This is a genomic window from Marinagarivorans cellulosilyticus, from assembly GCF_021655555.1.
In the GTDB taxonomy this organism is placed as follows: Bacteria; Pseudomonadota; Gammaproteobacteria; order Pseudomonadales; family Cellvibrionaceae; genus Marinagarivorans; species Marinagarivorans cellulosilyticus.
Genome location: NZ_AP023086.1, coordinates 1,480,686 through 1,538,356, shown reverse-complemented (window position 1 = coordinate 1,538,356; position 57,671 = coordinate 1,480,686). Strand labels below are relative to the sequence as shown.

Below are 57,671 nucleotides of genomic sequence, written 5' to 3'. Positions count from 1 at the left end.
TTTCTTTACGACGACGACGGCAACGAGTACCTCGATTTCTTAGCCGGTGCTGGTACGCTTAACTACGGACATAACAACGACCTGTTCAAAGAAAAGCTTTTAGAATATATCGCGAGCGATAACATCACCCATGGGCTGGACTTACACACTAATGCCAAAAAGGAATTTCTCGAGACATTCAGTGAGAAAATCCTAAAGCCGCGCAACTTTAATTACACGGTTATGTTCACTGGCCCTACCGGCACTAACGCGGTAGAAGCAGCACTTAAAATTGCGCGCAAAAATACTGGCCGCGAGAACATCATTTCTTTTACCAACGGCTGGCATGGTCAAACACTAGGTTCACTCTCCGTTACTGGCAACTCAACTCACCGTGGCGGTGCTGGCGTCACCTTGTCGGGCGCATCTCGCATGCCCTATGATGGCTACCTCGGCGATGATGTAGACACAACGGCTTATTTAGACAAAGTCCTTTGTGATTCAAGCAGCGGTATCGACAAGCCAGCCGCAGTCATCGTGGAAACCGTTCAGGGTGAAGGCGGAATTAACGCTGCAAGCTTCGATTGGTTGCGCAACCTAAGCGACATTTGTAAAGCACACGACATCTTACTGATTATCGATGATATTCAAGCAGGCTGCGGCCGCACAGGAACCTTTTTCAGCTTTGAAGAAGCCGGAATTTATCCAGACATCGTTACCCTTTCAAAATCACTCAGTGGTTATGGTTTACCTTTTGCCGTATTGCTGATGAAAGATGGACTCGACCAATGGAAACCGGGCGAGCACAACGGTACTTTCCGTGGTAACAACCATGCCTTTGTAACGGCGAAAGCAGCAATTGACAATTACTGGTCAGACGACACCTTTTCTAAGGAAATTAAACGCAAGGGTGAGTATATCTCTGAGCGCTTAGAAAAAATTGTTGCCAAATACGGTGACGGCAACTTTACTCACCGTGGGCGCGGTATGTTCAAGGGCATCAACTGCATCAACGGTGATCTCGCCGAGAAAATTACCCGAAGCGCCTTCAAAAAAGGCCTAATCATTGAAACTAGCGGTGCCGATGACCAAATTGTTAAATTCCTTTGTCCGCTAATTATCAGTGACGAGAACCTTAAAAAAGGTATCGATATTATTGAAGAGAGCATTAAAGAGGTCTGCGCCAAAGAAGATAGCATCCCAGAAGAATCCTGCTACTTCGACGACGTTGTTTTGGATACCAATAACTAAGTATTCAGCGCGCCTACCTAGCGCTAGCTTTAGCTAGCGCTTCATACTCTCTCATCAAAATCCGAGGTTAATGGTTTAAATGATTGTACGTAATTTAGAACAAGCCGAGAAAGAAGGCCGAAAAATAGTAGACCCTAAGGGTAATTGGGACAGCACACGCCTACTATTAAAAGACGACAAGATGGGGTTTTCTTTTCACATCACCACCATCTATAAAGACGCAGATTTTCAAATGCACTACCAAAACCACTTGGAATCTGTGTACTGCATTAGCGGCGAAGGCGAAGTTCAAACACTAGACGATGGCAAAACCTACGCCATTAAACCCGGCACGGTTTACATCCTAGACAAAAACGACAAACATGTTTTGCGCGCCTTTTCAGAAATGAAAATGGCTTGCGTTTTTAACCCACCGTTAACCGGCCGCGAAGTGCATAACGCGCAAGGCGCTTACGAGCTTGACGGTCAGTTTGAATTAAGTAGCAACTAGGGAAACCCCATGCATACTATTGAAAAAATTGGCGGCACCTCAATGAGTGATTATGCCGCCATTCGCGACAATATTATTCGCAAGCCAGCCCATTCAAACAACCTTTACCAACGGGTATTTGTGGTATCGGCTTACGGCGGCATTACCGATAAATTACTAGAGCACAAAAAAAATGGGCTGCCCGGCATTTACGGCTTATTTTCTAGCAGTATGGAAGATAACAGCTGGCAAAGTGCATTTTTAGCCCTGCGCCAAGAATTGCACAGCATTAATATTTCATTGTTCCCCGACAGCGCCCTATTAAATAAAGCAAACGACTTTATTAACGAGCGCCTAGACGACGCACAAAAATGCCTGCAAGACTTGCAAAGCTTATGTACCCACGGCCACTTTGCACTGGATTCACATTTGGCAACCGTACGCGAAATGCTAGCCAGTATTGGGGAAGCTCACAGCGCGTGGAATACTGCAACACTTTTGCAGCACGACGGCGTCAACGCACGTTTTGTTGATTTAACCGGCTGGCGCACAGATAAGCACCTCCCCCTTGACGACCGCATTCGCGTTGCATTTTCGGGTATCGATTTAAGCAAAGAAATGCCAATAGTTACGGGTTATGCGCATTCAGAGGATGGTCTCATGTCCTCTTTTGACCGAGGCTACAGTGAAATGACATTTAGCCGTTTGGCGGTTATCACCTCAGCCAGTGAAGCGGTTATTCACAAAGAGTTTCACTTGAGCAGTGCCGACCCTCGCTTAGTTGGCGAAGACAATGCCGTGCCCATTGGCCGCACCAATTACGATGTGGCAGACCAGCTAGCAAACCTTGGCATGGAGGCAATACACCCTAAAGCGGCAAAAGGGTTACGCCAAAATAAAATCCCGCTGCGCGTTAAAAACACCTTTGAGCCAGAGCATGCCGGCACGTTAATTACCGGCGATTATATTAGCGATAAACCTTGTGTAGAAATTATTGCCGGCTGCAAAGGTATTTATGCCCTTGAGTTATTCGACCAAGATATGGCAGGCCAATACGAGGTTTACGATACTCAGATCCTTGCTTTAATTAAGCGCTTTAAAGCACATGTGGTATCGAAAGATATAAACGCCAACACCATTACACACTATTTGGCTACTAACCTTAAAACGGTTAAACGCATTCGCGCCGCGCTTGAAGAAAAGTACTCTGAAGCTGAAATTGATCAGCAAAAAGTTGCTATTGTTTCTGCTATTGGCAGCGACATGCAGGTACCAGGCATTCTAGCCAAAACAGTACAAGCTGTAGCAAGCCGCGATGTCAGCGTGTTGGCTATTCACCAGTCTATGCGCCAAGTGGATATGCAGTTTGTCGTCAACGAAAAAGATTATGACGAAACCGTGAAAAGCCTACACGCAGCGTTAGTTGAAGTGCACAATCACGGACGCGCCATATGCTTAGCTTCTTAAATACGGCAAGTACGTATCGCATTTTTGTATTGTGTCTTTTCGGCCTTAGCATTTTAACTGCTAAGGCCGAGTCCGTTAGAGACACCAGCCCGCAAGATAGCGCAGCTGAAGAAGTCGTTGAAGCATTAGATGCACCGCTCTATAACCCGTTTGTAGAGCGCTACGTATTGGACGAGCTCAAACAACTCCGCATCGAGCAAGCACAAACTAAACACGAACTCATTCAACAAATTGTCGACAGAGAACACAGCTCCATTGATCGCGGCGTTACTTACGCAACAGATACCATCACTTACTTCTTTTATCTTATTGCCGGTGCTACTTCCGTTTTAGTGTTAGTTGGCTGGACATCGATTCGAGAAATTAAAGAGCGAGTACACTCACTAGCCGACGAAGAGATTTCCCGATTAGTGCATCAGTATGAACAACGCTTGGAAATTATTGAAAAAGAAGTACAGAAGAAAACCGAGCACATTCAAGAAAATAAAAACGAAATTGAACTGACCCAAGAGGTTCAATCGCTTTGGTTGCGTGCACAACAAGAAAGCTCACCAGCAGGAAAAATAGCCGTTTATGACCGCCTGCTCACTATGCGTAGCGACGACTGTGAAGCCCTTACCTACAAAGCCGATACTGTATTGGAACTAGATGAACCTCAGTGGGCAGCCAACTTGTGCCATCAGGCGCTGGCCATCGACCCTGAAAACTGTCATGCGTTTTATCAATTAGGTTGCGCCTATGCAGCTATGGGCAATTTGGATGAGTCTGTATCGTTTTTGGAAAAAGCCATTGAGAAAAACGAAAGCTACCGCTCAGAAATAAGCACCGACCCAGCGCTAGAAAAATTAAAAGGTTTTGAGCCTTTTGAAAGAGTGATCAGTTCTACTCATTAACTACCGCAGGAGAACCTTATGCTACGGGTATTTTCTACCCTTGTTTTATTTAGCTTATTATGTGCACCAAGTTATGCCGACAATCCTTACGGTGGCATGACACTGATGCAATTTATTCAACACGTAGGGCAGCGCTTAGACTTAACAATTGCCATTGGTGAGCGCGTGCGTACCAATCGGCCGATTACCGTTTTTGTCGACGAGAAATTACCCAAAAGCGAGCTCTACGATGTATTTGAAACCGTATTAGAAATGGAAAATTATGTCGCTATTTCCCACGAAGGCGTGGTTCGTATAGTGCGTGGTCGCGATGCGCGCTCCAGCCCAATTCCCGTGATTGGCGGCTCTAATTAAAATAAGATAAAGCTCACCCTATGATTATTTCCTTTTGTGCCTTTTTATTCGCCTTTGTTGTTGTAGGGCTATTATCCTACCGTAAAAGCCAATTTACTAAAAAAGATTACTACCTTGCTAGCAGTAGTGTTGCCCCTAGCTTGGTGGGGCTTTCTGCCGTTGCCACGAATAACAGCGGCTATATGTTTATTGGCGTTATTGGCTATACCTACTCAACCGGCCTTGCCGCCATATGGTTAATGATAGGCTGGATTTTTGGTGACTTTTTAGCTTCGCTAACAATTTACTCGCGTTTGCGTAAAGCTGCTGGCCGTACCGGCGCCATGAGCTACAGCCACGTTCTTAGCGCCTGGCAAGGCCGTAATCAGGCTCACTTACAAAAAATAATTGCTTTGGTTTCGCTGGCGTTTTTATTAACTTATGCCTCGGCGCAACTGTTGGCTGGCAGTAAAGCCCTTCATGTTTTGCTCGATTGGCCTACCTGGGCTGGCGCAGTTGTTGGCGCAATAATGGTAGCGCTTTATTGTGTTGCCGGTGGTATTCGCGCATCCATTTGGACCGATGCTGCCCAGTCTGTCGTGATGATTTTTGCGATGGCGCTATTGCTGGTTATGGCAGTGGTAGAGCTTGGCGGCGTACCACAAACACTTAACAGCCTTCATAGTATTGATGGCTTTATGCAACTTGCGCCCAAAGGCACAGCCTTTGATGGCATCAGCGGTATTGTATTGTTTTTTGTTGGCTGGACAGTCGCTGGGTTTTCCGTAGCTGGGCAACCCCATGTGATGGTTCGCTTTATGACACTAGACAACAACCAAAATATGCTAAAAGCGAAATCTTGGTATTACCTATGGTTTATTGCTTTTTATTGCATGGCCACGGCGGTAGGTATGTTAGCCCGAGTTTATATTGCCGATACAGGCAGTTTTGATGCGGAGCTAGCACTGCCCACTATGGCGCAACAATTATTACCGCCAGTACTGGTTGGCTTAATATTGGCCGGTATTTTTGCCGCTACTATGTCCACCGCAGATTCTTTATTGCTGAGCTGCTCGGCAGCTATTACCCACGACCTGCTGAAATCCAAAACAGAAAGCACGATGCTTTTAAAAGCGACAACGGTGTTACTTACCGTTGTCGCCCTAGGTATCGCATTAAGCGCTAACGACAGTGTTTTTAACCTAGTTATTATGGCCTGGTCTGGCTTAGGTAGTGCATTTGTTCCTTTGCTTTTGGTTTTATGCTTAGGAGCCAAACCTTCACAAGCGGCAAGTATTACCATGCTAATTGCTGGTTTTTTAGGCGCCTACGTATGGCGCCACTTAGGATGGAATAGCTATGTGTATGAAGGCTTGCCAGGTATTGTCGTAGGCTTATTAACTTGGGCATGCTTTAGCGGCTACAACCTAATAGCAACGCCAAAACTGCGCCATGATTAAACGCCCCCCAATAATTAAGGGGTAAGCGTACAGTTTTGATAAGACACCTTGCCGTCTTTAAGTACTGTAGCGCTTTGGCCTTTAGCGTGAAAAGTGATTTCTTTACTGCGATACTTTTCACCTGAAGCCGAGCGCTCTCGCGATAATAAATGTGCCGTATGAGTACCGCCATCACTCAAATATATTTGCTCTGGCGTTAACTTAATACGCAAATCATCTGAACGATACTCCCCATAAAAAACCGATAACACTACATCGTCATCACACTGATAAATCACTTTTTTGTAACTAGTAGTTTCAGTTTCTACCGGCTGCGAATCTAAACAGCGCGGCATGCTGTACTCGAAGCACGCCTTGCGGGTACAGGCCGCCATACTTTGCGCATCGCTGCGCATGCAATTATTGCAACCATCAAAGTAACGCGCACAATTACTGGGGATAACATCTCGCCAGCTATTCATGTCGTAAGTGATTTTATCTGGAGCCTCGGTTTGCGTTGTAGGCGCTGCGGCACAGGAAAACAATGCCAATACCAAGCCCCCCAATACCATCGCGCGCAGCGTCTTGGTTAAAGTCGATATCGAAAGCCATAACATAGTAACACCCCTTATTTGAATACAGGTAAACCCTATCTTATAAGTAAATTGTGACAGCTGCCAACCCAATGGATACCCCTTAATTACAGGAAGCTTGAGCCCTTGCGTCAATTACGGTAACTTGCCGCATTTAACCCTATAGCAGTTTGATTAGGCTTATGACTACACCACATACAGACTCAGAGCGCCTCTACCTAGCTAACCCCAACATCACGCAATGTGCGAATGCTTTAGCTGCAGGAGAAGTTATTGCTTACCCTACAGAAGCAGTATGGGGCTTGGGCTGCGACCCATTTAACCGCAGTGCTGTTGAAAAGATCCTACAGTTAAAAAATCGCGCGCAAGCTAAAGGCGTAATTTTGATTGCCGGCCATGTAAAGCAGCTCGATTTTTTACTTCACGATTTAAGCGATACACACAAGGCACAACTACAAAAAAGCTGGCCCGGCCCACAGACCTGGTTAATTCCGCATCACAATCGCGTCCCCGCTTTTATACACGGCGACTTTGATACTGTAGCTGTAAGGGTAACCACGCACCCCGTTGTAAAGGCACTGTGTTATCGCTTAGGTAGCCCAATAGTATCAACCTCGGCAAATCCACAAGGCCTGCAACCTGCAACCACAAACCTTAAAGCGCGCTGCTATTTCACCAACAACCGTTTTGGTCACCAATTACGCTATTGCCCTGGCATTGTAGGTAATGCGAATAAACCCAGCCAAATTCAGCATTTAATAACCGGAAAAATAATCCGTGCCAGCTAACACTCTGTGCGCTATTTATACTTAACACTCTAGGATACGAATTAATGCAAGATCGCTATGCCGTTGTTGGCAACCCCATTGCACACTCGAAGTCCCCTGCAATCCATACCTTGTTTGCAAAACAAACCCAGCAAAAGCTGAGTTACGAAAAAATACTCATTGAGCTAGGCCACTTTGAAAAAGATGTAAAACGTTTTTTTACCAGTGGCGGTAAAGGGCTAAACGTGACGGTACCGTTTAAAGAAAACGCTTTTACCTTTCCAGATCAACTCACCCCACGCGCACAGCTTGCAGGAGCGGTAAATACACTGATCCAACAAACTGATGGCAGCATATTAGGGGATACCACCGACGGCGCAGGCCTTATCAATGATTTACAGCGCAATTGCTTTTTACTAAAAAACGCAAAAATTTTAGTATTGGGGGCTGGTGGTGCCGTGCGCGGCATATTAGAGCCATTATTAGCCCAGCAACCAAAAGAAGTGGTTATTGCTAACCGCACTGTGGCAAAAGCACAAATGCTTGCCGATATTTTCGATAACTACGGCAATATTCGCGCCTGCGGTTTTGATGATTTAACCGGCTATGAATTTGACACCGTTATTAACGGTACCTCTGCGAGCTTAGCCGGCGAGTTACCCCCGGTGCCCGAGAGCATTTTTGCCAATAATAAAAACACTGGCGCCTACGACATGATGTACTCCAAGAAATTAACGCCATTTCTTTTGTGGGCTAAACAGCAGAACGTTTCACTATTAACAGATGGCCTAGGTATGTTGGTCGGCCAAGCTGCCGAGTCTTTTCAGCTTTGGCGGGGTGTTATGCCGGATATAACGCCAGTAATTGATGCGCTGCGCAACCAATAGCGACAATAAAAAAGGGCAACGCAATGTTGCCCCTTTTTATTAAGCTAAATATTTATTCGGAACAGGTCCATTATGGTATTTAGCTTCACCAAAGTTTTGAATAGGCAGACCCATTGCATTTGCAATAGAGGTTAGCAGCATGTTTTGGGTCGCGTTGGCGTTATCCCCCGTTTTACCTCCAACAATAAATTGCTTACCCATTTTAAAGTGACCTGCACCACCCGCAATAAGGTTAAACAAGTCGCTTACTTTGTGATCTTTAGATATTTCCACATACCAATGAACAATGCTGCTATCTAACAAAGTACCGCCCGTAGGTTCATCAAATGAATTTAATTCATTGATAAGGTCTAAATACATCTTACAGCGGTACTTTTGCACGCCGCGAATAAATGCAGAAACATCCGCACCGCTACCGCCTTTATCATGGGTGGCCGAATGCCATGTTGCATTGACTTTATTACCTAATGTATTTAACCCCTGAGCCTGTATTTTATGGTAAGAGTTACCACCTTGGTATGGCAGAAACTGCCCGCCTGCTACACGGGTTAAATCACAATTAAAAGCTAGCGCGGTTAACTTACTAAAAGCTAATACTGCTTGATCTAACCGGATAACATTATTCTCTAAGCTATCAGGAATTTCACAACTCCCCGAATTACTCTCTGCCGCACTAATAACCCGCTGAACTTCATCAATTGAATCTAAATGCTTTTCCAAGCGTATGCGATCGTCAGCAGTTAACTTACCCTGCACACGTTTTAAATCGCCATAAACATAGTCGAGTACATTCTTTTTGTAGGTTTGATCTAAACCCGCGCCACCTTGACCGGATACATCGAACATACGCTTAAAAAGACGGCTCGGTTGGCCATCGCGTAGTTGCTCTGCCCCCTTATAAAAAGAAACACTATTTAAACCATCTTTCGCGTGCTCCCAACCAAAACGAATATCTTTTAGCGGCGTGGTAACGCCTGATTTTGGTAATTCATTGGCAATGAACTGGTCAATTGATGAATAATTACCAATGCCCGCGCCGCCACCTAAATCAGTACCGCCAGCAGAAACGCGCCCCCTTTTAGGAGCCGCTCCCACGAGCATGCTTACCCAAGAATCGCGGTGACCACCACCGAGATCACCATCTTTGCGCGCCATGTTGGTAAGGCCGCGATACAGCGACATTTTATTATTCATACTGTTGAGGTCAGTATAGGCACCGCGAAAGTTTAAATTGCTTTCTTCAGCCGTTGACGTCGATAAAGTAGGATCCACCAAACTACTTTTGGGGTTCACAGGGGTAAACCAATAGCAATACCTAGGCTTAGCCGCAACCGCTGCTTCGGCTTCTGTATAAGGTAAAAATGGCGTTAATGCCGTAACAGCAGCTGCGCCACCAACACGCCCTAATAGGGCGCGGCGTGTGTATTTATCATTGTGTGACATGACGATAGTTCCTCGTGCTGTTATTCAGGGTTGCGAAAGCGAAACGCAGGGTTACTAACAATAGACACAATTAATTCACTTAAAGAGTAATTGTTAGCCTTAAAATCTGCGGCAACTTGCTCTACCGCACAAGCATCCTCGCTATTATTGGTATCGCGCGCCATCGAGTAATTAACCCAACGCAAAGAGAAACACTCCGCCGCGGTATCGCTACCGGCAATAAGTTCGCTTAAACCAATACCATCAGAAAAACTTTGGCCATCAAGGTTTTGTGCTGGAAAGCCATCAATAGGATAAAACTCGCCACTAGCATCCACCGGTTTGCCATTGGGGTATGTATCAATATATTGGCCATTTAAGGTGTAATGCTCGAAACCAAAACCCACTAAATCCATAGGTTTGTGGCAGCGGCTGCATACGGTGTCCCCTGCGAGGTGAACCTCTTTAACAACTTCTACCCATGTTTTTTCGGCAGGGTCTGGTAAATCGGGGAAAGCCACATCGCCAGGCGCCTCTGGTAGTTCTTGGCACAAAACAGTTTTACGCACCACAATGCCGCGATCGGTTGGGCTGGCTAAGCCAACTGCTTGCCCGCCGCCATGAAGAACAAAACCAATGCGGGTTAATAAGCCTGCACGCTGATTTTCATCCAACATGACTTTGGAGCCACCCAGGTATTTATTACCTGAGGCCAACTGCTGATCACTAACGCCATAGATTTTTGCCGTTGTATTATCAACAAACGCTTTTCGGGATAATAAAAGATCTTGGAATGTACCTTCACTTTCGCGCGTTAAATAGCTAGTAAAACGAGTAATATCTTCTGCAGCTTGGCGACCATTAATACCAAATTCAACACCGCTATTCCCTACCGAGCTCACTTGAGAGCACGCATCATTACCGCAATAACATATACCACCAACGCCGTTATTACAGTCTGTAGCGCCGTCGTATAGCTGCTTACATTGCGCTGTGGTTGAGCACTCCCCCTTAGGTGCACTCGTCGTACCGCCAGCGCCAGCCAATAAATTAAAACTTGGGTCGATATGCAGATAATCCTGGTAGAATTGGCGTAGCCCCTGCGTTGCGCGAGCATCCTTCAGCATTTCATTTGCAACCTGAATAACACCTGCTTTGGTATTTAGCGCGCCACTATTAGCTTTATTTAATAATGCTTCATCGGGTGCGGCATTCCAAATCATAAAACTTAAACGCGCTGCTAATTCTCGCCCAGGTAATAACGTGCGGGTATCCACTGCGCTTTCATATTGATACACCGTTTGCGGCGAAAGCAATAACGCCATAACTACAGATTTTATTCCTTGCGCTGTATTACTTGCCTCTTTAAATAAATTCATCAATTGCGTAATTTGGGTATTTGTTGGCGCGTCACGAAATAAGTGCCTGCCGTATTGCAGCACAAACTGTTCAATACAATTATCGGTAGTACCGCAAGCCACTAAACGGCTAAATTGGCTCGCTGCGGCATCGCCAACCTTATCGGCTACCGCCAGCAAATCATCCAAGTTATTGTTATCCACAACAACACCAGAATTATTAGTGAAGCCGCCAACTAGGCTGTCCTTCATGAGTTTTTGTGGGAATAGATTATCAAGGTTTAGATTTAACGCAGAAAAAACATCACCAATTAATAACTCATACTGTTTCGTTGTTAAAAGGCGGATAGGTGGATTTAAATGATCTTCGACCTCACCGTTACAACTCACGTCTTCTAGCTCGGTACCAGGGTAACCGGCCAACATAAAGTCGGTAACCAAAGTGGAGCACTCCACATCACAAGCCACTTTGGCGCTGTTACCTAATGGCATAAAATTGTAAATATAATCAATCCATTCACTGCGCGTTTTTTGCAATAAATTAATTGGGCGTTCGAATGCCACACCACCTTGGCCATCAAGGCCATGGCAGTTCGCGCATTGCCCCTCCCACTCATTGCGACCGAGCCTCAAATTATCTGCCGAAGGCAGTGACGATTGAGCGCTAGACGAACTGACTGAAAGTGTTTCTTTTTTGAATTGAATAAAATTAAAATTTAGGCCGCCCGTATTCATCACTACACGCACGGTGTGCTCGCCAGCAGGCAGAACCAAACTCCCAACATTGAGATTTCTGTAGGTTGCCCACCCAAGAGCTGGTGCAAGCACTTCTCCAACCAAATCACCACTCACATAAACACTCATGCTTTTGCCCTGCCCGAGCGAAGCCAAGCTAACAACAACTTCAAAGCGCTGCTGCGTTGCTACAGTAACTTGATACTCCAACCATTCTCCGGCCGCCGTCCAATTAATGTCGCACATCCCTATATTGCCCTCAATAACAGGCTGCATATCTACAGGCTGATTGGGGCCGCAATTTCCTTTGTTTTCTGGGGTGGAATCTTGATAACCGGTAAAGTCTTCAGACTGTATTTTGCTAGGAATAGCCACCGCAGCCGGCGATGAACTGTTCGAAATAATTGACGATGAAGATATTACAGAGTTAACCGAGCTGGGAGCGATAGAGCTAAACACAGAAGATGCAGTTTGCGGCAAGCTTGAGCGACTACTGCTTATGGTCGCCAGCGAACTACTTATGCTGGAGCTACTTTCTTCTGTTGTCGTGCCCATGCACCCCGCAAGGCTAAAAGCCAGGGTTGCAATGAGAGCGCGCTTGAACATAGGGCCACCTATTTTAATGTTTCAACCAATTTTATTTGTTATATAAAACACCATATGCAGCATAAAAAATCACTGAATACTCAATTGGAATCTAACACAGCCTTTTAAAAATAAGGAGGAATCAATGGACGCGCTATCGAATATGAGACGCAATTCAAATATATATGGTATAAAAACAACCAAAAATAAGAATTGAATCATAAGAAAAGCAAGCAGCGCCACATTAACATGGTGCCGCCAGTAGGCAGGATGACAACAAAGTGCGGCGAGGCGGCGGGCTATTGCTTAGAAACAACCATGACGGCTCTATACGCGCCCATGGCCACAAACTCGGCCGACGGCTGTTGTGGCCCGTTTAAACAAGCGAGCATATCAGCGCTGAAAGCGGGGTCTACGGTGAGTGTATTCACATCCGCGTAAGCAATTTTAAGCTGCGGTTTGTTTTCTAAATAACTTTGTATCATGGCAAGCTCCCTATGCTCATAACACATAAAAATAGCATGCCCCCCTTGCTTCAAGGCGGTAAAGCTGTTGTCCAATATTGCCAACCATGTAGGCGGAATAAATTTGTAAGTGGCCGCACGCTGTAAATCAGCAGCCGGCACCATAAACTCATCGCCATAGCGCTTATAGGTAGGAGAGGCCCACAGGCGATCATAATCACAAACCTGAGGGTGCAGTAGCAGAGCGAGGTCATATTTGCGATTTAGCGGCTGCGTGAGATCGCAATACCTCCATTGCACAGCAGCCAAATCCGGCGCCATCGCACGGGAAAACTCGATATCCTGATAATCAATATCAAGCGCATCCACACGCGCAGGCCGCAACAACCGACAAACGTCCTCTACTTCAAAAAATTTACCACATCCTGGTACGAGCACATGATCAAAATGCCACTGCCCAATAACCGCCTGACACTCAGCCAGCAACGCTGCAAATAACTGCTTAGAAAACGCCGACGTACGCTGGCTTTGAACATACACGCAATGAAAAATGGGGTACCAATCTTTTTGATTATGCAGCTCCATATTTTTAAAAATAAGACGCTGAATATTTAATAAATTTTCAAATGTAAGGTTTTCACTGGTGGGGGATAAACGCGCCTGAACACTCTTGTAAAAATCACCATTTGGATCTAAAAATAAATGCGCGAATTGATTATACAACCGATTAAAAAAATCGGCTGTAGCTTGTAATTGGAGAGGGGGAATAGTACGAGAGGGCATGTAATCACCTTTTTTGTAATTACATTAGCGGATAATGGCAAACGGCGAAAGCTTTGATTTAGCTTGCCATACGCTATTTACTGAGACTTACAGTAATTGGCGATAAATAGAAGTGTAGTACCGCCCTAAACCTGATAACCGATCAAGAGGCCCAAACAACGTGACGGCGCCATATAGAAATTCATGAAATCATTAAATTTTTTGTATGCCATATTTAAAAACATTGTCAATATACTCTCGATTTGACGGCAGTAAACTTACGCACCTAGGAGATTTATCAAAGTTATCCTTAATCTTCTCCAAGCCTAAACTCAGATTATCAGACGTTTTTATAACACCACTTATATCGGATCTGAACCCCATTCCATAAAGTACATATTGGTAACTTGCTGCTGGAAAAATTTCTTCCGCTTGAATCAGATCATTGTAATAAGGCGGGCGCTGAGCCCACAGTAGTAATTGCTGGCGCAAATTTTCGGGCATAGCATCAGGGCTACACATATCCCGCCAATATTCAGTGTCGCGGCGCTCAGTTAATATATAATGCAATCTTAAAAACTCGATAATACGTTCCCAGCGATAACCAAAAATATCATTAAAGCGCTTTGCGACCAGCCCCATAGTGTCGTTCGTCATAGGTAATTCATCGCGAATCATACTGGCCGACAACTCCACTAAAGCCAGTGCGGACGCCTCCAAAGGCTCGATAAAACCAGCAGCCATCCCCACAGCTACGCAGTTTTTATACCAAAATTGTTCACGATGCCCGGCACGAATGGAAAGCTTGCGTGTAGCCACTTTCCCTGCAACATCGCTCCCTACACTTTTTGCAATATACGCACGCAGCTCACACTCAGCCTGTTCATCCGTAATATGGGCATTGGAATAGACATAACCAACGCCGCGTCGCGAAGACAATCCAATATCCCAGGTCCAACCTGCAGTTTGCGTAGTGGCCACTGTAGCCGATGCTATGGGGCTAGAGCTTTCTGGGTAAGGAACTTGCGCAGCAAGGGCCGAATCATTAATGGAATACTTATTTTTATCGACAAAAGGAATTCCATAGTGCTGCCCGAGAAGAAGACACGCCAAGCCGGTGCAGTCAATAAATAAGTCGCCGCTGACAGCTCCCGCCTCTTTAGTATTCACAGTAGCAATATCGCCATTTGGTGAAAATTCTAAATGCGTGACATGGCCGACTATATGTTTCACACCCAAGTTTTCGGTGCAGTGCTTTTGCAATAGCTCTCCGAATTTTCCGGCATCAATATGGTAGCCGTAATTTACTACACCAGCATATTCCGGAGTCGTAAATTGCTTAGGAGAACAACCACTTTCTGAAATTGCACTTTGTATAGATACAACATCTGCAAAAGGTAAGTGAGAGAATTGGGCCTGCCAAGCAGCCACAAGATTACACTCCGAAAAACCATTCGGAATAGTAAATGGGTGATGATAAACATCACTTTCGATACCGTTTTTCCAGCCAACGAACTTCGAACCTTGCTTAAATGATGCAGAGCATTGAGTTATTAAATCCGCCTCCGGTATCCCAATCTTTTTCAATGTAGCACGCATCGACGGCCAAGTTCCCTCGCCCACCCCGATGGCACTAACATCTGCTGATTCAACCAAGGTAATCTGTATACCTGATGCAAGATTTTTGTATTCGGCAGCCAAAATACCGGCAGTAAGCCAACCTGCTGCCCCCCCGCCCACTATAATGATTTTCTTAACAGGAGTATTCATTGGGGATTTTAAACTCCACCACTTATTTAATTAATTAAATTCAAAAAACGACGTTACCGTAAGCCTGCCCGTGGCGGGGTTGGGATCGAAGCTATAATCTTTTCCAATTTTCCCAGAGTGAAGGCTTGTACCTCGATACATTAGCAATCGATTGAAGACTGCGTCGAATGAAATCACTTCCTCAAACTGATCTGTAGGACCGTTAATATAGCCTTCTGGATAATCACCTTCGGTCGGGTATCTTTGATTTATGGAGTTCACATAATCTAAATAGCGGCTCTCATCGACATACTCAAAACCTGTTGGCTTGTGCCGATACAGCGCTGTCCCCATGGATGGAAACGATTGAAGATAATGTACCACAGCCAAACCTTTGCGAGACGGGGCATCAAAATGAGGAATTCGCTGCCTCAATTCCAGTTCATGTGGAGGCGTAGTTACTATTGAAAACCTTGACGTAACACTTTTAATTTTGCGCACTTCTAAATGAAAGAAATTCTCAATAAAATAGCCAAGGTTTTTGACTATAGCGATGATATACGCCTGAGGCACCGGCATGCGAACACCTGGATAAAAAGAATCAGAACATGAAAAGTTGCTTCCATTCACCGCGACCTGTTTTAAGGATTCGGCGCCCTCTAAGAAATTATCAACAACTAAAACATCTTGCTGTTCATTTCCAACCCTAAAGCTTTTAATGCTTGAATCTTTGCAAAGTTCATACGCAATTGATTCCATACAACTCTCGATATTTTTCACACATTTGAATATACAATGAACCTGAGTGAGATTTTACTGCAAGTGAAAATACGCAGTACTCGCTAGCATCAAAGTGTTACCCACGCCCCCTTAAGCTGGCATAGCCGCCTTGCAGTAATGATTAATAAGCCGCTGATGGCTGGGCATTGCAGATACTTTTTCGCTAACATTACCCCTTAAGTACCCTAAAAAGTTTTTCAATTCCATTTCATCCATCACGTCAGCTATTGGGTGATATGCGCTAGGCGATACGCCCTGCCCCATCATCACCTGCACCCATGAGTCATTTAAAAACAATTCTTTCTCCTCCAGCGCTATCGCAGCTGTATCTTTGAACAACTGCACTCGATTGGCCAAGGCCTCAGGGATCTTCATATTTTTACAATAGCGCCAAAATTCTGTATCAGCCCTTTGGGTGAGGTGATAATGCATAATAACAAAATCCCGTGCACGATCCGTTTCCACTGCTGACTGTCTATTAAACTCCTCTACATTTGACATCGAAATTTCATTCTGTGGAAAATATCTCATCAAGCGATAAATCGCAGACATTGCCAAATGAATAGACGTGGACTCAAGAGGCTCAATGAAGCTTGATGTAAGCCCAACAGCAATACAGTTTTTACTCCAAGCATTGATCCGCCGACCAGTGACATACTTAATAACTCGCGGCTCTGTAACGGGACTTCCTTCCAAGTTTTTCATCAACGTGGCCATTGCCTCATCATCTGAAACGTGCCGACTGGAGTAAACAAGCCCATTTCCCGCTCTATGCTGAAGTGGTATACGCCACTGCCATCCAAAATCATGCGCTATCGATTGCGTATAAGGCCTAGGGTCGCGCACTAGCTCTGTTTGTAAGGCAATCGCAGAATCACAAGGAAGATAATGACCATAAGGAACCCAAGGTGTATTCAAAGCTCCATCGATAAGCAGTGCTTTAAATCCAGTACAGTCTAGAAATAAATCACCTTCTATTTCCCGCCCATCTTTCAACAACAAGGATTTGATATATCCATTCTCAGGGGATATGAGAACCTTTTCGATCATTCCTTCAACATGATTTGCACCATGCTTTTGTGAGAATTTTTTCAGAAAATCTGCATACAAAGTTGCATCTAAATGATAAGCATAATTAAGCCCACTATCTTCATCACTACACCGATCTAAACGTGCAGCTTTCGACTCAGGACAGTAGTCGCCAAAAGGGACATCTATACCGTATTTTTTTCCCGCAAGCCAAAAATGTTGAAACTGACATGCCCAACATTCTTTTCCTGTAATTCCAAAAGAGTGGAAATATTTATCCCCCTTGTTAGCCCAGTTTCTGAACTCAATACCTAATTTAAACGTTCCTTGTACATGCGCCATAAACTCCCGCTCATTGATACCCAGCAGTTTATGAAACACCCGTAAGGTAGGGATAGTCGCCTCCCCAACACCAATGCGTCCTATCTCTGGTGACTCAACCAACGTAATATCAAAGTTCTTCCCAAATACCTTGGAAATGGCTGCTGCTGCCAACCAACCTGAAGTCCCTCCACCCGCGATAACAATTTTACGTATAGGGCTTGCTGCTGAGTGTTCGGTCATAGTTACGCTCATATTAATCAATGTGAAGCATGCTAACTTACTTCATCTTTGCATTCTTGATATCAATCAAGCCTTGTATATTATTGACTGAGTCGGCAACATTATACGCAAGTGATAAAAATCCAGACTTATGCAACTCAGCCACAGCGGTGCTTTCTAGTGACACTAATTTTTCAATATGCACCGTATAGCCAGCATCAAACTTTACCGTTGTGCCACTAGCCAAATCAATTTCAAGCGCAACTCGCTCAAGTAGATCGTATTTTAAAAAAGCTTCTACCATAGGCTCAAGAAATTCAGAGCCCTTATGGCGCTCTGACAGCACGCCCCGTATTTTCTCGAGCGCCTTAGAAGCTTTGCCATCCGCATCAAACAAAGCGGGCGTTACACCCTTCTGAATTCTTGCGTCATTCAGATCTGCGTATATAGCAAGGCGCTGCTCAGTCTCATGCTGCTGAAGTCCTATAAGAAAAGGCCCCTGCCTCACAGATAGTGGAATATATCGCGCATTCCAGCCCTCCCCCTCCAGCAGAAAGAGGTTTTCATGCTCCTCAAAGCCTAACAAAGCCACTGGCAAAAAACGGCCAGTTTCAGCTTCCTTGCGAAATAAAATTGGGTATTCTCGTTGAGCCTTAGAGAATTCGTTGGGCATTATCACCACTGCCCCTACTTGGTGCCCGAATTCAGAGCCGTATTTTTCGGTATAACCAAGGGTTTCATGCTGCTCATAGCTTAATGCTTGAATATCTTTCATCTTCTTTTCGTTTTTTTGTCGTATTAATAAAAATGAGCCACCTAAAAAAATGCCGCTCATCGAGCGGCATTTTTAATTGCTAACATCAACTACAACTTATTAGAAATTGTAACGCGCAGAAAGCGCATAACGAGAATCTAATATGTCTACGTACCTCACTTGGTTTTCAGTGCGACCATAGGTCTTCTTGTCTTCAGCTAAAAGGTTAGTGCCTTCAAATGTTAACGTTAAGCTGTCAGTCACTAAGTAGCTAAAGCTGAAGTCAACTTGACCGTAATCTTCGGTAAACTCGGGCTCGCCACCACCCACATTGGCATCACTTAAGAACTTATCTCGCCAGTTATACGCAAGGCGCGCTTGAAACATGTCGTTCTCAAAGATACCGATAAGGTTAGCCGTGTCACTAAGCCCCGTTATCGCGAATTGCGCGGCACCAGGAGCGGCATAAACGTCGTAGCCTACATCACCACTAACAACGGTGTAGTTGGCTTGAACACCAAAACCACTATCACCAAAGAAGTATTGGCCCGCGAACTCCCAACCACTTAAGGCAAAGTCTTTAGAGTTTGTTGGCAAATCCACGGTATTAACAACACCAGGGTCATCTGCTACGGAGACAATATTTACTCCATCCTTATATTCTAGATAAGTGTTCTCATCACCCGATGCAATGCCGCCACTTCCGCAAAGACCAGAGTTTTCTATGTTAACACAGCCCGCATCAGTGCCATTCATTCTCGCAACTTGCTCGAAAAGGTTTCGATCGGTTACGGGAACACCAGCAGCTTCTAAAGCAGCCACAGCCGCTTCAGCACGAGGGCCCGCTGAAGGATCCAAGGTGTCAGGGAAAACTTGTGTTTCTTCTATATTACCAATCCAGTTAGGTACGCGCTTCTCAAAGAATCCAATTGACGCATAGCTAGTATCGTCGAAGTAATATTCGACCGATAGATCAATGTTATTTGACACACTCGGCTTCAGTTTAACATTACCGCTACCAACCCTGCCTGGTCCACCGCCACCTAGCGTAGGTCCACCTGACGGTGCCTCTCCAGCTGCCCCCATTTGTAGGCGGTCGTATGGAGCACGGCCAATTGTTTTACTGGTTGAAGCACGAGCAATCAATTCTTCACTAATATGGAAAGTGAAATCGATACTAGGCAAGAAATTATTGTAGTGGAACTTGCTAACCGAATAAGGAGTCGTAGCAGGGTCACCGATGGCTGTGTTATTGAAGTCTCTATCGGCGGTCCAAGTAATCGCCCTTGGAAGAACGCGCGAGTATGACTCGACATCGGTAGACTCATAACGAAGACCTGCATTCACATCGACCTCCATGCCGCCAAGTTCGCCCGTTAAATTAGTCTCAACATAAACCGCCGTTATCTTTTCAACAATTTTACGGTCAGTACTGTCAACAGGATTGGCCTCGTAGGGAACACCACCGCCTGGCGCGTCAGCAAACATAGCCCGTGCTACTGCATCAAAATCAGTGACGCGTACACCGGTAATGTTTGATGTCGCTTGCTCAGCGCCGTAGCCAGCATCAGCAAAGAATTCTTTAGCGCCAGCTGACAAGTCAGAATTATAATCATCAAAATAACTATTAAAGTTAATTAACTCAAACAAACCAGGGTCAATATCACCAGGCGCAGCAACACTCCAACCGCCCCGCATGGTCGCATTACCAATATCGGATTGCCTTTGAATCGACTCAGTTTTCATTGAGCTCAAACCAAAGTTAATAGACCCCGACTCAGCAAACTCGTACTTACCAGAAACCTTAGCCTCTGTAACATCTTGCCACGCACGCGAATTCACTAACTGACTAATAGTCGAACCCACATCGCTCTTCGCGATAGCGCCATTATCTACCACACTTGCAATAAGCGGGAGATCACCACTCATATCCAAGCCTTGTCCGCGCAAGGTGTTGACACCGATACCTAAATTAACTTCTGAGCCTGGTGCATTATAAGGAGTTGCACTTGACTCAGCTTTGTGAACATCAAATACAAAGCTCAACTCATCAGTTGCTTGATATGCCAAGTTCAAGCCAATGTCATCCAACTTGTTCTCGGCTGAAAACAACGAGTTTCTCAGTGAAACATCGCGAGGAGCACCTGTCGGGTTAGCCTGCCATAGATAAAGAGGTGCATCACTAATTGGGCTTTCGTCCCACTGCACAGCAGTCGCTGGCCATGCGCCATCAGAGAACCACAAAGAGAAAATTGAGCGTTGCGATTGAGTCTTGGTTGTTACACTTAGAACATCAAGCGTGGCTACCAAATCTTCAGTTGGCTGGTATTGCAAAGTCAGCAAGGCGTTGTCACGCTTGCGTGATGTATCGGTATGAAAGAAATTGGCCTCTTGGAGACGTGTAGCCGCTTCCCACGTGCTAGGGTCACGCTCGTCATACACGCTTGGCTCGCCTAATATTTTAGCGTCGTCGGTGTAACCACCGTTCCATATATCACCACCAGTGTAATAGCCAAACTTATCACCCCAGCCACTATTTAAATAGCCTGAGCGAGCGCTATCACGCTCTTGATGAACAAGCGATAGTGATGCACCAAATACGTCATTAGACCAGCTAACGAAGCCTGAAAGCTCTGGCGTGACATCATCGCCAATATCGTTACTTTGATCCATTAAGGCCTTACCGCCAACGGCAGCTTTAAAGCCGTCAAAATCGAATGGTTTCGCAGTTGAAAGGTTCAAAGTTGCACCAATACCACCGGTAGGAACGCTTGCCTTACCGGTCTTGTAAACCTGTACTCCAGTCACAGATTCAGAGGCAATATTGCTCATATCAAATGAACGAGAGCTATCCAGATCACCACCCTCGCCGATTGAAGCAGATGATAATTGACGACCATTCAGGGTTACCATGTTATACCCAGGACCAAAACCACGAGCGGTGATTTTCGAGCCTTCGCCATTTGTGCGATCAATAGAGATACCAGTAATACGCTGTAATGATTCAGCCAAGTTAGAATCAGGCATTTTACCGATGTCTTCTGCAGAAATAGCATCAACAACACCGTTAGCTTCGCGCTTGATATTCACTGCATTTTCAAGAGAGGCACGGATACCAGTAACAAGAACTTCTTCTACTGGAGCGCCGTCTTGTGCAACAGCTGAGTAACTCACACTTGCTAACGCAGCAACGCTGGCCGCAAGAACTTTTTTCTTAAACATTTGACGAGGGCTTCCCATAGGACTCTCCATTGGTTGATGTAATTATCAATGCCGTTCATTTTTTAATTTGTATAGAACGGTTTTAAAACTAATGATGATGGCTTACGCCGACACCACCGATTAAAAAACAACCCAGAAACTTATCCTGTACAAAAAACATACAAATCAAATTCCTAGCGCTGGTTAGAAACCATAAGCGAACGCTTAGGTACATCGTAAAGCGTTTTTATTAAAATTATTGTTGTTAGTTTTGTTAAGCCTACAAATTGTGTGTGCTTCACAAAATTCGCAACACCTTAGTACATTCAATCTCGTTGCACAACTGCTAGGCGCAGGATATTTTGCAATGACATCAGATTCATTTGAACTTTTGCAATACCGCACACTCGGCGCAAAAAATTGCATTTTAGCACTAGCGCTTAATGGCCATTTTCTGATCAAGCAAAGCCTTGTTTAATAAAGCTGGGTAGCCTAATCTCTTTAACAGGCCTTTTAAGGGGAGAACCGCATGCAGTGCCTGTATCCAGAAATCCGCACCAATAAAAGCTACTCATTGCAAGTTGACGACACCCACACTCTTTACATAGAGGAAAGCGGTGACCCACAGGGTATCCCTGTTCTATTTATACATGGCGGGCCTGGGGCTGGCACAAGCTCTTTCGACCGCCGTTTTTTCGACCCCGATAAGTATCGCATTATCTTATTCGACCAACGCGGAGCCGGGCAATCGAAACCCCACGCCAGCCTTAACGACAATACTACCGGCCACTTAATTGCCGACATAGAAAAAATACGCGAGCATTTGAAAGTCGATAAATGGCTACTCTTTGGCGGATCTTGGGGCTCTACACTGGCACTACTTTACGCACAGGCATACCCAGAACGCGTACAAGGGATGATCCTGCGCGGCATATTCTTGTGCCGCGATAAAGACTTGGAGTGGTTTTACCAAAGCGGAGCTGATCGCATCTTCCCCGACTACTGGGAGGATTATTTAAGCCCAATCCCCGATACCGAGCGCACAGAGATGATTAGCGCATACTATCGACGGCTAACAGGAGCTAACGAACTGGCTAAAATGGGCGCCGCTAAAGCTTGGGCTCAGTGGGAGGGGCGCTGCGCAACGCTTAGGCCCAATCCAGACGTGGTCCATCAGTTTTCTGAGCCCCACATGGCGGTATCACTCGCCCGCATAGAAGCGCACTACTTTGTGAATAAAGCGTTTATTGAGCCTGATCAAATTATCCGCGATGCCGATAAGCTTGCGAATATTCCAGGCATAATCATTCACGGGCGCTACGATATGGTTTGCCCACTTGATGGGGCAACAACCCTTCACAATGCTTGGCCTAGCGCAGAGCTACACATCATTAGGGATGCAGGCCACTCGTCACACGAGCCCTCTATTTGCGATGCACTCGTCAAAGCAACTAACGATATGGCCGAGCAGCTTTCAGGCGAGGGAGATCTGCAAGGTTAGATCAATCTTCTTCAGGCAGGTTCGGTGGTAAATCGGGGTAAGGCTCGACTTCACCACCCGAGCTACCATCCTGTGCGGGCAGCAGCCAATCGCGCATAACGCCCTCTAGCTCACTCACCCCATCACCATTACTGGCCGAAAACAGCTGTACACTGACAAGATCCGTTAAGTTTTCCGTGGTGAGGTACTTGCGCACCTCCAGCAGTGATGTTTTTGCCGCGCCGCGTTTAAGCTTGTCAGACTTGGTTAGAAGTATGTGTACAGGCATACCCATTTCGGCAGCCCAACTCAACATCATCATGTCAAAGTCACGCAACGGATGGCGAATATCCATTAGCAAAACCAGCCCCATCAAGCTTTTGCGCTTTTGCAAATACTCCGATAAATGCCTTTGCCATTCATTTTTCTTAGCTAATGGGACTTTTGCATAGCCATAACCGGGTAAATCCACCAGCCGTAAGGTAGCCGTACCTAAGCTAAAAAAGTTTAACAGCTGCGTGCGCCCGGGCGTTTTACTGGTTCGCGCAAGCTTGCCATTGTCCGTCAAACGGTTAATGGCGCTGGACTTGCCAGCATTAGAGCGCCCAGCAAAGGCAACTTCAGCGCCTTCTTCAGAAGGACACTGGGCAAAAGTTTGAGCACTGATCAGGTATTCAGCTCTACGGAAGTTTATAGCTACAGACATGGTGTCCACAAAAGGTGAGTTCTATCGAAGGGGTGTATATAATGCCACCGCAAAGCGCTGAGGGCCATCAAAGCCCGCCATTTTAACCAACAATTCACTTTTTGATTTAGCGCAGCACAAGAATCAAGCTGCTATGGTAAACAGTGCGACGATTTACAATACTTAACGACTTTAAAACTTAACCTACGGATCTAACCCTCGGAATAAGCATGAACAAACTCTTCAGCCCCATGGCGGTTGCGCTTAGCGTAACACTTAGTTCGACCTTGGCACCCTTAGCCAATGCTGGTGGCGACGCCGCAAAAGGCCAAGCACTTACCGCAGTCTGTGCCGCATGCCACGGGCAAGATGGAAACAGCCCCATGGCCATCTACCCCAAACTGGCTGGGCTGGGGGAAAAATACCTGCTCAAACAGCTGCAAGAAATCAAAAGCGGCGCCCGCCCAGTCGTTGAAATGACTGGCCTGCTCACTTACTTGAGCGACCAAGACCTCGCCGATATCGCCGCCTATTTCAACAGCAAGACGACTCAACTTTCAGGCTCTAAAGAGATGAAAGTTCTCGTTAACTCGGGTGAAGAAGTAGATGCGCTAGCTTTAGGCACAAAACTCTATCGCGCGGGTAACAAAGAAGCTGGCATCCCTGCATGCTCGGGCTGTCACTCTCCTCGCGGGCAAGGCAACTCCCCTGCTGGCTACCCTCGCCTTAGCGGCCAACACTCCGACTACGTTATCAAGCAGCTCAAAGCCTTTAGGGCCGGCGAGCGCACCAACGATGGTGAAGCCAAAATAATGCGCAGCATTGCCGAGCGCATGACCGATGCCGAAATTACCGCTATTGCAAATTATATTGCTGGTTTACACTAAATCCCGCGCGACTAGCAGCCTATTAAGCTGCTAGTCATCTAAACGGCATTACACTTGACCGCACATTAAACCTGTACGCCAGCAGCATTGACGTTCTTTGTACACAACTACGGAACTTTTAATGCTACCTAAGGCTCCAACGGCGGCGTTTAATACCAACAAAACAATTAAGGGGAATACCCATGCGTATTGCAGCACTTATTCTTGGCTTAGCACTGCCGCTTTTTGCCTGTGCAGAAGACACCGCAACACCAGCTAAACCCGCCAAAACATTTGAAGAAGGCACACATTACAGCGTGATTGCCGGTGCAACCAAACCAAAGAAAACAAACAAAATTAATGTCACTGAAGTTTTTTGGTATGGCTGTGGTCACTGCTACAAGTTCGAAAGCCTAATTGTGCCTTGGGCCAAAAAAGCACCTGAATACGTTAACTTCACTCAATCGCCAGCCATGTGGAAACAGCGCCGCCCTGGCACCCCGCAAGACTTAATGTGGACACACGCCAAACTCTACTATGCCGCTAAAGCCGTTCAAGGTCTCGACAAGCTGCACCATGCATTCTTTGACGCCATGCACAAAGAGCGCAAGACGTTAATTGACGAAGCAGAAATTGCAAGCGTTGTGGATAAAGCCGGTTTTGATGGCAAAAACTTTGTGGGCGTAATGAACTCCTTTGCAGTTGCTGGCCAAGTTAAACAAGCCGACGACCGTCAGCGCCAATATAAAATCACTAGCACACCCGAGATGGTCGTAGCCGACTACTACCTTGTTAACGCAACAAAAGCGGGCGGCCAAAAAGAAATGCTAGAAGTTGTCGATTATCTCGTCGAAAAACTACGCAAGTAATCACTAGCATCATAAAAAAACCCGCTTTTGCGGGTTTTTTTATGCCTTTAATTCTGCCAGCTTTGTAAGCAACGCCCTCCCCCAGCAAGCAACGCTCAACTCCCGCACAACCACAACCTCGGCCATTCGCAAACTGGTCCAAAATAAAAAGTGCGAGCACGGCCGCAAATGGGCAACAGCCCACAGCCACAACAACTACACTCAATTAAAGAACATCGTCACAGCCTCAGCCATACCGAATATCCGCTTGAGGCGTTACACTTATAGCTCCATAAAAGAGTAAGAGGCTTCACGTGGTAGACCGCACGCTCGACCTACGCAATATACTGACCGACCTACAACAAGATGGTCGCATTGATATGGAAGCAATGAATCACTTGCTAGGCACCAGCCGTACGCCAGAACAAACGGCAATGCACCCTGTGAGCTACGTTGCCAGCCAAGCACTTGATGACCTGACCCGACCAGGTAAAAAGCTAGACGAAATGGCCATTACCGCTTGGCTCGCGGATAAAAGCGCTCTTCAAGTTTTTCATATCGACCCCATGAAACTACAAGTCGCCGACCTTGCTGGCGTTATGAGCTACCAATTTGCTAAACGTCACGATCTGTTGTGCGTCAAAATTACTGCCGACGAACTAACCGTAGCTGTGGGACAGCCATTTGTAGAAAGCTGGGTAGAGCAGCTTATGCAAACCAGCCAGCGCCGCATTAAACGCGTACTATCGTTGCCGTCGGATATTGCGCGCTACCGCGTTGAGTTTTACTCACTGGCCAAGTCAATCAGCGGAGCAAAAGGCGGCACAAAAGCCGCAAGCAACGTCACCAACTTCGAACAGCTGCTCGAACTCGGCAGCATGAAGGACCCAGAAGCTAACGACCAACATATCGTCAACATTGTTGACTGGCTATTACAATACGCTTTTGATCAGCGCGCGAGCGACATACACATAGAGCCTCGCCGCGAAGTGGCCCGCATGCGCTTTCGCATCGATGGTGTCCTTCATCAAATTTACGAATTTCCCGCTAACGTTGCGACAGCGATCACCAGCCGTATTAAAATTTTAGGGCGCATGAATGTCGCCGAAAAACGTAAACCTCAAGATGGCCGCATTAAAACAAAAACTCCCGACGGCACCGAAGCCGAATTGCGCCTATCAACCCTACCCACCGCATTTGGTGAAAAGCTTGTTATGCGGATTTTTGACCCCGACGTGCTCCTGCGCACCTTTGACGACCTAGGCTTAGGCGGCGACGATTACCAGCGCTGGAAGGACATGATCGATCATCCCCACGGTATTGTATTGGTCACAGGCCCAACAGGCTCAGGTAAAACCACCACACTTTATTCAACGCTTAAAACATTGGCGACCGACGAAGTCAATGTAAGCACCATTGAAGACCCAATAGAAATGGTGGAAGAGGCTTTTAATCAAACCCAAGTTCAACACAACATTGGGCTAGACTTTGCTGCCGGCATCCGCACATTAATGCGTCAAGACCCCGATATTATTATGGTCGGTGAGATTCGTGATTTAGAAACCGCCCAAATGGCTGTTCAAGCTTCGCTTACAGGCCACCTCGTGCTTAGCACGCTACACACCAACGACTCACCTACGTCAATATCGCGCTTATTAGATCTAGGCGTTCCGTCTTATTTATTAAAGTCCAGCATCCTTGGCATTATGGCGCAGCGCTTGGTTCGCACATTGTGCCCCCACTGTAAAGAACCCGACCACATATCCCAAGCCGATTGGGACTCACTGGTAAAACCCTGGAAGGTCGCTAAACCCCAAAAAGTTTATAAGGCCACAGGCTGCCTCGAATGCCGTAACACTGGCTATATCGGGCGGCAAGGCATTTACGAAATACTGCGCATGAGCGAAAGCTTAGGCAATACTATTTCAGAAGTTACAGACCTCAATGAGTTACGCCAACAAGCGATGCGCGAAGGGATGCGAACCTTGCGCCTGTCTGGCGCGCAAAAAATTGCCAAAGGCCTAACAACCCTAGAAGAGGTTCTACGCGTTGCGCCACCAGTACAAAAATACACCTAAAACAGATTTCAATTTTTAAGGCACTACGAATGACCCAAGCAGCACCCCTTCAAAAAAAACTACCTCGCAAATCCAAGCACTGGGAAAAAGAAATACTGGATGCGTTAGCTGCCGCCACACTCCTTAAAAAAGAGCGTTACTTCGGAACATTCGTTAGTGAAGACGATCCCTCTGAGCTAGCAAAAGACAGAGATGCTTTTACCGCACTCGGCGTAATGCACGCATTTATGTTTCGCAACCTAACGGACAAAACAAAAATGCTGGAAACGCGCCTTGCAGTTTATCGCCATATTTTTGCTGAATTACGCGACGACACCATAAATCACCCAGGAGAAATGTTTGTAAGCGCCTACCTTTACACCCACGTTGTACTGAATTTTATCAGCGAAAAAAAGTATACCGAAATCGCACAATTATTTACCGAACAACATGCACAACAACTGCGCTGGAACAGCGATAACTACGCTAATGACACCGCCATGCAAACTCAGGAGTAAAAGGTGATTAGCGGCATTATAGATAAGATTGTCTTTGCTGCAGCACTGCTCGCTTTTTTTCAACTGCCACTACTGGCCGACCACTACAAGCAATATATCTCCGGCTATTACGACGCCACCCAAATAGAAGTTCAGCAACTTCAAGAATTGGCGCAAAAAAATAATTACTCAGATGCTTACGCGCTAATTGCTGCACACCAAAGAAGTAACCTGCCATCCGTACAACAAGATGCTAACAACAAACTGTTATTGCTTGAGCGCTACGAAATGCTTACAGAAGGTATTGGTATTTTCAATAGCGGTTCATTGTGGCGCAAAACATCGTACATGCTAAACCCAACTCGTTATGACACCCTGCAACGAGTAATCACCCACTTCGAACCCGGCATTCCGCTGTCCCCACAATACCTTTTCCTTTGCGCTCTAGCCGCCTTATTTTTTAACTTAGTTATGGCTAGCCCCGTTAAAATTGTACGTCACGTTAAACGCAAACGGCATTCTCGCAGGCTGTCAGATCCCACCTCGTAAGGTGGTTTATTCGATCACAAAAGCAGTATTACTCGTCACTCGCGCAACGCATGCACTATTATAGGTGTGGCGCGTATATCAACATCTTTACTTCCTCAGCCTTAGATGCAATAGTGCGCCCTACTCGAAAAAATGCCCACGACCATGCCGCCAACTACATTCAAAAATCTTCGGCTTAGCGCTATAGTGATAACGCTGCTTATTTTAGCGGTGTACCCCTTCGTACCCGACAGAAAGTTAGTACTACATCCGCAGCCGTCAACAATGATTAACATATATAGCGATGAGTGGGACAACGGGAATAGCAGCATCACATGGCAAGAGCCAAACAACTTTACGGCCAAGTGCCAGTTACGCGACGGGGCAAATTATCCATTTTGCGGCTTGGCAATAAAGTTTTATGATCAGATCAAAATACCTCAAGCCTCTAATGACCAAGATGATAATGTCGGCATTATCGGCGTCGACTTAAGCCAATACGACGGGCTTCATATCGAGTTTGACTACAGCGGCGAAGCAGAGCGCATTCGCTTTGCTTTACGCAATGTAGAATTCGAACTCAATCAAAATAAAGAACTTCGCAAAGCCAAGCAGGCCGAAGCCTATATTGAAGCCGACGAGTTTAACGCTCCCATTTTTATTGACTTTTCACTATTGAACATTTCAGATTGGTGGGTCACCGAAAATAATATTCGCAGGGAAAATACTCGACCAGCATTTAATAACGTGATGGAGATGATACTTCATATTCCCAGTACTAGCCCTAGAGGCACTCACACCTTAAGCCCCAAACGCATCATGGCTCGCGGAAAATGGCTAGCAGCAAAAGATCTTTACCGAAGCATTATCATTTTTTGGATACTTTTTATTATTGCCGAAGCTATCGCTCACTCGCTACGTATGCGACGCGAAAAAGATCAAGTCTCGAATTCGTTGCGCTTATTAAAATATGAATATGACTCCCTCAAAACCTCGGCTCAAATAGACCCAACAACACAGGCTCTCAACAGACGGGGCATCGAAACATTTGCTTATACGCTACTGAATTCAGAAGCATTGACACACTACTGGATTTGCTTATTCGATATTGACAATTTTAAAAGCATCACCGATAAATACGGGCACCAAGCCTGCGACCAAGTATTAACGGATGCCGTTGATGTAATTAAAGCTCACCTAACAGGCGACGAAGAATTAGGCCGATGGGGTAACGAGCAATTTTTATTGTTTAGCGCTGGCGGCACGCGACAGGATATATTTGTGCATTGCGATAGGCTACGCAAGGCGTTTAGCATTCACACCTTTCGCGTTGGCGGAAAGCCCATCCCCCAGTTAACCTTGAGCTTTGGCATTAGCCGCATAGACATGCACAACAACTTTGAACATAGCTTTAAAAAAGCAGACAAAGCCCTTAAAAACGCCAAAGAAAATGGCACCAATCAAGTCGCATTAGCGAGCTATTAAAAAGGGGCTAATTAAAGCCCCCATTTCATACGGTCAAGCTTTGCGAGACGCAACAATATGCAAACCAAATACATCCGCTGAGAATATTCGGCAAATGCCTTTAAGGTATAGCTTAAAGTCTTGCACATGCTTTTTATTCGTCATACGTTCCAATTTAGAGCGGTTATCGTTTAGCTGTTTCAACCAGCAATTTGATATTGTCTTTTTATAATCTGAAATGGGAATATCTAACACTTCTTCCAACTGGAAGTCATTACTGTCAACCAATTTCAGCTCATCACTCAAGGTTCTATAATTTCCGGTGTAGGCATAAACCTTATTAATGTGCTGGCTTAGCTTATCCATTGCGTGCTTGTGCTTCGAATGTCGAAAATGTAATTCTTTATTTACCATCATGCCGCCAGGCTTTAATAACTGGTGCGCCTTTTTAAAGAATCCGCCCAAATCATTAAAGTGCACAACGACTTCATCACTGTAAACACAATCAAACTGTTCTTGGGCGCGAAGGTTTTTCCAATGAACCACTTCAAATGTTGCATTAACATTATGTTTTTTAGCGCGCTCTTCGGCAATCGGTATTGCCATGGGGGAAATAGTAATGCCATGACCTTCCACACCATATTTCTTACACAGGTACACCAAAGGGCCACCCCAGCCACACCCTACATCCAGAATCCGCATTCCTTTCTTCAACCCCATCATGCGGGCAAATTCATCGAGCTTTTTCTCCTGTGCCTGAGTCAGCGTAAAACCTTCCTCCCACATGGAGCACGAATAATTATTCCACTCGCCACCAGTTACAATACGGAAAAACTCCGGTTCAACCTCATAGTGATAAGCAATTCGGTTAATCTCTTCATCCAAGCTATATTGCTGATAAAGATCCCTTGCCTCTACAGGTGCTTCTTCTAGAATATCTACTAAGCAGCTTTGCATAACTAACCCCTTTTTTATTAATCGTTTTTTATTTTTAGATTTATTAATGATCGCTAATCTGTACCGCAATAAGGCAGCGATTCAGACGGCATTACCGAAAGGTTCATTATTTTTTTAAACTCCTTTTTAGTTGGAATATAAAATGTGCTGTACATCTTCACCACCACGCGCCCTTTGTTATTAAAGATTTTTCCCTCCACTCTTACAAATCGCCAAAATTTTCTAACTACGGTTGCTCTTGCTGATATTTCTGTATCGACTTTAATACGGCCCAACCACTGGGTTTTACTAGACAGTGTCACAGCGAAAGTTCTATAACGATCGAAGACCGAATACGCTAAAAGCTCATCTAAAATAGCGAAGCTGACTCCGCCATGTAATGTTTCTGGATACCCTTCAAAAGCACGACCAACTTGCCAACAACAAGAAACACCACCGTTTTTATCGTGATGAATCTTAAGCTTTAAGCCGTTACTATTGTTACCCGAAGTTACAAAGCCATTGAAGACGCTAGATTTAACGCCAGGCGGAATTAATTCATCACCCAGCTCAGGAGGCGAAATACGATCACGTAGCGTAGAAGGGAAGCACTGCTTAAAAAGGCGCTCACTCAAAATGGCGAGCATTGAAAAATCAGGAAAACAACTAACCAGCTTCATGTCACAATACCTCGTAGATAGCCTATGGCCTCATGCCGAATGTCACTCGATATTCTTAGCGTTTTACTAAAAACTTTACTGCCGAGCGATGCGAATCCATTCATTAAAAATGCTAATGACACTTAAACTATTAGTAATAAATTTTGGCGTGCGCAATTTTTTATATTTATTTTTTTACTTTTAGCCAAAAAGACGGCATTTTTTTGGTGGTAGTGACACCGAAATCCATCTATGAATGTATTTTGCGCCATGCGCCATTTTGGACAGGCAAAAAAAATGGCGCATGGGATATCCTCCCATGCGCCACCGGCAAAGCTTATGTATGCTTAAATATTACACCGATGCCTCTATCTGCTGAATTAATGCGTTCAATTCTGGAATACACGAACCACAATTAGTGCCACACTTGAGTGTCTCGCCCAGCGCTTGCGCCGAATGACAACCGGCCACTATGGCCTCTTTAATCACGTTCTCACCAATTTGATAACAAGAGCAAATAATGGCGCCATCATCAGCACCACCGTTACCTTCGTTCCCAGCAAGAATCGCATATCGGGTAACGTCATCAAGTTCGCCCCCCAATTGCTTATCTAACCAGCGCCCCTCTTGCGGCATAGCCTTGCCTTGCTCTGCATTAAAAACGACCACTAGCGCATTGTTACAATAACCGGCCGCGCGATAGTGTTGTTGCTCGCTATCGGTCAATTCCTGCCAATCGGTAACTTCTGGGTATTGTTGTTTTAACCACGTCGAGTAATCCACAACATCCACGCCAGCTAGGCGATAACGATAACCAATATCACTGGTCATTTTGGCCCAGTAATCACAAGCCGGCTGCAAATCTTTTGTGGTCACCAAAAAGCCTGTCCAAGTTGTGGCATGCGGGCGTATTTTAACGGGGCTGTGTTTAAACTCCGGCTGGCCACAAATGGGGTCGGTAAAAGGGTTAACTAAGGCATCGGCACGCGAACTAGCCGCATATTTATTATTCCAGTGCATAGGCGCAAACACCTCACCAATACGCTGGGCAGTATTAATTTTTACGCGCCCTAAATAACGAGCACCACGATTAGATAATTCTACAAGCTCATTTTCAGCGAGCGCTAAGCGCTTGGCATCATCCGGGTGAATATCAATATAAGGCTCTTCTGTATGGCTTAATAAGTTTGCCGATGTGCCGGTGCGCGACATGGTATGCCATTGATCGCGAATCCGCCCAGTGTTCATGATTACTTCATCGCTTTTAGGCGGCTGTACGGGGAGGCGCGCTGTAATCGCGATAAACTTTGCCTTAGACGATGGCGTAAAATAATAACCATCAGAAAATAAACGCTTAGTTCCTTTAGGTTCCTGCGCTGTTACTGGCCATTGAATTGGCTCTAGCGCATCGTATTGATCGTTGCTGATATCGGCCATGGCTGAGATATCAAATGCACGCGCACGCGGGTTATCTAATGCCGATAACGCTGCATGCTCGCGAAATATTTCTGCTTGATGGACGTAATTAAAACCTTCGGAAAAGCCCATTTTGCGAGCGAATATCGCCATAATATCCCAGTCGTGTTTCGCCTCGCCTGGCGGCGGTAAAAAGCCTTTTTGCAAAGAAATACAACGCTCTGAATTCGTTACGGTGCCATGCTTCTCACTCCACGTTGTTGCAGGCAATAAAACATCGGCCGTTTTAGCCGTATCGGTATCAGCAATGGCTTCGCTAACCATCACTAAATCACACTTTTCTAATGCGCGCTTTACAAAGTCGGCGTCGGGCATGCTTACAACGGGGTTGGTCGCCATAATCCAAATAGCTTTAATTTTGCCCTCGTCTACAGCTTTAAACATATCGACCGCTTTTAAGCCTTCTTTTTGCGCCATGTTGGTCGCCTGCCAAAAGTTGGCTACCCTATCGATATCGTCTTGCTTATCAAACCCCATATGCGCAGCCAGCTGATTAGCTAAACCGCCAACTTCTCTGCCGCCCATAGCATTGGGTTGGCCTGTAATCGAAAATGGTGTGGCGCCTTCTTTACCGATTTTTCCTGTCGCTAAATGGCAATTAATTATGGCATTACCTTTATCCACTCCTGATGAGGATTGATTAATCCCTTGGGAAAATACCGTTACCACTTTTTCGTTTTTAGCAAATAGCGCGAACACCTGCTCGATTAAAGGCGCTGCTACGTCGCACACTTGCGCCACCGCCTGCACACTACCACTTTGAGTTTGCGCAATTTCTAATGCCGCCTCAAACCCTTCGGTGAATTGTTCGATATAGTTTTGATCTAAGTGATTATGACTCGCCAAATAACTTAATAAGCCATTAAAAAAGTAAGCATCACTGCCCGGCGCCAAGGGAATATGAATATCGGCAATATCGCAGGTTGGCGTACGCCGCGGATCAAGAACCACCACTTTCATCTGTGGGCGTTCTTGCTTTGCCTTAACAATGCGCTGAAAAGTTACAGGGTGAGCATAGGCGGCGTTGGAGCCCACCAAAATCAGTACGTCTGTTTTTTCTAGGTCTTCATAACAACCGGGCACAGCATCATTACCAAATGCGCGCTTATGGGCCACTACAGCACTGGCCATACACAACCGGCTATTGGTATCTACATTAGCAGTGCCAATAAATCCCTTAATTAATTTATTGGCAATGTAGTAATCTTCGGTTAATAGTTGACCACTCAAATAAAAAGCAACGGCATCTGGACCGTGCTCGGCAATAATATCGTTAAACTTTTTCGCGCTGTAATCTAACGCTTCATCCCAACTCACATCATTACCGTGCAAACGCGGTTTTAATAGCCGGTCTGGGGAATGTTGCGTTTGATGTAAAGAAGACCCTTTAACACATAAACGGCCGAAGTTAGCGGGGTGATCGTCTCGGCCTTTTACCGCTACTACGGCATTGTTCTCAATTGTTGCAGTCACTCCGCAACCCACACCGCAGTAACAACACGTTGTTTGATGTGTTTGCTGTTGCTCGGCGGCACTTGCGGTGGCAATTAATGACGACATAAACAATCCTGGTAAAACCTTATTAAGCCGCAAGCAAGCAGCTTTAAATGAAATAGATAAAAGACTTAAGTCACGGCTGATTAAGCCGCGGCAACCTCTTTACTTGCTGCGGCTTGGGGCACCTCGCTGCAGAATGCGCGCCCCATCAACAATTGTGGCAACGCCTGAGTAACAACAACGCCGTGCTCCATTAATTCGAAGAAGTACTGGCCATCACGCACATCGCCAAAAAATACAATGCCAACAATGCGATTATTTTTTAACAGCAACTTGCGGTAAATATTACGCGCAACATCTTGATAAACCACTTCACGGTGCTGGTCAGTCGTCAACCAATCGCCGGCTGAAAATACCTGCACGCCAGAAACTTTTAATTTTGTCGCAACCGGCATATTTTTGTACGCAGTGCGCACGTTTAATGCGAGACGATCGGCCAAGCTGGTACAGTGCTGCCAAATGGGCTCCACTAAACCAAAAGTTTCACCGTTATGCTCGGAGCACTCGCCTATTGCGCTAATCGCAGGGTCGCTGGTGGCTAAGTAGTCGTTAACCTCTATACCCCGCTTCCCTTCAAGCCCAGCCTCAAACCCCAACTCTGCATTTGGGGTGATGCCTGTAGCAATAACGGCGATATCGCACGGCAATGTCTCGCCCCCGGTTAACGTGGCACTTTCAACTCGGCGATTACCATTAAAAGAAACCACTTCACGGCTTAAGCGAAAACGCACGCCCTTGTGCGCCATCACCTGTTCGAGCAACGCCCCAGAGGCGCTATCTAACTGGCGATTCAATAACCAGCCGCTGCGGTGAACCAAGGTGACATCAATACCTCTCACGGCCATGCCATAAGCAGCTTCCAACCCCAGCAAACCACCACCTATAACAATGGCATGCTTTGCTGTTTCGCCGAGCGCTAAAATTGTATCGACATCATCGAGGGTACGAAAAGCCATTACACCGGTAAGGTCTTGGTTTTTGGCAGGAATACGCGCAGGCCGAGAGCCCGTTGCCATTATTAAATGATCGTATTCAACCTGCTCGCCATTATCGCAGTCCACTGTCTTTTGCGCTCGATTAATGCGAACAACTTTCACCCCCGCCAAAAAGCGCATGCCATTTTCAGCATACCAAGCAGCTGGTTTTTGAATAATGCTCAGCGCTGTGGACTCACCAGAAAGTACTGGCGATAACATAATGCGGTTGTAGCTGCCGTGTGGCTCGTCGCCAATCACTGTAATTGAAAAACGATGAGGGTCGCGCGCTATTAGCTCATCAACCATTCGCCCCGCCGCCATGCCATTGCCCACGATAAGGAGTTTTTGCTGTGTCGACGCTTGATTGTTATTCATAGTTCTGCCGAGTTAATTTAGGCGTTAACCGCGCCTATTAAAGTCAGTTTGGATTTACTTAAAGCATTAAACTGGTGCAAAAGAGCGCCAACTTGGTGCCAAAAATATAGTGCGCGTGCATTCAAACCTCAGAAAACAAGCTATTTGCGCGCATTTACGCACTAGCAGTGGGCTTTAGCTTCAAGATCTAAGGGGCTACACGCAGGTACCTAGCCAAAGCAAGAAGTGGGCCGGCTATCGATGATTAAAGCAAGACAGCGCCATTGGCGCATGCGCCATGCGCTTGGCACGTTAAATAACCTAAGGGGATGACGCGTAGGTATTGCTCGCGCTATATTCGAAACCTGCATGTACCAATCCACCCCGGCCCACTTATCGACCAGGACACGCCATGAGCTTTTCTATTACCGCCGAGATCGCGCCACTTAAGCAACAGCTACAATCGATTTACCTTGGGCACGACAATGTTATCGACCAGCTGCTGGTAGCCTTACTGTGCTCTGGTCATGTGCTATTAGAAGATGTGCCAGGCTTGGGCAAAACAACACTCGCGAAGGCGCTGGCCAAAAGTCTATCGCTGAGTTTTAAGCGCATTCAATGCACGCCAGACCTAATGCCCAGCGATGTGCTTGGCGGCAACATTTATCAACCCAATACGCAAGACTTTAAGTTCTTGCCAGGGCCGGTGTTTACCAACCTTTTATTAGTCGATGAAATCAATCGCGCTTCGCCGCGAACGCAATCCGCTTTTTTAGAAGCCATGGCGGAGGGCAATGTCACTATCGACCGTAAAACAGCCGGCCTCCCCAAACCCTTTATGGTGATAGCCACCCAAAACCCCATCGAGTTCGCCGGCACTTTCGCACTGCCAGAAGCCCAGCTCGACCGGTTTTTTATGCGCCTAACACTGGGCTACCCCAGCACGGAGCAAGCGCTTACTCTCTTGCAAAGCCACCAAAAGCAAGAACCTATAGAAGCCGCGCAAGCACTTATCACCAAAGAGCAGCTAATCAACTGGCAGCAAAGTTGTTTGAACGTTAGCCTCAATACTGAAGTGCAGCGCTATATTGTCGCCATCATTGAGGGGACACGTAATCACAAGGATATCCGCCTTGGTGCCAGCCCACGCGCGGCCATTGCCTTAATGCAAGCTGCACGTGCGCACGCGTACTTGCAAGGCCAAGGCTTTGTAACGCCGGAACACGTCCAAACTGTTGCACCGGCCATCCTTAGTCACCGGTTAATTACGCGCGGCCAACAAAGCCCTGCTCAAAGCCATTCGTTAGTCACACATTTATTGAATAGCATCCCCGTGCCGGGAGTCGCCAACGCCGAAACCGCCGCCGAATCAAACCCACCCCATGCCGCACAATAATAACCCCAGCCACTTAGCAATCCCCGAGCACTGGCAGCAACGCTTTTATCGCGTCGCCCAGTTGCGGTATATCGTGTGCCTACTGCTATTGGTGCTGTGCTTTATTGCGTGGAACCGTGGCTTAGCACTGCTTTATGGTGTAGTTGCCATGCTACTGGCTACAATTACGTTATCAGCCATTGTGCCTTGGGTTTACCTCGCCCGCCTGCAGGCGCGCTTTTTAACGATCCCCCCTGTGCATGCCGGCAGCGATCAAACCATTGCGCTACGCGTACAGGCCAAAAAAACTGTTTACGGGATAACGCTAAAACTAGCGCACAACGCAAGCACGAACCCCGCAATAGAGGAAGACAACCACCAAATCGCTTACGCCCAAGCGATTGGCCCGCAAGCCGATACTATTATTTACCAAACCCCGACCCGTCAGCGCGGCCACATACAGCTAAGCCATATTGATGCTCAGTGCGCCTACCCGTTTGGCCTATTTCATTTATCCAAAACCATCTCGGCTCAGGCCACCACCCAAACTGTTTACCCCAGGCTTATTTCTATTCGAACACTGCCTTCACTTTGGCTAAATGGCGCCAACCAATGCGATGCTTACCCTAGGCAGCAGCAACACGGCGACGACCTATTTTTAGGCTTGCGCGATTATCGCTATGGCGACCAATACCGCCGCATAGATTGGCGCGCCAGTGCTAGGCGCGGCGATATCAAAGTGCGAGAGTTTGAGCAATTGGAGCAACCTAGCTTACTGCTGGTTATTAATAATGCCGATGCATTAAATATTGGCGAAGGCGAGCGCAACGCTTTAGAGCACAGCTTAAGCCTGGCGGCATCATTGGCCGATTACGCCTTACGCCAGGGCTTTAACACGGTATATACCGGCGCCTGCAACGGCAAAATAACCAGTAGCCAGCAGCTCACCGATTTTTACCAACAACTGGCAGAACTCACCCCACAGCCACAGCAAGCTGAATACTATGCCCTGCGCGTAGAACAAGCTCTCGCAGAACATTCGCGTGCCAGCATTGCCATAAGTTTTGCCTTAGCGCCAATAACCAGCAGCCCGCCGCAACAACAAAAACATTGGCAATGTATATTCGATAGCCAAAGCTATTTAAAGCCGCTAATGCGGGCGCGCTCGCAAAGCGCCAGCGTGCAAGGCAATCACGTCATGATCCCCATTCGCGCCAGCGATAATCTCGAGCGGCTGTTTAATGACAAATAGCCAAGCAACCACACAAGAGCCCCAACTAAAGCCTCTAAGTGCAAGCTTAAAGCTGCTGTGCAGTGCGTGCATCGCCATAGGGCTAGCTGGTTTTTTATGGCTGCACTACAACACCTTTGGGCTGGCACTGAGTTTAGCAACCGCTTGTTTAATGTGGTTCAGCCTTGGCGCAACAATTGATAGCCTAGAGCAGCGCCACAAAATCGCCGAAGCCATTGCCGGGGTGGGTATTGCAGTATTTTTAGGCCTGCTATTGAGCGCAGATTTATTAACTGCATTAATGGCGTTATTAATAGTGGCGCAGCTAGCGATGAATATTCGCGCCGACCACAATAACCGTATTTATAGCGCCATTATTATTGGTTTTGTCTGCTTATTAGCCGGCGCTGCCGATGCTAAAACAGGCCATTATTTGTGGTTTATGGCGGGCTTTGGGCTAGCGGCGGCATTTACGCTCAAAGCCATTTACCTCACCTTAACGCCCACGCAACACAACTTACTGCAACACAATTTACCGCAAGAACAAAACTTATCGCAGCAAAAAGATAGCGCGCATGGCAGCTTGCCGCCATTCAAGCACAACGCCCAGCTCGCCGGTACAACACTCGCGCTAGCGCTACTGATCTATTTATTTATGCCGCGCTTTCCGGCTGGGAATATTGGTGCACACGCCGGCGGTTCGGACCATTTTTACGAGAACCCTAGCTGGGAGCAAGAAGCCGATAGCCAGCCAAGTAACAACGATAACGCCAAAGCGCAAACGCCACAAAACACCAGTGGCAACATCAGTGACAACACCAGTGACAATGCCAGTGACAATGCCAATGCCCAGCCGCAAAAGCCTCGCCAACCTATGGCCGACGACAGTTATCAATACGATGGCTTTGACGAGAGCTTTTCGGTACAAAACCCCGACAGCCAATCTTCGCGCTTTAGCAACGCCATTATCGCGCGCGTTAAAAGCGACCTCCCCCTGTATTTAAAAGCACGTGTCTTCGACCAATTCGATGGCGAGCGCTGGTCTCAATCCAAGCAGCAGCTTAATAAAAAACGCCTTAAGCGCGGCCATTACGAAGCCGAGCACTCAAGTTTAACGGCCGCCAATAACGGGCAGAACATAATTGTGGACTACCAAGTACACATCGAACGCCCCATGCGCAGCAATATTCCCTTTGCCGAACGGCTTACGGAGCTAGACTTTCCTGCTACCGTTATTGCCCGCGATGCCTTTGGTCAATGGTTTGCGCCAGGGCCTTTGCAAGCCGGCACGGTTTACGGTGCACAAGCGCACTTACTGACCCGCGATGGCAGGCTATTCAGTACATTAACCGCCAAAACCCAAGGGGTAACCGCCGCAAATGCCGAGGCCCAAAAATTATTGGACGAAAACCAACAACACGCTCAACAACAACGTTTAGCCGCATTGGCGAATTACCTTACCCTGCCAGCTACCCTCGACCCGCGCATTTATACGCTCGCACGCGACAACGCAGGCCATAAAACCGGCCCACAGCCCCAACAGCTGCAGGCTATCGCATTAGAAACCTTCTTGCGCACGCAATACGATTACGACTTCGAGTCCATTTTTAACTCGCAAAATGTCACCCCTTTAGCCAACTTTTTATTCGAAACGCGCAAAGGCCACTGTGAATACTTTGCCAGCGCACTGACGATTATGCTGCGCACTCTAGGTATTCCTGCCCGTGTGGTCACAGGCTTGCTCGCCCATAACCAAAACCCGCTAACCGGCTACTACGAAGTGCGCGCACTGGATGGCCACGCATGGGTAGAAGCCTATGTGGATGATCGCGGCTGGATGCTGCTAGAACCTACCGCCTACTACCCCATGCCTACCACGCCGGAGCACAACAGTGGCGTTACCGCCGAAAAAATCCAACAATACATTCGTGAATTAGAGCGCGCAGAACAAGAAACCGGCGGCAATCAAGCCTTTAGCTTTGCCGGCTTGATGCGATCAACATGGTATAGCCTAACGCTAATTGTGACAGTCGCTTTAGCCACAGCAAAGTTAGCCATTGTTAAGCTTTGGTGGTTATGGCTAGCATTAACACTACTGGCAATAGTCGCTTACCGCTTATGGCAAAAACACGGCGGCGCCTTGCAAAACCGCTACCTGCTTTACCGCTTAGATAAAGGCCATACCCTCACAATTAAGCAACACCTACACTGGCTGCACAAAGCGCTCAATAACTTAGCCGAATACCCAGAGCCTGGTTTAACCATCGAGCGCTTTATGGCGTTTGTGGCGCGCAGCCATTTATCCAGCGAGCAACGCCAACAGGCAGCCGGGTTATTCAACCAGTATTACTACACCGACAAACCTTTAAGCCCAGAGCACCGCCAGCAATTGTTGCAACTGTTGGCGCAGCTGCTGAGGCAAACACTCACCACCGCCCACTAAGCCGACCAGCAGTACAATTTGTGACCTGCCCCAACACCGAAGCCAGGGAATATCAGCTAGAATAAGGCATACTTTAAGGAATCAAGATATGCGCAAGGCCACAAAGCACAAGCTAGTAGAGTATTTACAACACACTTTGCAGCGAAACCAACAATGGCTAAAGCTCTGTACTATAAGCCTATGCGTTGCCGGTTTCGCAGCCTGTGGTGGGGAAAGCAACAATACCTCTCATGCAGAAGCAGCCTCAAACAGTACCACGAGCCCCGCAATTAGTGATGCGCAAGCTGTTACGTTATCCAAAGTAGCGCTATCGACATTCCCGCGCCTCCCCATTGATATCGGCCAGCAAACAGTGCAATACCCCCAAACAGATCAAGGGTTTGCTCCAACAGGAGACCTCCCCTTGCAAACCGATTCAAACCTACAAATGTTTTCGCTCGATACGCCAGTAAATACAGAAATTCACGACTGCTCCGCTGGTGGTTTAGTAAACATTGAGCGTGAGCCTTTTCAAGCTTACGATAGTGACGTTAGCACATCGGTAGAAACCGCCATCACGCTAGATTTTATAGAATGCGCCACTCAAAACACTACCGACCTAACAGTGCAAGGCGGCTCCATTGCAATTACCACCAGCTTCGAAGTAGACAAACACACCTCTGAGCGTGGCGCCGATTTACTCGCCAACCTTAACGATTACTCCCACGCAGTGCTATCCGATACTGCCACTGCAACGTATTGGGTAGATGGCGAATTTGGTATTAGCGCGCAAAGTAATGCGGATAGCAGCAACACAAGAACAATGTTTGCCGCCAACGGCACCATCAATAATCCCGACGGCTCGCAGGCGTCCACCATTCAATACGATCGCTTTGGAATAGTCCTCGAGCAATCAAATCAGCAAGACCTGATCTATATCTACGGCACTGTTATTGCCGATATGGAAAACGAACAATACCGTTACACCATATCTACCATAGAGCCCATGGGTACCGTTAATAATGATGTACAAGGCCGACTGTTAATTGAATCCGAAGGCAGTAAACTTTTTATCGATCGAACCAATACTGAAGAAGTGACCCTTTCGGCTGATTACGACGACGATGGCAGCATCGATTATTCAACCATTATCGCCTTACCACTCAACGACCTTATCAACGCCAGCAGTTTTACAATGCTCCCTCTTTAATCGGCTACAAAGCCGGCAAACTCTTCCGGCATGGGCTTACAGCATAATAATTCGGTAAGAATCACACGTTAACATTGACCCAAACAGTGTCCTTGTTAAGCTTGACACCTTAATTACCCTTCACCGATGTAACGCTTTAAAGCCCATGATGTACTCTAGCCGAGAAAAGCCTTCCACCCTCAGACAATTTACCTTAAAAGTAGGGTGGCGCTCTGCTGCGGCACCTACCACAACTGCCGCGAATAACCCAGCGCAACCGACCGCCCCAACTTGCGCTGTACCACCGCCAACAAAGCGCGCAGCAGCTCCGGTTTTAACTCTCCCCCCTTCCGTAACACCAAAACCAAAAGCCCCCCAACCCAATTGGCTTCTAAGCAGTATGATCACAGCCATTATTGTTATAGCGGTGCTCGCGATAGTGCCTCGCCTCTATCCCACCCCAGCGCCTTCCGCCGTTGCCACAATTACGCAGGGGCATGGTGACTTTTACCGGAACAAACACCCAAGCCATACCGCTGCCACCCTTTACCAAGGCGACACATTAACAACCGACAAAGACAGCCAGGTTCGCATCGCATTACACAATGCAACGCAACTCATTTTAGATGCCAATACGTCTATCAGCTTAAATGATCAAGGCATCTATATTCATAACGGCCGAGCCTACATTGATGCCGCCGCGCCAAGCACCAGTATTACTGTGACCACCCCCTTTGCCGAAATTACCGATATCGGCACGCAATACGATGTAAGTATTACGCCTAAAGCACTCCACATAACAATGCGTGAAGGCACCACAAAAATTACCAGCCCCCACGGCGTACTCTATGCATCGACCTCCGGCGGGCTAGGTGATGCCGTAACACTGGATAATACCGGTCATACTCAAACCCAGCATATGGCCAAAAGCGACGAATACTGGGAATGGACACTCAGCACCATAGCCAACTTCAACCTCTACAATGCCTCAGCCGAAGAGCTGCTCCAATGGGCTTCGCGCATTACGGGCAAAGAAATCATTTACGCATCGCAAGAGATAAAACAGCAGGTAAAATTACGTCACTTCAGTGCCGGTAGCCTAAACGCTAAAGACATCAGCCTGGGCCTTCCGGTAAAGTTTTCGAATATCGGATTGGAACTAGACGAACACAGAAGGGAGTTTATCGTAAGTGATCAGCATGGCGATTAAACCATATCAATTTAGGCGGAAAGCCAAATTACTCACCATATCGAACACCCAAAAAAGAGAGGCTTTAGTTTTGCGCTAGCCCACGAGATTAAAAGGCTTAATTTTCAGAAGAGTTGGTCGAGAAACAACTAGTTGATGGTAATGAGAGAAGTGGAATTATAATTTTTCAAAAACACTTAGTCTTTATTCTAGAAACCGCAGTTGAACCATCAAATAGCGTAAAAAAAGGGAGCAAAAGCTCCCTTTAAAAACATCAACTAATTAAAGCTAGAATTAGAACTGTAAAACAGCTTCTAAACCATAGAAGTTGTAGCTCAAATTACCAATTTTATCTTGACCAATGGTGGCATCAAGTGCGAAATTGGTATTAAAGAAGTGAGTCACACCAACGTATACACGATCTTCGTCGTTAGCGCCAAGCAAAAAGCCGGTATTTTTGTTCAAGTACCATTTTGCTTTAGCATCAAACGCAGTGTCGTCAGTGTCAACAATATTGGCTTCTAACACTAAGAACTGGCCGTTTTCAAATGCGTTCAAGTATTTTGTAGAAAGATTAACGGTCGCTTCATCTGTGTCAATATATTGAACAGTAAAACCAATATAGTCAGTTTCGTTAATGCTGTGATCGTATTGCAAGCTAAGATCTACAACATCATCACCTTCTTCTGGCATGCTATAACCAAGGCTTGCTTTTAAGTTATCCATGAAGAAGAAATCGCCATGTAGACGGGTGCTGTAGGAATCTTCTGAATCGGTGTAATCCAGGCCTACCGCAAAACGGTCAAAGTAATATGAACCGCCAATCACAAACTCATCTGCAGCGTCAGTGCTTTCAACATTTGCACGAAGATTTGTGGTGTCGTCAATATAAGCAAACTGATCTAAAGGACCAACAGTTTCTTGACCAGAAAAGTAGTAAGTTCCAGTAGCCGTGATTTTCGACTCATCAACACCATCCAAGTCTGTATCTGAATAACCAAGACCACCCAAGAACTGATAACTTTCTGCTGACGCCAATGAACTAACGGCACTGAGTGTTGCAATCGCTAAAATTTTCTTCATATTGAACTCCTTGTTGAGAAATATTTAAGTCGCGCACTTCACCATAATATTCCAACAAGTCAATACTCAGGTATGCATTAATTTGGGTTTAAATCATTACCTGAATACAAGCTTAACACGCACATATTTGCCACTAAAAACTTTTAAAAAAATAATGTGAATGCCAGAGCTACAGACCGCTCATTAGTCCAGAACAGATATCGCAAAAGCGTGCTGTTTGAGTCGTTTCGAAAAGCAAATATTGCCAAATAAAGCCCCTCGTGTGCAGGCAATTCGCGCGGAAGCTAACCCGCGCGCACCCTTAGGAGGTAGCTTACCCCTAGAAAAATCCCAGCAACTTTTGCGACGACTATTTCAAAGTGATGACTGTTACTCTAACAGAGGCGCCTAGAGTGTTGGCTTAGCGGTATCTTGCAAAGGGAATGGACCCATAGTTGCCCAGCAGATAAATGGGGCCGGCAGCTGCGTTAACATTGCATACCAAACGTTAACAGCGTGACAAATAAACAACCTTTTAAATTTATTAAAGTAGTGCACCTTGCTGCGCCCCCATTTCGGCAGCACGAGTAAAAAGTGAAAGATTTAACCTAAGCTCTATTCTTGTTCCCTTTTAAGATTTTCTCTGTACTCCAAAACAAAGCGAGCATACTCCTTATCAATAGCCGAACCGACTCCGGCCTCCCCTTCAAGCACGCGTAAAAACACCTTTTGCTTAGGATGAAACGGCTGGATGTCGCCGTCGGCTAACGCAATAACATATTTCCCTATATTCTGAATAGCATGCTGGAGGCGCGGGCTATAATTTTTATATGGGCCAATATCAAAACCGCCCTTTGCTATTATCTCTAAATGACTGTCTGGGAATATATTCTTGACGCGAGAAGCCTCTGCGAGTATATCTTGAATAACTGCGTTATCTTCAAGTATTGATGTGTGCGAACCATGAACACCGAATGTGTTATATGCATCGGCTTTTGCGGAAGCATGGAGCTGACTAGCTAACGGGACTACGCCATCACCGGCCTCCTTGTTATTGGAATCTTCATAGGCATAATAAAGGCTATGATCTACAAAATCAGGCAGGGGTTTTCGGTAAAGCCTGGAAATAAATTCCCCATTGTGATTTAAGTCTCGCCATGAAGGAAGCACAATAATGCCATGCTTCACGCCTTTTTCTGCTGAGCTAAGCCCACCTAAAGGGCTGGCCAAACTTGCCCATATTTTAACTTTATTCTCTCCCGCTTTATTTTCATATTTGTTTAGCGCTTCGCGTACGACGAGACCTCCCATGCTATGCGAAACAACCACCATCGGAATTTCATTTACACCAATAACATTTCCAGAAAGAAAAATATCGTAAAAAAAGCTGGCAAGTTGATCTAAATCGCCCCCTGAAGGGTAGTAAAAAAACCATGCTTTGAAACGCTGAGGATCTAGTTTTTCAATAATTGGGCTAAACGAGCGAATATTGCCACCAATGCCATGTACAAAAATGACAGGTACCTTGTAAGAGGTATCTTCTTCTAAGGCATAAAACATTGTCGGCGCGTTTTCTAAAAAGGATGCTGGGTCGTACATGCCAAGTATCGACATATTATCGTCGAATATAGGGTCGTTAATAGATCGAATTGTACCCGTGGGATAATAAAATGAAGTGCTTAATTCGGTAGCGTGCTTACGAGTAATTGCGGAAAGCGTTTTAATTGATTGTGCATAGCTAAGTTTTAAATTGGTGCGGCTTAGAATTTTATCTGGCGCCAGTTCATTATTTACATTGACTTCATTTTTACTGACAACTTCAGTATTTTCGAATATTTTATTGTTATTAATATCTGCAAATACAAGAATTGAATACCTACCTTCCGGTAGATTAAGCCCGTAGTGGGTGCCCGTCCCGCGTAAAAACATCGTATCGACACGCTCGCGTTTTTTAAATTTATCAGAATACGCGGCAACAGCCATCTCGGTATTGGCATATAAGCCATTTTCACTGATTATCTTTCCATAAACGAAATAGGTATCTCGATCTAGCATATGCTTAAGATTTACTTGACTAGGGTCTATATTCTGAATACGCGCATAGTGCTTTTGAACCGCAGCATATTTTAGATAGGTACAAGCACTTACCCCCATAATCAATAGGACAAGAAAAAACAACCTAAGGCACATTGATAAAGTCATTGGACATCTACTGATAAAAAAGAGCATTTAGTCTCGACGAAGTAGTTTACAGGATCAATGCAGCCGAGCAAGATGCCCTGCGCAACCTGCTTTCGGTATCGCAGCAACTACGTAAGCAATTGCGCATGATGCCACTACGATAGCTGCGGGGTGTACACCCCGCGATATTGCCCTTTCTAATACAGGCAACTACAACAGCGCCGGCTGCGAATCACGTAAAAATGCAAGCCATAAGCAAAAAAGCCCCAGCGCAAATACGCTAGGGCTTTATTGCCGGAATAGAGCTAGGTATTTAAGCCACAGGCATTAACATACCGCGCAACATAAAAAACATCATCGCACCAAGTAATGCAGAAGCCGGCACGGTAATAACCCAGGCGGCAGCAATTTTATAAAGGTGGCGGCGTTTTACCAGTTCTTGGCGGTATACTTTTTTCAAGCGCTTGCGCTCTTTTTCGGTAATAGGCAATGTGGCTGTTTGCACGCTAGATTTTTTAAGCATCGCGCGCATATCCTCAACGCTGGCCGACTGGAATTGCTTTAAATATTCTTCAATTTGCACACGCGCCTCACCCGTGTGATCGTCCAGTGCTTGGTGCAATTTACTGGCATAGCGCGTTTTTAAGTACTCGCGTAAAAAGCCAACACCAAAAACACCGCCCAAAGCAATATGGGTTGAGCTAACCGGCAAACCTAGCTGCGATGCAATAATCACGGTAATGGCCGCCGCCATAGCAATGCAGTAAGCGCGGGATTTATCAAGCTCGGTAATTTCGCCACCTACAGTACGAATAAGCTTAGGGCCAAATAGCGCTAAACCTACCGCCAAGCCTGCCGCGCCAATCAGCATTACCCACAATGGAATCGGTGCCTTACCCGCTACTTCACCCGACGATAACGCTTCGGTAATAGCCGCCAATGGCCCAATGGCATTAGCAACATCGTTGGCGCCGTGTGCAAAACTTAACAAGCCTGCAGCAAAAATCAGTGGAATCGTAAAAAGTTTATTGACACCCGCAATGCTGCTTTCGATGCGATCGCCAATGCTGAGTAAGCGTTTGCGTGTGAGAAAATAAGCGATTATAGCCACCACCAAACCCCAGCCAAACGCCTCGGGTGCGCTGGGGTGCCATATTTTCTTTAGGCCTTTAGTCAACAGGTAGCTGGTAAATGCCCATGCCATCAAACCAACCAGCCAAGGCACGTAGCGCTGCGCCGCTGTTTTTACATCGTCTTGATACAATATCGCGCGCTTAATAAACATTAATAAAGTTGCAGCAATAACACCACCCATAACCGGCGAGATCACCCAGCTGGCGGCTATAGCGCCCATTTTGCCCCAGTTGGCTATAGCAAAGCCGCCCGCAGCAATGCCTGCACCTAAAATGCCCCCAACAATAGAGTGCGTTGTAGATACGGGTGCTCCCATCCAGGTCGCAAAGTTTAGCCAAATTGCACCTGCGGCCAAAGCACCCGCCATCAACCAAACAAAAGTTTGCGCATCGTGCACTAGCTCGGGGTTGATAATGCCAGACTTAATCGTACCAACCACATTGCCGCCGGCAATTAATGCGCCCGCCGCCTCGCCAATGGCCGCCAGTACAATAGCCGCGCCAAGCGTAAGCGCGCCGGAGCCCACCGCTGGGCCTACATTGTTTGCAACATCGTTAGCGCCAATATTCAGCGCCATATAAGCACCCACTAAAGATGCAAATATCAGTAGCTGTGGGTGCAGCGTACTGGGCATAACCATATAGGTAATACCCAGTACCAGCACCATAAACGCAAAGGACAGGCCCAAGCGTGACTTATGGCCGATATTGATGTCATTCAATGCCGGCTCGGCTGGCGTTAGCGCGGGTTGGGATGAGGTATTGTCAGAACTATTCATATTAGGCACCTATGGTATTTGGTATATCACCGTTACCAGTTGGATCACAAAAGGTGCGTATATTACGGTTTTGTTACAACCAGAGCGAGCCAATAATAGTAACTGCCTATTACTTTGAGCAAAAAAACACCACAATCAAAACATTTTTACCAAGATCAAGCCAACCGGCATTCTCAATAGTGATGCACTGCGCTTTTTACCCGCAACCGATAAGCCCAAGGGGCACTGGCCACACCCCAAATATAGGCTCCGCCAACGACAAAACCCGCGCAAACCAGCCTCCATCGGCGCCTTAATGCAACAACTTTCGCCCGATATTACAGCCATAGCTTGCCACCAGTTTTTACGATAGAAACCTCGCTTAAAAAAGACGAGCAAAGTATTATTAATAGCCAATGCCCGCCGACTGAAATGCTTACCCAGCAGCCCTAGGCGAGCAAAGCCAAGCCTCTTAACACACGATTGTTTAAATAGGATGACCATGGCCAAAGAATACAATAAACCTAACGGCACCGGCATTAAGCGTATTTTTAATGCAACTTTATGCAGCTTGCGGGGGCTACAATTTGCTTGGCGCTTTGAATCGGCTTTTAGGCAGGAAGCCATACTCACAATGGTCCTTTTCCCGACCACATTTTTTTTAGCGCAGTCTTTAGCACACTGGAGCGTAATGGTTGCAGCACTGTGTATTTTGTTACTGACCGAGCTTTTAAACTCTGCAATAGAAACACTAGCCGACCGCATTACCCTAAATAACGACATAATGATTGGCCGCGCCAAAGATATCGGTTCGGCGGCGGTGGTTATTGCACTTAGTTTTATTACCCTACTGTGGCTGGCTGCGCTATATAGCAAATTTATGACATAACAATCACAAAAGCACCATTAGGCCACCTCTAAAAATAGTCGTTTTTTTGCGAGAACAAGGACAGCAGTGGCTCCAGGCAACTTTCTGCATATCCTTCATCCGTGGATGGTTAAGCGGAAAAAATGCATTTTTAGACACGCCCTTAAGTTTAAAAAGCACGCCCAAGGGATTGCAATACCTAACCGTCAACCAATAAACGAACGGCCTCTAAGCACGATTGCAATAATTCCTCACGTAATACCTCATCGGTAATTGCTCGCGACAAAGCCAAACCACCAATCATCATCACCGAAGCTTGCCTTGCTTTATTCGGGGACAGCGACATGCTTTCTAATATTTCAATATAGCCTTTAAGCGCTTGCGTATAAGTACTGCGAATTTCACTATTGCGCTGGGTCATATCTGTTACAAAAAAAGCGAGCGGGCAAAAACTTGAAGGGTTATTAACATCACCAATGCGTAAGTAGTGCTCAGCCATGCTCGGCGCATCAAAATTATCAGCTTTTTCCAGCACAACTTTGGCCTGCTTAGCCCCTGCAATAATCGCACATTGATATAGCTGCGCTTTGTTTTTAAAGTGAGCATAAAAAGCACCGCGTGTTAAACCCGCAAGCTGCATTACCTCATCAATTGATACCGAGTCAAAACCTTTCTGGGTAAATAGCTGCGCCGCGCTATCAACAATACGTTCGCGCGACTGAATTTTATGCTGTTCCGCCCAAGCCATTGTACCTCCCCTAAAATACACCTTACTAACATGAGGGCACCTCTAAAAATAGTAATTTTTTTGTGCGAGCAAAGAAGCACCGCCCGGAGAGCCGCAGTTTACGTGGTGTAAATGAGGACTCGAGGACGGAGCTGACGCAGCTATCACGGAAAAAGTGCATTTTTAGAGATGCCCATGATATTACAAAGCATAACCAGCCAATAGCCCACACGCATTAGACTCGCGGCTGCTCGGATTTTTACAACAAATACGTGGTAATAAATTTTTTGGAGCAGCCGTCTCGGCAGAAATTTGAGTGCGCACCCCATCTTCATCGTAATTTTTTGAGAGCGTAAGGACAGGCAAGCACTTCTGCATTGCATAAAAACCATTCTGGGCAACAAAGACCATCTCGGGGCTGATGGTTACGCCGAGTATTTAAGTGTAACGCTCTCACAAAAATAATCACTATTTTTAGAGACGACCATATTATGGTTGGCGGGAATGAGACCCCATATATACTCTGGCCTTTCTATGACGACTAATCAACAGCATTAGCTCACAGCGAACATTGCGAGGCGGAAAGCTCTATTGCCTTAACTTGCATAACCGAGCAAATATTTGGAAACACCAAATAGTCGCCGTTTGGCGTCATTGCACAAACGGGGTCCCCGCCTTGTAGGCAGTTACCAAACCCACCCTCTGTTTCTTTGTACGCAACATCATGCCCCTGATAATCAAGCGAGTACTCACTAACATCAAAGCCTTCGTATTTAATAACCGATTCTATAGGGCTTTCATCAGAAAAGTTCTTATGAAAGTGTAAATTGCCCGTATCGCAGTCCACCTCATAGGTTTCCAAAAAACCTCCTTTTTGAAGATCAACCTTCGATTGAAAAGCATGGAAAATCAAATAATCAAAGGGAGCGCGTGACGGGTGATCGGCCAATAAGGCGGTACCGTGGGGAATTTGACAGCTTGCTTCAACATTTCTAGGCAGGGCTTCAAATAGCTGCAAACCAATATTTTCGATATGCGCCTCGAAGCCAGCTGGATTGATTGTGATTTTCTGCTCAGGCTGATCACCAATAAACAATGATAATTGATTATATTGGCACTGGTAGTCTGCGGAAAGACTTGTTGGGCTTCCGGTATTTATCTCAGCAGTAGCCTCGGAAAACATTATTGTAATATGACCAGAAAAACCACCATGGATGTTTGGCGCTATTTGAGTTGAGATAAACGTTCGCCCATCCAAACCACTACAACTCAGAGGAACCTCCCCTCCATCACACGCTAACAAAGTTGAGGCGCATACCACAATAAATACACCGCTTCTCAAACTACTCATACTTTTCTCCCTATAAAACTAAAATACACTCTATTGCCAAGTAATCCCCAGCCCACAACCACAATTATTCCGAAAACCGCAGTTGAGAATCAAACAAATGCGAATTCCCAAGGGATACATGGCATGCGGTAAACATGTTTGGTCATCTTATTGGCAACGAATCGTTTTTATCACGCGCGAGGTGCGCCAAGGGGCTGCGTAGGCGTTAATGATTCAAATACGGTTTCTAAGATAATTACAACACACCCATTGAAAAAACACTGTGACGCCTGCACAAAATGTACAATTTTTAACAGAATAGAATTATTAATGTATACACCACCCCGCCCCCTTAATTTATAGGCAATGGCAATTGGGAAAATTGTCAATTGGGGACATCCATAAAAATAACCGCAAGGGATATTCCTTGGCGCTTTTTCCTAATCCTACATAAATTTTACAGGACACCCAAAACTAATTTATTTAAAGTGTAATGCCCACCGACGAGCTCAAACTGTAGATATCACGATTGAGTAATAATACAATTTTTCTCGAAAAAGAGATGGTTTTTCGTGGAGAGATGCCGATTACACATCAAATACAAACCCACCAACATAATGGGGCCTATGGTATCGGCACAACGGAGTAGTTTCTAACAACCAAACAATCGCCGGGCAGCGCCTAATCCTTTAACCCAGCATTGATCAAGCTTTTCTGCACAAGGTTTTATGGAATCACAGCGGCCAATACAGTGATGAAAGTCTTTTTCAATACGGGGCATATTTTCTAGCCAGTCATCCACGCCAATTTCTAGACGCTGTAATATTTTAGGCGATGCAAGTGCGATGGCGCCACTCTTATTGGGCAGAATAGCTCGCCCCGTCCAGTCGATGAGCTCAAGATAATCGCGCCAGTAAAAGGGAATAACACCTGTAGAACGCTGCCCTTGGTCTGCAGAATCGGCAGTGGGAAGGTGATTCTTTTTAGGTGGTTTACAGAAATTGGCCAACCTAACGGGCTTTTTATCTTTATCTTTAGCTGTTTTAGCGGGTTTATTCAAAGACTGAATGCGCTGTTGAATGGCCGTAAAGTCACTGGTTTCTGGCAGCTCCGCCATGCCAGCGCGCACAGGGTTTAAATCGACATATGCCATGCAGGTAATAATCGCCTGCTCGTCGAGTAAAGCCTGGCTTTTAAAGCGGCCCTCCCAAAAACGGCCAGTACATTTATCTTCCGCGTTTGCGAGTCGTGCGATATGTTCATTTAAACAACGCATAAACCAGCTAATGTCGCATAATCGACTGCGCCACTCAGCAATTAATTCGTCGGCCTTCCACTGTTCGGCTTGGCTTAACACTTTATTATTCAAGACTTTAAGCGTTAAGTCATGGCCTTTAAACAGCTTCATCCAACGGCGAATAACAGTCTTATCACTCCAACCATCGACCTTGGGCTTATCCATATGCAGCACAAGGTGGTAGTGATTTGACATAACCGCATAAGCCGCCACATCTATCGCAAAAATATCGCCTAGTTCAGCTAATTTATCCGTTACCCACACCTTACGATGCGAATAATCCTTACCTGTTAAACTATCCTCCCCAAATAGCCAACCACGACGCACCGCCCTACAATAGCAGTGGTACCAAGAGGTTTGATCCAACGACATGATTAACTTTCTGGGCTTAGTCACGGCAACCTCCAACAAGCAGCTCTCATTTAGGTATAGCAAAACTTCCTTTTAATGCTAGGCCGCTCGTCGGAGTGTTTGGGGTGTCCCAAATTATTCATTGGCCACAATAGCGCCACCCTCAATTATACGTTTTGTCTCTGTATATATTTTTACAAAAGTTGCAACTTTTCTAGATAGGTACTCCGATAACTCACGCTCAGCTTTCATTGGCTCTTCAATCGGTGAGTAAACAAGTTCGTGTGAATTTATGATTGTGTTGTAATTCAAGTAAAATATATTCTCCAAGTCTTCATAGGAATAAACCAATTCATTTGAATGTTCAATTAATTCAAGGGATATATATGCCAGATTGGGGCTTAAAGGTAGGAAAAAACATGGGTACTCTTTACTTTCGTTTGTAGTGTTTCTCAAATAGCGCCGTGGTATTATTTTATATGCATCGGTGATATTCATATCCTTCCTTACGACAGGACTATCCGATGTTATAAATGGGAAATTGGTTTTGTTCAAGAGAATTTTAGCATAAGGATGAACTATACCTCCAAGGTCGACTTCAGGCAGCATTCTTTTCACAATATCTTTTAGTGCATCTTTGTAATGATCCGTACCCTCAAAGTCATCCATCCAGCCAGCGACTTTATTCCAAGAGCCTTGAACACTACCAATAAACTTATCAACTCTTATAAACTGTAGAGTTACAAAATAAGATAAGAATGATAGATTTTCGTTATTGATGTTACCACCTATTACTTGACTACTATATTTGGCATAATCGCCTTCAACTTTTGATAAAAAATTCTCGATTATTGGCTGTCTAACGTCATCATCATGTAACGTATAATAATATGATTTCGTAAAGATATTATTATTGACGGATTTCAGCCTCCACTTATCGGAAAGTCTATTGTTATTTACATAAACACCACGAGAGAAATTTGGGTTTAGCTTTTGCATTTTTGCAACATCAGCTTCAAAATTCTTTAGATAACATGCTGGAACTAAATGTTGGTTCTTTTTTTCAGGCATAGATCAACTTTCTCGCTCCATATAACGCCCGCAACAGCGGAATATTTGGAGTGGATTGTTTTGCGGTAGCGTAGCGTAGACCGCAAAACAAGGAACGGAAAATATTTCCGGCTGGTTGCGATTGTTAGGTAAGTTCATAGCTAAGTCGATAAACCATTTTACCCTCTTCCGACACAACAAAACCAATACGCCGATAAAGATGCATTGCGACGCTATTGGACTTAAAGACGGACAATTTTATGGCTCTTCTCCGCTTTAGTGCGATGAAAAGAGATGCTAAGACCCGCCATATCCGTTGAAATGTAAGGTTCTCACGCCACTACACTTAAACGAATATATGAGCCTTAACATCTCCAGCAAAATTTTGAGCCTTCCTGGTCAGCGTGTCAAACAAGTTCAGCATGACTTGGCCCTGCAAAGATTGACTATACACTGCGAGCGAGACCGTCGTTATAGAGCGATTGACCCGTCAAGTAATGAGGCGGCCAACATCAACCGATACTTGCGCAGAACGATCCGTGATGTCCCTTTGTGTGGCTTCGAGTGCTATTTGGAAGTTGAGCTCGCTCAAGTTGTGACGACTTGCGGTAGGCGTCTAATGGAGGCTTGCGAATTTGTCGATACAGGCAATCGCTATACTCAAAGATTTTGCCAGTTGGTGAGCGGATTGTGTCGCCATATGAGTATCAGCACGGTCAGTCGGCACCTAAAGCTACGATGGGAAACGGTGAAAAATATGGATAAATTTCACCTAGAGAAAACGTTGCCTGCACTTAATCCTGAAAAATTAATTGACTTAAAATATCTTGGGGTCGATGAAGTCGCTAGAGCCAAAGGCCATGATTATATGACGGTGATTTATGACATGGAATCCGGTCATTTAATTGGCGTTGAGACAGGCCGTAAAGCCGAGGTGTTGACAGCGTTTCTAAAGCGCTTACCAGCACAAACCGCTGAAAACATAGAGGCGGTAGCCATGGATATGGGGCCAGCCTATCAAAAATCGGTACGCGAATGCTTGCCTAATGCTGACATTGTTTTCGATCGGTTTCATGTGATGCAAAACTACAGTAAAGCCATGAGCAATCAGCGTAGGATCGAGTTCAGAAAGGCGGATCGCGCAGGCAAAGAGCAGCTTAAAGGTACCCACTACCTGTTGTTAAAAAATGCCGACAAGTTAAATGATAAACAAGCCAATAAACTCCAGACATTGCTCGAAAATAATTCCAATATCAATACACTTTATATACTCAAAGAGCAGCTCCAAGCTTTGTGGAATGCAGGGAATTATGACGCCATGATGAATGCATTGGAGCAGTGGTGCGACATCGCGGAACAGACGAATATGCTCTATCTCAAGAAATTTGCAAAGTCACTAAGGAAGCATAGCGTAGGCATTTGTAACTACGGAAAACACGGGCTGACTAGCGCCAGAATTGAAGCCGGCAATGTCAGCATTGGCATGATTCGCAAGCGAGCAAGAGGCATCAAGGATACCGAGTACTTCAAGCTAAAAATAAGGCAATCATCGATGCCTGACGAGCAATCCATGTTCTATGGAAGCCACTAGATCACCTCACTAAAGCGGAGAAGAGCCAATTTTATAGACATTAAACCGAATGATGACGCAATACTAATAATATGCTGCATTACAGCACTGCCCACACCCTTATTTTGATGCTCTGGTGTTAATTGCAGATCACAAACATAGATATGATCATCATTTTTGAAAAACGCAAAGAAACCAACAAAAATATTTCCATCCGAGATGTGATAATGCTCTGCTGAGCTTAAAAGTTCTCTGCGCTTGTTTCTATCCCAAACAAGATCATATTCTCTGTAATAGCCAAGCATTAATTGCTCAGTTAAGTCTAGCGATTTTTCAATATCATCGGAAGAGGAGTAGTTCATGATAATACCTAACGCCGCAATTTGCGCGACGGAGTGGGATGGCGGCTTGTTTGCGTGTTTTTGCAAACAAGGTGACAGCTCACGGAGTTCCGCAAGATTGCTTGGTTAGGTACTTTATTCAGTGTCATCAAAAGCCTCGAGCTCTTCTTTTTTACGAATCCAAGACTTAACTCTACCAACAGTTATACCATCGTCATCATCAAACAGTATTTCGGTACCATTAGGGTCAAGCTCATCATAGACAGGTATAAGACTGCTTAACCCCTCGAATATCCAGCGACCTTTACGACCTTTGCCATTTGACCAGTCACTTTTATCCTCGATACCACACTTTCCATATTCTATGGCCTTGCGATAAGCATGCTCTCTATCGTCAGCTTTTAATATCACAACATTTGAAAAGGCTCGACAGCGCCTACGCATATTGTCAAGATCCTCATCATCAAATTGAAATCTCTCTATAATTGTTGCGACCCACCAACCGTATGGGCTTTTGTTTCTACCAGGGATACTCTGGTCATCCATTTTTGGTACCTAACGCACTAATCAGCCGCCGCTTTAGCGGTCGGATGCATTAGCTTGTTAGGGTTGCTTGCTGTCACCAGCCCAATTAACGAACGCTGCCTGTTCTTTAGAAAAACATAACGTTCTTTCAGGTGAGATCTGACCTCTTGAGGAAAGTTGGTAAATGACCAATTCCTCGAATAATCACCTCCCTTCCACGCCGCTAAAACGGGCTTATAGCCTGCAATATGTGAAGACAAGTCGAGCAATGGCTTCGGGATGTCATCTTCGATAATGAGATCTGAGTGCTGTAAAATTATTAATTCCATGCGCTCATAATTGGGAATTGTCACTGCGCTAATCCATTGTCGCCAAGCTTTCTTTTGCTCCTCATTTGGTGGGTTATTTACATTCCAAAAAGCACGACCTTGATTAGGTCTTGTATGCTTAAGAAACTGCTCAAAAGACAACTCCTCAGCTTCCGTTAGAACATAAAGAGGCCCATAAAATTCTTTGAGTTGGCTATTAACACGCTCAAGCTGTGCGTTATATTGCGCATCATTCCGGGCTTGATTCCACGTGTATAAGTAACCGCAGAAAGCGAGTATCACAGTTACAGAGATAGAAATTATAAACTTCCAATGTTTTTCATCGTTATCAGACATTTAATTAAGTGACTCCAAAGATCGCCCTAATACCCTAACGCCGCCATATGCAGCAGCTTTGTAGTTGGTTGTTTTTGTGGCAGTCTTTTTTGCCGCAAAAACGAGCGACGGAAAAGCTGTCCGCATGATGGCTTGGTTGAACCAAGCCGCTACGCGGCAGATTAAAGGGGCTTCTCGCCGCTGCCGATAGATTACTTAACCCTTTCATGTTGAAAGGGCCTCACAAAGGAATCTATTATGAACAAACGAGAAACCCGCAAATTCGATCAACTATACACCAAATTCCTTCGCGAATTAAAGCTACAAGGTTACTCTGAGGTCACTATTGACGCCTACACCAGAGGCATACGTCGTGTCGCCGAATATTTTGATCAGTGTCCCGATGCTCGCCTTGATAAAGATGACCTCAAGCAGTACTTTGCCGATCTACTGAAAACCCACTCTTGGAGCACTATTAAACTCGATCGCAATGCGCTAACTCATTACTGGAAACGAGTTCTGGATGTAGAATGGGATTGGGTGCTGATTACAAAACCACCCAAAGTGAAAACGCTCCCCGACAT

Annotated in this window: 47 protein-coding genes (2 of these 47 cut by a window edge); 23 read left to right on the top strand and 24 right to left on the bottom strand. The window is 45.8% G+C overall.

Annotated features, from left to right (window positions below):
* From ectB to MARGE09_RS06160, 6 genes are all read left to right on the top strand, one after another.
* Positions 1-1,230, top strand: the 3' portion of a protein-coding gene (gene ectB / locus MARGE09_RS06185) for a diaminobutyrate--2-oxoglutarate transaminase (RefSeq protein ID WP_236986475.1). Its footprint begins 84 nt before the window's first position; 1,230 of the gene's 1,314 nt are visible here — the last part of the coding sequence; its start codon lies off the left edge, out of view; it ends in the stop codon at positions 1,228-1,230.
* 79 nt (positions 1,231-1,309) lie between these two features.
* A complete protein-coding gene (locus tag MARGE09_RS06180; RefSeq protein ID WP_236986474.1) occupies positions 1,310-1,720 on the top strand; it encodes an ectoine synthase in 411 nt (136 codons plus the stop codon).
* Between the two features lie 9 nt (positions 1,721-1,729).
* On the top strand, positions 1,730-3,166 hold the full coding sequence (locus MARGE09_RS06175; RefSeq protein ID WP_236986473.1) for an aspartate kinase: 1,437 nt from the start codon (positions 1,730-1,732) through the stop codon (positions 3,164-3,166).
* Positions 3,151-4,059, top strand: a complete 909-nt coding sequence (locus MARGE09_RS06170) for a tetratricopeptide repeat protein (RefSeq protein ID WP_236986472.1) — start codon at positions 3,151-3,153, stop codon at positions 4,057-4,059. Before MARGE09_RS06175 ends, MARGE09_RS06170 begins: the two co-directional genes overlap by 16 nt.
* Positions 4,060-4,077: 18 nt before the next feature.
* Positions 4,078-4,413: a hypothetical protein gene (locus MARGE09_RS06165; RefSeq protein WP_236986471.1), complete on the top strand. Its 336-nt coding sequence runs from the start codon at positions 4,078-4,080 to the stop codon at positions 4,411-4,413.
* 20 nt (positions 4,414-4,433) lie between these two features.
* Positions 4,434-5,852 carry a sodium/proline symporter gene (locus MARGE09_RS06160; protein ID WP_236986470.1) on the top strand — a complete coding sequence of 473 codons (1,419 nt, stop codon included), beginning with the start codon at positions 4,434-4,436 and terminating at the stop codon, positions 5,850-5,852.
* A 14-nt stretch (positions 5,853-5,866) separates the two neighbouring features.
* Here the strand turns inward: MARGE09_RS06160 and MARGE09_RS06155 are convergent, their stop codons facing one another.
* Positions 5,867-6,448 (bottom strand): MliC family protein, encoded by a 582-nt coding sequence (locus MARGE09_RS06155; RefSeq protein WP_236986469.1) that lies wholly within the window; start codon positions 6,446-6,448, stop codon positions 5,867-5,869.
* A gap of 158 nt (positions 6,449-6,606) precedes the next feature.
* Here MARGE09_RS06155 and tsaC point away from each other — a divergent pair, with 158 nt between their 5' ends.
* Both tsaC and aroE read left to right on the top strand, forming a co-directional pair.
* Entirely contained in the window at positions 6,607-7,212 is a 606-nt protein-coding gene (tsaC, locus tag MARGE09_RS06150; protein ID WP_236986468.1) for an L-threonylcarbamoyladenylate synthase type 1 TsaC, read from the top strand.
* 44 nt (positions 7,213-7,256) lie between these two features.
* Complete coding sequence (gene aroE, locus MARGE09_RS06145) at positions 7,257-8,078, top strand: shikimate dehydrogenase (RefSeq protein WP_236986467.1); 822 nt, start codon at positions 7,257-7,259, stop codon at positions 8,076-8,078.
* A 39-nt stretch (positions 8,079-8,117) separates the two neighbouring features.
* Here aroE and MARGE09_RS06140 read toward each other — a convergent pair whose 3' ends face one another.
* The 8 genes from MARGE09_RS06140 to MARGE09_RS06105 all read right to left on the bottom strand — a co-directional run bounded on the left by MARGE09_RS06140 (position 8,118) and on the right by MARGE09_RS06105 (position 21,499).
* The gene (locus MARGE09_RS06140; RefSeq protein WP_236986466.1) at positions 8,118-9,521 is read right to left on the bottom strand and encodes a DUF1552 domain-containing protein; all 1,404 of its coding nucleotides are present in this window, start codon (positions 9,519-9,521) and stop codon (positions 8,118-8,120) included.
* 20 nt (positions 9,522-9,541) lie between these two features.
* Complete coding sequence (locus MARGE09_RS06135; RefSeq protein ID WP_236986465.1) at positions 9,542-12,199, bottom strand: DUF1592 domain-containing protein; 2,658 nt, start codon at positions 12,197-12,199, stop codon at positions 9,542-9,544.
* A 278-nt stretch (positions 12,200-12,477) separates the two neighbouring features.
* Positions 12,478-13,425, bottom strand: coding sequence for a hypothetical protein (locus MARGE09_RS06130; protein ID WP_236986464.1), 948 nt, complete (start codon positions 13,423-13,425; stop codon positions 12,478-12,480).
* Between the two features lie 192 nt (positions 13,426-13,617).
* Positions 13,618-15,174 (bottom strand): tryptophan halogenase family protein, encoded by a 1,557-nt coding sequence (locus MARGE09_RS06125; protein ID WP_236986463.1) that lies wholly within the window; start codon positions 15,172-15,174, stop codon positions 13,618-13,620.
* Between the two features lie 30 nt (positions 15,175-15,204).
* Positions 15,205-15,912: a DUF6445 family protein gene (locus MARGE09_RS06120; RefSeq protein WP_236986462.1), complete on the bottom strand. Its 708-nt coding sequence runs from the start codon at positions 15,910-15,912 to the stop codon at positions 15,205-15,207.
* A gap of 111 nt (positions 15,913-16,023) precedes the next feature.
* Complete coding sequence (locus tag MARGE09_RS06115) at positions 16,024-17,526, bottom strand: tryptophan halogenase family protein (RefSeq protein ID WP_236986461.1); 1,503 nt, start codon at positions 17,524-17,526, stop codon at positions 16,024-16,026.
* 37 nt (positions 17,527-17,563) lie between these two features.
* Positions 17,564-18,280 (bottom strand): SapC family protein, encoded by a 717-nt coding sequence (locus tag MARGE09_RS06110; RefSeq protein ID WP_236986460.1) that lies wholly within the window; start codon positions 18,278-18,280, stop codon positions 17,564-17,566.
* Positions 18,281-18,379: 99 nt separating this feature from the next.
* Complete coding sequence (locus MARGE09_RS06105; RefSeq protein WP_236986459.1) at positions 18,380-21,499, bottom strand: TonB-dependent receptor; 3,120 nt, start codon at positions 21,497-21,499, stop codon at positions 18,380-18,382.
* A gap of 490 nt (positions 21,500-21,989) precedes the next feature.
* Between MARGE09_RS06105 and pip the strand changes: the two genes are divergently transcribed.
* Entirely contained in the window at positions 21,990-22,961 is a 972-nt protein-coding gene (gene pip / locus MARGE09_RS06100) for a prolyl aminopeptidase (RefSeq protein WP_236986458.1), read from the top strand.
* Position 22,962: 1 nt separating this feature from the next.
* Here the strand turns inward: pip and yihA are convergent, their stop codons facing one another.
* Positions 22,963-23,646 carry a ribosome biogenesis GTP-binding protein YihA/YsxC gene (gene yihA / locus MARGE09_RS06095; protein ID WP_236986457.1) on the bottom strand — a complete coding sequence of 228 codons (684 nt, stop codon included), beginning with the start codon at positions 23,644-23,646 and terminating at the stop codon, positions 22,963-22,965.
* 209 nt (positions 23,647-23,855) lie between these two features.
* On the opposite strand from yihA, the gene MARGE09_RS06090 reads away from it, so the two are divergent.
* From MARGE09_RS06090 to MARGE09_RS06065, 6 genes are all read left to right on the top strand, one after another.
* A complete protein-coding gene (locus MARGE09_RS06090) occupies positions 23,856-24,512 on the top strand; it encodes a c-type cytochrome (RefSeq protein WP_338040746.1) in 657 nt (218 codons plus the stop codon).
* Positions 24,513-24,694: 182 nt separating this feature from the next.
* A complete protein-coding gene (locus MARGE09_RS06085) occupies positions 24,695-25,360 on the top strand; it encodes a thiol:disulfide interchange protein DsbA/DsbL (RefSeq protein ID WP_236986456.1) in 666 nt (221 codons plus the stop codon).
* A gap of 293 nt (positions 25,361-25,653) precedes the next feature.
* Positions 25,654-27,417 (top strand): type IV pilus assembly ATPase TfpB, encoded by a 1,764-nt coding sequence (tfpB, locus tag MARGE09_RS06080; protein WP_236986455.1) that lies wholly within the window; start codon positions 25,654-25,656, stop codon positions 27,415-27,417.
* Between the two features lie 29 nt (positions 27,418-27,446).
* Complete coding sequence (locus tag MARGE09_RS06075; protein WP_236986454.1) at positions 27,447-27,914, top strand: hypothetical protein; 468 nt, start codon at positions 27,447-27,449, stop codon at positions 27,912-27,914.
* Between the two features lie 3 nt (positions 27,915-27,917).
* Positions 27,918-28,442 (top strand): DUF2937 family protein, encoded by a 525-nt coding sequence (locus tag MARGE09_RS06070; protein WP_236986453.1) that lies wholly within the window; start codon positions 27,918-27,920, stop codon positions 28,440-28,442.
* Positions 28,443-28,706: 264 nt separating this feature from the next.
* Positions 28,707-29,906 (top strand): GGDEF domain-containing protein, encoded by a 1,200-nt coding sequence (locus MARGE09_RS06065; protein WP_236986452.1) that lies wholly within the window; start codon positions 28,707-28,709, stop codon positions 29,904-29,906.
* 33 nt (positions 29,907-29,939) lie between these two features.
* Here the strand turns inward: MARGE09_RS06065 and MARGE09_RS06060 are convergent, their stop codons facing one another.
* The 4 genes from MARGE09_RS06060 to MARGE09_RS06045 form a co-directional block, all read right to left on the bottom strand.
* The gene (locus MARGE09_RS06060) at positions 29,940-30,842 is read right to left on the bottom strand and encodes an SAM-dependent methyltransferase (RefSeq protein WP_236986451.1); all 903 of its coding nucleotides are present in this window, start codon (positions 30,840-30,842) and stop codon (positions 29,940-29,942) included.
* Positions 30,843-30,895: 53 nt separating this feature from the next.
* A complete protein-coding gene (locus MARGE09_RS06055; protein WP_236986450.1) occupies positions 30,896-31,501 on the bottom strand; it encodes a PaaI family thioesterase in 606 nt (201 codons plus the stop codon).
* Between the two features lie 333 nt (positions 31,502-31,834).
* Complete coding sequence (locus MARGE09_RS06050; RefSeq protein WP_236986449.1) at positions 31,835-34,516, bottom strand: nitrate reductase; 2,682 nt, start codon at positions 34,514-34,516, stop codon at positions 31,835-31,837.
* An 80-nt stretch (positions 34,517-34,596) separates the two neighbouring features.
* Entirely contained in the window at positions 34,597-35,865 is a 1,269-nt protein-coding gene (locus MARGE09_RS06045) for an NAD(P)/FAD-dependent oxidoreductase (RefSeq protein WP_236986448.1), read from the bottom strand.
* A 391-nt stretch (positions 35,866-36,256) separates the two neighbouring features.
* On the opposite strand from MARGE09_RS06045, the gene MARGE09_RS06040 reads away from it, so the two are divergent.
* The 5 genes from MARGE09_RS06040 to MARGE09_RS06020 all read left to right on the top strand — a co-directional run bounded on the left by MARGE09_RS06040 (position 36,257) and on the right by MARGE09_RS06020 (position 43,271).
* Positions 36,257-37,240, top strand: coding sequence for an AAA family ATPase (locus MARGE09_RS06040; RefSeq protein ID WP_236986447.1), 984 nt, complete (start codon positions 36,257-36,259; stop codon positions 37,238-37,240).
* Positions 37,227-38,471 carry a DUF58 domain-containing protein gene (locus tag MARGE09_RS06035; RefSeq protein WP_236986446.1) on the top strand — a complete coding sequence of 415 codons (1,245 nt, stop codon included), beginning with the start codon at positions 37,227-37,229 and terminating at the stop codon, positions 38,469-38,471. The genes MARGE09_RS06040 and MARGE09_RS06035 overlap by 14 nt, the downstream gene beginning before the upstream one ends.
* Positions 38,461-40,893 (top strand): transglutaminase TgpA family protein, encoded by a 2,433-nt coding sequence (locus tag MARGE09_RS06030; protein ID WP_236986445.1) that lies wholly within the window; start codon positions 38,461-38,463, stop codon positions 40,891-40,893. The genes MARGE09_RS06035 and MARGE09_RS06030 overlap by 11 nt, the downstream gene beginning before the upstream one ends.
* Positions 40,894-40,981: 88 nt before the next feature.
* Complete coding sequence (locus MARGE09_RS06025; protein ID WP_236986444.1) at positions 40,982-42,082, top strand: hypothetical protein; 1,101 nt, start codon at positions 40,982-40,984, stop codon at positions 42,080-42,082.
* A gap of 379 nt (positions 42,083-42,461) precedes the next feature.
* A complete protein-coding gene (locus MARGE09_RS06020; RefSeq protein WP_236986443.1) occupies positions 42,462-43,271 on the top strand; it encodes a FecR family protein in 810 nt (269 codons plus the stop codon).
* A 273-nt stretch (positions 43,272-43,544) separates the two neighbouring features.
* Here the strand turns inward: MARGE09_RS06020 and MARGE09_RS06015 are convergent, their stop codons facing one another.
* From MARGE09_RS06015 to MARGE09_RS06005, 3 genes are all read right to left on the bottom strand, one after another.
* Positions 43,545-44,333 (bottom strand): putative porin, encoded by a 789-nt coding sequence (locus tag MARGE09_RS06015; RefSeq protein ID WP_236986442.1) that lies wholly within the window; start codon positions 44,331-44,333, stop codon positions 43,545-43,547.
* 594 nt (positions 44,334-44,927) lie between these two features.
* Positions 44,928-46,514, bottom strand: a complete 1,587-nt coding sequence (locus tag MARGE09_RS06010; protein WP_236986441.1) for a lipase family alpha/beta hydrolase — start codon at positions 46,512-46,514, stop codon at positions 44,928-44,930.
* Between the two features lie 292 nt (positions 46,515-46,806).
* Positions 46,807-48,405: an inorganic phosphate transporter gene (locus MARGE09_RS06005; protein ID WP_236986440.1), complete on the bottom strand. Its 1,599-nt coding sequence runs from the start codon at positions 48,403-48,405 to the stop codon at positions 46,807-46,809.
* A gap of 481 nt (positions 48,406-48,886) precedes the next feature.
* Between MARGE09_RS06005 and MARGE09_RS06000 the strand changes: the two genes are divergently transcribed.
* Positions 48,887-49,273: a diacylglycerol kinase gene (locus MARGE09_RS06000; protein ID WP_236986439.1), complete on the top strand. Its 387-nt coding sequence runs from the start codon at positions 48,887-48,889 to the stop codon at positions 49,271-49,273.
* A 178-nt stretch (positions 49,274-49,451) separates the two neighbouring features.
* Here MARGE09_RS06000 and MARGE09_RS05995 read toward each other — a convergent pair whose 3' ends face one another.
* The 4 genes from MARGE09_RS05995 to MARGE09_RS05980 form a co-directional block, all read right to left on the bottom strand.
* Positions 49,452-50,000 (bottom strand): TetR/AcrR family transcriptional regulator, encoded by a 549-nt coding sequence (locus MARGE09_RS05995; protein WP_236986438.1) that lies wholly within the window; start codon positions 49,998-50,000, stop codon positions 49,452-49,454.
* A gap of 538 nt (positions 50,001-50,538) precedes the next feature.
* Complete coding sequence (locus MARGE09_RS05990; RefSeq protein WP_236986437.1) at positions 50,539-51,330, bottom strand: hypothetical protein; 792 nt, start codon at positions 51,328-51,330, stop codon at positions 50,539-50,541.
* A 631-nt stretch (positions 51,331-51,961) separates the two neighbouring features.
* Positions 51,962-53,002 (bottom strand): transposase, encoded by a 1,041-nt coding sequence (locus MARGE09_RS05985; RefSeq protein ID WP_236986436.1) that lies wholly within the window; start codon positions 53,000-53,002, stop codon positions 51,962-51,964.
* A 90-nt stretch (positions 53,003-53,092) separates the two neighbouring features.
* Positions 53,093-54,028: a DUF4238 domain-containing protein gene (locus MARGE09_RS05980; RefSeq protein WP_236986435.1), complete on the bottom strand. Its 936-nt coding sequence runs from the start codon at positions 54,026-54,028 to the stop codon at positions 53,093-53,095.
* Positions 54,029-54,365: 337 nt separating this feature from the next.
* Here MARGE09_RS05980 and MARGE09_RS05975 point away from each other — a divergent pair, with 337 nt between their 5' ends.
* Positions 54,366-55,598, top strand: a complete 1,233-nt coding sequence (locus MARGE09_RS05975) for an ISL3 family transposase (RefSeq protein ID WP_236986434.1) — start codon at positions 54,366-54,368, stop codon at positions 55,596-55,598.
* On the opposite strand, the gene MARGE09_RS05970 is transcribed toward MARGE09_RS05975, so the two are convergent.
* From MARGE09_RS05970 to MARGE09_RS05960, 3 genes are all read right to left on the bottom strand, one after another.
* Entirely contained in the window at positions 55,595-55,939 is a 345-nt protein-coding gene (locus tag MARGE09_RS05970) for a GNAT family N-acetyltransferase (RefSeq protein WP_236986433.1), read from the bottom strand. The genes MARGE09_RS05975 and MARGE09_RS05970 overlap by 4 nt on opposite strands.
* Positions 55,940-56,053: 114 nt before the next feature.
* Positions 56,054-56,464 carry a DUF4288 domain-containing protein gene (locus MARGE09_RS05965; RefSeq protein WP_236986432.1) on the bottom strand — a complete coding sequence of 137 codons (411 nt, stop codon included), beginning with the start codon at positions 56,462-56,464 and terminating at the stop codon, positions 56,054-56,056.
* 17 nt (positions 56,465-56,481) lie between these two features.
* Positions 56,482-57,108: a hypothetical protein gene (locus MARGE09_RS05960; protein WP_236986431.1), complete on the bottom strand. Its 627-nt coding sequence runs from the start codon at positions 57,106-57,108 to the stop codon at positions 56,482-56,484.
* A gap of 237 nt (positions 57,109-57,345) precedes the next feature.
* On the opposite strand from MARGE09_RS05960, the gene MARGE09_RS05955 reads away from it, so the two are divergent.
* Positions 57,346-57,671 carry the start of a tyrosine-type recombinase/integrase gene (locus tag MARGE09_RS05955; protein ID WP_236984857.1) on the top strand. The gene runs 577 nt beyond the window's last position, so only the first 326 of its 903 coding nucleotides appear in the window; its start codon is at positions 57,346-57,348; its stop codon lies off the right edge, out of view.

Coding starts and splice junctions, on each gene's coding strand:
- MARGE09_RS06180 (WP_236986474.1), top strand. CDS start 1,310: ATGATTGTACGTAATTTAGAACAAGCCGAGAAAGAAGGCCGAAAAATA.
- MARGE09_RS06175 (WP_236986473.1), top strand. CDS start 1,730: ATGCATACTATTGAAAAAATTGGCGGCACCTCAATGAGTGATTATGCC.
- MARGE09_RS06170 (WP_236986472.1), top strand. CDS start 3,151: ATGCTTAGCTTCTTAAATACGGCAAGTACGTATCGCATTTTTGTATTG.
- MARGE09_RS06165 (WP_236986471.1), top strand. CDS start 4,078: ATGCTACGGGTATTTTCTACCCTTGTTTTATTTAGCTTATTATGTGCA.
- MARGE09_RS06160 (WP_236986470.1), top strand. CDS start 4,434: ATGATTATTTCCTTTTGTGCCTTTTTATTCGCCTTTGTTGTTGTAGGG.
- MARGE09_RS06155 (WP_236986469.1), bottom strand. CDS start 6,448: ATGTTATGGCTTTCGATATCGACTTTAACCAAGACGCTGCGCGCGATG.
- tsaC (WP_236986468.1), top strand. CDS start 6,607: ATGACTACACCACATACAGACTCAGAGCGCCTCTACCTAGCTAACCCC.
- aroE (WP_236986467.1), top strand. CDS start 7,257: ATGCAAGATCGCTATGCCGTTGTTGGCAACCCCATTGCACACTCGAAG.
- MARGE09_RS06140 (WP_236986466.1), bottom strand. CDS start 9,521: ATGTCACACAATGATAAATACACACGCCGCGCCCTATTAGGGCGTGTT.
- MARGE09_RS06135 (WP_236986465.1), bottom strand. CDS start 12,199: ATGTTCAAGCGCGCTCTCATTGCAACCCTGGCTTTTAGCCTTGCGGGG.
- MARGE09_RS06130 (WP_236986464.1), bottom strand. CDS start 13,425: ATGCCCTCTCGTACTATTCCCCCTCTCCAATTACAAGCTACAGCCGAT.
- MARGE09_RS06125 (WP_236986463.1), bottom strand. CDS start 15,174: ATGAATACTCCTGTTAAGAAAATCATTATAGTGGGCGGGGGGGCAGCA.
- MARGE09_RS06120 (WP_236986462.1), bottom strand. CDS start 15,912: ATGGAATCAATTGCGTATGAACTTTGCAAAGATTCAAGCATTAAAAGC.
- MARGE09_RS06115 (WP_236986461.1), bottom strand. CDS start 17,526: ATGACCGAACACTCAGCAGCAAGCCCTATACGTAAAATTGTTATCGCG.
- MARGE09_RS06110 (WP_236986460.1), bottom strand. CDS start 18,280: ATGAAAGATATTCAAGCATTAAGCTATGAGCAGCATGAAACCCTTGGT.
- MARGE09_RS06105 (WP_236986459.1), bottom strand. CDS start 21,499: ATGGGAAGCCCTCGTCAAATGTTTAAGAAAAAAGTTCTTGCGGCCAGC.
- pip (WP_236986458.1), top strand. CDS start 21,990: ATGCAGTGCCTGTATCCAGAAATCCGCACCAATAAAAGCTACTCATTG.
- yihA (WP_236986457.1), bottom strand. CDS start 23,646: ATGTCTGTAGCTATAAACTTCCGTAGAGCTGAATACCTGATCAGTGCT.
- MARGE09_RS06090 (WP_338040746.1), top strand. CDS start 23,856: ATGAACAAACTCTTCAGCCCCATGGCGGTTGCGCTTAGCGTAACACTT.
- MARGE09_RS06085 (WP_236986456.1), top strand. CDS start 24,695: ATGCGTATTGCAGCACTTATTCTTGGCTTAGCACTGCCGCTTTTTGCC.
- MARGE09_RS06075 (WP_236986454.1), top strand. CDS start 27,447: ATGACCCAAGCAGCACCCCTTCAAAAAAAACTACCTCGCAAATCCAAG.
- MARGE09_RS06065 (WP_236986452.1), top strand. CDS start 28,707: ATGATTAACATATATAGCGATGAGTGGGACAACGGGAATAGCAGCATC.
- MARGE09_RS06060 (WP_236986451.1), bottom strand. CDS start 30,842: ATGCAAAGCTGCTTAGTAGATATTCTAGAAGAAGCACCTGTAGAGGCA.
- MARGE09_RS06055 (WP_236986450.1), bottom strand. CDS start 31,501: ATGAAGCTGGTTAGTTGTTTTCCTGATTTTTCAATGCTCGCCATTTTG.
- MARGE09_RS06050 (WP_236986449.1), bottom strand. CDS start 34,516: ATGTCGTCATTAATTGCCACCGCAAGTGCCGCCGAGCAACAGCAAACA.
- MARGE09_RS06045 (WP_236986448.1), bottom strand. CDS start 35,865: ATGAATAACAATCAAGCGTCGACACAGCAAAAACTCCTTATCGTGGGC.
- MARGE09_RS06040 (WP_236986447.1), top strand. CDS start 36,257: ATGAGCTTTTCTATTACCGCCGAGATCGCGCCACTTAAGCAACAGCTA.
- MARGE09_RS06035 (WP_236986446.1), top strand. CDS start 37,227: ATGCCGCACAATAATAACCCCAGCCACTTAGCAATCCCCGAGCACTGG.
- MARGE09_RS06030 (WP_236986445.1), top strand. CDS start 38,461: ATGACAAATAGCCAAGCAACCACACAAGAGCCCCAACTAAAGCCTCTA.
- MARGE09_RS06025 (WP_236986444.1), top strand. CDS start 40,982: ATGCGCAAGGCCACAAAGCACAAGCTAGTAGAGTATTTACAACACACT.
- MARGE09_RS06020 (WP_236986443.1), top strand. CDS start 42,462: ATGATCACAGCCATTATTGTTATAGCGGTGCTCGCGATAGTGCCTCGC.
- MARGE09_RS06015 (WP_236986442.1), bottom strand. CDS start 44,333: ATGAAGAAAATTTTAGCGATTGCAACACTCAGTGCCGTTAGTTCATTG.
- MARGE09_RS06010 (WP_236986441.1), bottom strand. CDS start 46,514: ATGACTTTATCAATGTGCCTTAGGTTGTTTTTTCTTGTCCTATTGATT.
- MARGE09_RS06005 (WP_236986440.1), bottom strand. CDS start 48,405: ATGAATAGTTCTGACAATACCTCATCCCAACCCGCGCTAACGCCAGCC.
- MARGE09_RS06000 (WP_236986439.1), top strand. CDS start 48,887: ATGGCCAAAGAATACAATAAACCTAACGGCACCGGCATTAAGCGTATT.
- MARGE09_RS05995 (WP_236986438.1), bottom strand. CDS start 50,000: ATGGCTTGGGCGGAACAGCATAAAATTCAGTCGCGCGAACGTATTGTT.
- MARGE09_RS05990 (WP_236986437.1), bottom strand. CDS start 51,330: ATGAGTAGTTTGAGAAGCGGTGTATTTATTGTGGTATGCGCCTCAACT.
- MARGE09_RS05980 (WP_236986435.1), bottom strand. CDS start 54,028: ATGCCTGAAAAAAAGAACCAACATTTAGTTCCAGCATGTTATCTAAAG.
- MARGE09_RS05975 (WP_236986434.1), top strand. CDS start 54,366: ATGAGCCTTAACATCTCCAGCAAAATTTTGAGCCTTCCTGGTCAGCGT.
- MARGE09_RS05970 (WP_236986433.1), bottom strand. CDS start 55,939: ATGAACTACTCCTCTTCCGATGATATTGAAAAATCGCTAGACTTAACT.
- MARGE09_RS05965 (WP_236986432.1), bottom strand. CDS start 56,464: ATGGATGACCAGAGTATCCCTGGTAGAAACAAAAGCCCATACGGTTGG.
- MARGE09_RS05960 (WP_236986431.1), bottom strand. CDS start 57,108: ATGTCTGATAACGATGAAAAACATTGGAAGTTTATAATTTCTATCTCT.